Genomic DNA, 56,564 nt, shown 5'->3' with positions numbered 1-56,564 from the left:
CAAGTCACGGGGCAGCAATTCGGTCTCGCGGACCATGGCCCGGCTCCATGCGGACTGGCGCAAGCGACGCAAACGGCGTCCGCTCAGAAAGGACATGTCGTGCTTGGGCCAATTCTGGGTCATTGGGACTCTCCTTGTCGGGCACTAGTTACCAGCGCGCGCCTGTCGCTCCAAGCCACCGCTTGTCGCAGTGCGACTGACAGAGTATCAAGCCGCCATGCTGTTTCAGGCCCCAATCTTTTCGCTCTATGTTCGCATCGTCGCCATCCTGGCGTTGATCCTCGGGTTGAGCGATGCGTCCCGGCTGCTCGGCATCAACCTGGGGGCGCAGAGCCCGATCACGGCCATGGGCTTTTCCGCCTTCACCTTCCTCGCCGTATTTTGCCTCGCCAAGCTGTTCGCGGCGGTTGGCCTGTGGATCAAGGCCAGTTGGGGAGCGGTGCTGCTGGTCGGGGTCACGTCACTAGAACTGGGTCTCTATCTTTTGGGCAGCCCCGATATCCGCATGAGCATGCTCGGATTTGGCGTACGCGTAGTGCTGTTGGCAGCCATCATCCTGATCTTCATCCTGAGCTTGCGCTTTGCCAGGGCTCAGGCCGATTGAGCGCAAGCCGATGGGGATTGTCTTCCCCGTTAACACTCGGGAATGGTTACAAGTTTGTCACCCGTGGTAAGGCGCTATTAAGCCAAATTCTCATTGCATTCCAGTAACATAGTTTTAAGCGTATGGCTTAGGGCGATCTTAGTCGGGTGGCCCTAGTTTAGCCTCATCAGATGCGAAAAATCGCACGTGAAAACAGTGAGGCAAAAATGGCAATCAAGTCGAACGCGGCCGAGGCGCTCAACCCGGAACGTAGTGAAGGTCTCAAACCCCTTTACCTGGAAGCCGTCTCCCGCGTGGAGCGTCTCCACCGCCGCCTGCTCGATCTGATCAAGGACGAATTCGACCGCATGGGTTGGGACGACATTAACCCGGTCCAGGCGCTGCTGATGTTCAATATCGGCGACGCTGAACTCACCGCTGGAGAACTGCGCTCGCGCGGCTATTATCTCGGTTCCAACGTCTCGTACAATCTCAAGAAGCTCGTCGAGACGGGTTATATCTTCCAGGAGCGCTCGCGCACCGACCGCCGTTCGGTCCGTATCAAGCTTTCACCCAAAGGGGAGGAAGTCGCTGAGGTGATCGACGAACTCTATGATCGCCATCTCAAGTCCATCGACAAGGTAGGCGGTCTTGGCGACGAGGAATTCGATGGCCTGAACAAGGCCCTGGCGCGCCTCGAACGTTTCTGGGTCGACCAGATTCTCTACAAGCTCTGATTTTCTGGCCCGCAAGGGCAGAACGAACGAGCGGCAGCTGGTGGCGTGTGTTGCCTCCATGCCACTACTGCTGAACAACGCCGGTCGAAAGGCCGGCGTTTCTTATTTGTGCCTTAAAGCACGGGCAGCGGAGTTACCTGGTTGGAAACCATTTTCTGGCATGGCAAGTAGCGCCATGCGGAGTTCACAAGGCGTTGAGCCAGATTGTGGACTGCGCAGGGGCGGTGCTAATCGGCCAGCGGATAGATGGCGGGCGATTTCTAAGGTGGTTTGATGCGGCTGACGCGACGTAACTTTATCCGGTCAATGGCTCTTGCCGGGGCATCGGCAGCGATGCCGGCTTGGGCGCAGGAGTCTCTGTTCGACATGATGTCGCGAAGCCGCGTCATCAACGAAGCTGATCCGAATGGCAATACCGCAGCTGCCGCCGCCACAATCGCGACCAACGAGCCCATTCTGTCCTACGACACGCTGCACAACCTGCAGCTTGCCATTTCCCAGTATGAGCCCTTTGTCGCGGCAGGCGGCTGGGAAGAAATTCCACAGCGTGCCTTCAAGCTCAATCTTGGCAAGTCCGACCCGGCTGTGGTGCAACTCAAGCGCCGCCTGATTTCATCAGGAGATATGCCGCTAGTAGAATATGCCAACGATATCTTCGATGCCGATACTGACCGGGCCGTTCGTGTCTTCCAGGCGCGCCATGGTTTGATCGTCAATGGCTGGATCGATGAGGCCACTTGGTACGCTCTCAACGTGCCGGCTGCGACGCGCTTGCAGCAGCTCTATCTCAATTATACCCGCGTCCAGAACATGGCGCCGCAGTTGACCGACCGCTATGTGGTGGTGAACATCCCGGCTGCTACCATCGAAGCCGTCGGCGGCGGCATGGTGGAACAACGCCACAACGCCGTTGTCGGTCGCGTCGACAGAGCCACCCCGATCCTCGCCAGCAAGATCCACCAGGTCAATTTTAATCCCTACTGGCATGTCCCCAAGTCTCTGGTGCGAAAAGATCTTACCAAGTATATGATGGAAGATCCTCAGTATCTCGCCAAGCAGAACATCTTCATCTACGACGGGAGCGGCAACACCATCGATCCGGCGACGATTAACTGGTCCAATATCACCGACGCACAGGTGAACTACATGTATCGCCAGGAGCCTGGTGCCGAAAACTCGATGGGCCATTGCAAAATCAATTTCTACAATCCCCACGACGTCTATCTGCACGATACGCCGTCCAAGGCGTTGTTCGGCGAGAATGCACGCTTTCACTCGTCCGGTTGCGTGCGCGTGGAGGGCGTCAACCAGCTTGTCTCCTGGTTGCTGCGCGATAATGGAGATTGGGATCAGACCCGCGTCGACCAGACCTTCGCCTCGCTCGAGCGCAAGGACGTCAGCCTGAGCACTCAAATGCCGATCCACACGACTTATATAACCGCCTGGGCCAACCGTCAGGGCACCGTCAGCTTCCGGGATGATGTCTATAAGTTCGACGAAGAAGGCAAGGTGAGCTTCGCTGCCTGATTTGTCCTGCGGCGCGTGATTGACGGCCCGGCGCAATGCGTCGGGCCATGTCTTTTGGATCGCAAGCGACTCCGCTATGATCCATGCGAAGGTGAGGTGGCATGAACTCGGGCGACGTTCTGTTTGAATTTGTCCAGTTGGGACAACAGATGCGCGTCGCCGCGATCGATGAGGCGACCGGGACGGAGGTCGTCGTCATTACGCCGCTAAACGCCACAAAATTGCAAATGCAGCGTGTTGCCCTGGCCAAGCTCAGGCGCAAGCTAGAGCAGGGGGCGCCCGCGCCGGCGCCAGTCACCGGCAAATTTGCCTGATCCGGATACTTTTTTCTTTTACTCCCTTCCGCGCTGCGGCATAACAGGAGCGTTCGCGCGACTGGCGAGAAGAGATGGGCAACCATCGGGGAACGCGAACCATTGCAAGAGCCGCTCGCCTGGGCACCCATCCGCAACCAGGGGAGCCCCATGCGTTTCTCAAACCTATCCACACATCGTCGCCGGCCTTGGAATCGCGAATTGTCACGTGATAAAGCCCTTTCCACGCCGACCCATTCGACCGTCAACGAGGTAACCGCCCGATGAGCGCCGCCACGTCTTTGCCCCTGTTCCCGAACTTCTTTTCCGCCTCAGTTGCGCAGACCGATCCGGAGCTGGCCAAGGCCATGCAGGACGAGTTGGGCCGTCAGCAGAACGAAATCGAGCTGATCGCCTCGGAAAATATTGTCTCCCAGGCCGTGCTCGAAGCCCAGGGTTCGGTCCTGACCAACAAATATGCCGAGGGCTATCCCGGCAAGCGGTACTATGGCGGCTGTCAGTACGTGGACGTGGCAGAAGCCCTGGCAATCGAGCGCGCCAAGCAATTGTTCGGCGCGGAATTTGCCAATGTGCAGCCTAATTCCGGCTCCCAGGCCAACCAGGGTGTCTATCAGGCGCTGATTCAGCCCGGCGATACCATTCTGGGCATGTCGCTCGACGCAGGTGGTCACCTGACCCATGGTGCCAAACCTAACCAGTCGGGCAAGTGGTTCAACGCCGTTCAGTATGGCCTGCGTCAGCAGGACGGCCGGGTCGACATGGAACAGGTGCGCGCCCTGGCGCATGAGCACAAGCCCAAGATGATCGTGGCTGGTTTTTCTGCCTATTCCCGCGTCATGGACTGGGCCGAGTTCCGCGCCATTGCCGATGAAGTCGGCGCCATTCTCTTTGTCGACATGGCCCATGTGGCAGGACTGGTCGCCGGTGGCGTTTATCCCAGCCCGTTCCCGCATGCCCATGTGGCCAGCACAACCACGCATAAGACCCTGCGCGGTCCACGTGGTGGTCTGATCCTGACCAATGACGAGGCAATCGCCAAGAAGATCAACTCGGCTATCTTCCCAGGCATTCAGGGCGGTCCGCTGATGCATGTCATCGCCGCCAAGGCCGTTGCCTTCAAGGAAGCGCTCTCGCCCGAGTTCAAGGCCTATGCCAGCCAGGTCGTGGCCAATGCCAAGGTTCTGGCCGATACGCTGGTCAAGGGCGGGGTCGATATTGTTTCGGGCGGCACCGACAATCACCTGATGCTGGTCGATCTTCGGCCCAAGGGCCTGACCGGCAAGGCAACGGAAACCGCCCTGGGCCGCGCCCACATCACCTGTAACAAGAACGCCGTGCCGTTCGACCCGGAAAAGCCTGCTATCACCTCTGGTGTGCGCCTTGGGACTCCCGCCGGTACGTCACGCGGCTTTGGCGAGGCAGAATTCCAGCTTATCGGCGAACTCATCATCGAGGTGCTCGATGGCCTCAAGACCAATGGCGACGACAACAATAGTGCCGTAGAGGCCGAAGTGCGCGCCAAGGTGAAGACGCTCACCGATCGCTTCCCAATCTACGGCTAACAACCAAAAGGCCCGCCATGCGCTGCCCCTATTGTGGCAATGACGATACCCAAGTGAAGGATAGTCGCCCGACCGAAGATTCGGGCGCTATCCGCCGCCGCCGTGTCTGCAATGGCTGTGGCGGGCGTTTTACCACCTTTGAGCGCGTACAGCTTCGCGATCTCACCGTGGTCAAGAAGACCGGACGCAAGGTTCCCTTTGATCGCGAAAAGCTCGCGCGCTCAGTCAATACCGCGCTACGCAAACGATCGGTGGAGCCCGAAAAGGTCGAGCGTATGATTTCGGGCATTGTTCGCCAGCTTGAAAGCCTGGGGGATGTCGAGGTCACGTCCGATCAGATCGGCGAATATGTCATGGAAGGTCTCAAGGGCCTTGATGATGTGGCCTTTGTGCGCTTCGCCAGCGTTTACAAGAATTTTTCTGCAGCCAATGACTTCCGTTCCTTCCTCGCGGACCTGGAGGAGAACAGTTCGGCCCTGCCAGAAGATGAGGGCTGACCATTCCCAGGCTGCGCCAGTAAAAGGTTTCGTTTATCGCCCCTTGAGGTAGAACTGCCGGGTAACCCCGAAATGGGCTATTCTCTTGTCACGTGACGCGCGGAACGGGAGATTGACCATGGATTCCTACGGTGTGCGATTTCCGCTGCCCGAAGATGCGGGCAGGGGCTTGCGTTTTCTGATTGTTGAGGGGCGTGCCTATCCCGATATTGCCGATGAAATGATGCGCGGCGCTGTCGCGGCGCTTGAAAAGGCCGGTGCGCTCCATGAGACCATTGCTGTGCCCAGTGCCATGGAAGTGCCCGTGGCGGTGGCAATGGCGATTGAAACTGGGCGCTTCGACGGCTATGTGGCGCTGGGCTGTGTAATCCGCGGCCAGACTAACCACTATGTGTCGGTGGCCCAAGAAAGCATCAGGGCGCTGGCAGAATTGGCTGTCGTCGACGCTTTGCCCCTTGGCATTGGCATTCTGACGGTAGAGAACGAAGCGCAAGCCCGGATGCGGGCCAATGTGAACGACCAGGATCGAGGCGGTGACGCGGCGAGAGCCGCACTGGCCCTATCCAGTGTGAAAGTGAAACTGAACAGCTAGATGACCGACCATCCCAAACGTGATCCCGGCGCCGCACGCCCTGCCAATCAGCGCGGCGCTGCCCGCCTAGCAGCCGTCCAGGCGCTCTACCAGATGGATATCGGGCGGGCGACGCTGGAAGATACGCTGGCACAGTTTGGCTCATTCCATCTCGGCCGCGAAATTGAGGGTGAGCAATATCTGCCTGCCGACGCCGATTTCTTCCGCCAGATCGTCACCGGGGTCGCCAAGCATCAGATCGAGATCGACCCGTCCGTCGACAAGGCTCTTGCAGAGGGCTGGCCCATTGGGCGCGTCGATGCCACTCTTCGCGCCATAATGCGCGCTGCAGCCTTTGAACTGCTGCGCCGCAAGGATATCCCGGCGCGCGTGGTGATAACGGAATACGTCGATATTGCCCGCGCCTTTTACGAAGATGACGCGCCCGGCCTTGTCAACGCTGCGCTCGATACCATAGCCCGCTCTGCCGGCGTAGACATGAACTGATCCTTCCGGCATTGACGACGCCGGCGGCGGGGCGCACTTTCCGGCGCCTCCCACCAAGGACGTCTTCCCAATGCTCGACAGCCGCAGCCAGTCTATTCGCAATATCGGCCTGCTCTCGGCCGTCCAGGCACTTGGCGGTTCGAACTCGTCGATCGTTATGTCGGTGGCCGCGCTGGCCGCCGTGAATTTCGTCCCAGACCGCTCGGCCGCGACTTTGCCGGTGACCGCCATGATCGTGGGACTGGCGCTGACCACTTCGACGGCCACCATGACGATCTATCGCCTGGGCCGGACACGAGGTCTCATGTTGGGCGCCGCCATAGGCATTCCAGGGTCTATCGTCGCCACGCTGGCCGTCATACTCGGGCAGTTTTATCTCTTTGCCGCTGGCCTGTTCCTTGTTGGCATGTCTGGCGCCTTCATGCAGCAGGTGCGCTTCGCAGCGGCCGACAGCGTCGCCCCGGCGCTCAAGAGCCAGGCGATTTCATGGGTGATGTTCGGCGGGGTCGCAGCAGGCTTTCTCGGGCCGCAATTGGGCGCTTTGAGCATAGGCTGGATACCGGGGGCAGACTATGCCGCCAGCTTCATGGTCATCGGCGTGATCTCGCTGCTCTCGGTTCTGGTGCTCTCCGCCACGCGCCTTGCGCCCACCCATGCTCTCGGTGGGAGCGAGGGCACAGGACGTCCGCTCTCGGTGCTGCTGCGTCAGCCGGAAATTTTCCTGCCCATGCTGGGCGGCGCGCTCACCTATGCGCTCATGACGCTCATCATGGTCGCTGCCCCATTGGCCATGGTGCATCTGTGTGGTCATTCACCCACCGATGCGGCGGGGGCCATCCAATGGCATGTTGTGGCCATGTTCGCGCCAAGCTTTGTCACTGGTGCCATCATCAAGCGCATCGGCGCCAGCCTGGTCACCGCCATCGGCCTATTGCTCATCATTGGCTGTGCAGCGATCGCACTGAACGGCATCACCGTAGCCCATTTCACAGCGACGCTTATCCTACTGGGTGTGGGCTGGAACTTCGGCTTTATCGGGTCGACGGCCATGTTGGCGACCAGCTACCGGCCGCAAGAGGCCGGTCGGGTCCAGGCAGTTAACGAGCAGGTGGTGTTCGGCTCAAGTGCCGTTGCCTCACTCAGCTCGGGTTTTCTGGTGCAATTTGTAGGCTGGGAATCCATCAACCTGCTGGCCATTCCCGTGGCGAGCTTGACTATTTTGTTGCTGGGCCTCGGTGCCTTGCGGCAGGCGCGCATCTGAGCAAAAGAAAAAGCCCCGGGGACCCGGGGCTTCGGACTTACTGTCTGGGCTGCTTCAGAACGAAGACAGAATGGTGTCGATAAACGTTGCGTCCTCGCCGAACGAGGGGGTGCGGCGCGTTTCAATATTGATCGCCTTGCCATCCTCGAGCGCATAGACAGCGCGTTCAATGACCTTCTTGTTCCGATCGAAATAGATCGCCAGAACCGTGCGTTCCTGGATCATTGTCATGCCGAACGAGGTCTGGTTGACCTCGGTTTCCACATAGTACCAGGCGGTGCGATCACCGAAGGTATTGGTGGTCTGGGGCGAACCCAGAACCAGTGTAACCAATTGCTGGCTCTGACCAGGCCGGATCTGCTGCAGAGCCGAGTCGGGAATATCATAGCCCTGGGTTCGCTTTGAAATCAGCGATGTGCTGCTGGTGCAGCCGGCGAGCGCAACGGCAAGAACGGCCGCGGCAACGGAGGCTTTTGCAATTCGCAGAGGCATGAATTTGACTTTCCCAATGGCTGTCGACTATAGGCGTGACACTTGGGCGCGTGCCCATTGGCCGCCGGAATGTGTAGCTGTCAACTTGGCCGTCTGGCAAGCTGGCAATGATCCGGCACCCCGATCTGCCCGTGTTTGACCGATACCGACGCCGAGCGCAATCCCATGATCATGTCCTTGTTCCGCAAGAAGACTGCTACCGAGCCGGTTTACGCCGTTTATAGCTCCATTGTGGCGCAATCCCGGCGGCCGGTCTTCTACGCCCAGTGGGGCGTTCCCGATACCGTGACCGGGCGGTTCGACATGATCAGCCTGCATATGGCACTGTTGTTCCGTCGGCTGCGCAACGGGCCTGCGGGTTCGCGAGAGTTCAGTCAGGCAGTGTTCGACCTGTTTTTCAAGGATATGGACCGCTCGCTGCGCGAAATGGGCGTGTCGGATCTGGGCGTGCCAAAGAAAATCCAGAAGATGGGCAATATTTTCTTCGGCCTGCTCGCCGCCATGAACGAAGCCATGGATCGCAACGACGCCGATGCGCTGGCAGGCGTTTTGGCGCGCAATGTCTTTGATGGCCAGGATACGCCGGAGTTGCGGGCATTGGCCGATTATGTCTTCGCCCGCGACGCGGAACTTGCCACCCAGCCCGTAGAGGCGATCACGGCGGGCTCGATTCAGTTCGAGGCCGCAGCATGACCCGCCGTGACGACCCCATTTTTGACGCGGTTGTACGGATCGACAAATTGCCGGCCGGCGGTCGCTCGATTGCCGTTGACGCGGATGAAACCGCGCGCCAGGCCATTGCCGAGGCCATGAACATCCTCTCCGTGGAGCGCTTTACGGCGAGCTTGACGGTCACGCCGCTGCGAGGGGGCTTGCGCGCCCTGGGGCATCTGGAGGCAGACGCGACTCAAGCGTCAGTCGTCAGCTTCGAGCCTGTTGCCGAGACCATTGCCGAAGACATCGATCGCGTCTTTCTGCCGGCGCCGCGCGAGAAGCAGGCGCCCGCTGCCGGTGCCGAAATATACGTCGATCTTGAAAATGACGACTTTCCCGATCATATCGACGGACCCGAGGTGGACCTGAGTGCACTGCTGCTCGAGACCTTGGCGCTGGCGCTCGATCCTTATCCGCGTCTTCCGGGTGAAAGTCTTGATTCTCTGGGGGTTCCGACCGGAGATGCCGAGGAGGGGCCGTTTGCCAAGCTTGCTCGCCTCAAGGGTGATGGCGGGGACAAGAAATGAGGCCTTGCCCTTCCAGGGCTTGCGCCGACCCGTTGATGGGATATGTTTGCTTGCCTGCCAAAGCGGGCCGAAAAACGGGCTGAAATGACCGATTCTATTACGATTTCCGTGGATGCCATGGGCGGCGATCACGCTCCGCGTGCCGTTATTCATGGCGCTCACCTCGCCCTCAAGGAGCGCAAGAACACGCGCTTTATCTTTCATGGGCTGAAGGAGCAGATCGACCCTCTGCTTGAAGAATTCCCGGCCCTCAAGCCTGTTTCCACCGTCAGGCACTGCGAGACCGTGATTGCCATGGACGAGAAGCCGAGCCAGGCCCTGCGCAAGGGCAAGGGCACATCGTCCATGTGGATGGCCATTCAGGCGGTCAAGGACAAGGAGGCCGACGTCGCCATTTCCGGTGGCAATACCGGCGCCCTGATGGCCATGGCCACCTTCTGCCTCAGGCCCATGAAGGGCATCTCCCGGCCCGGCATTGCTGCGATCTGGCCAACTTTGCGCTCCGACATCATCGTGCTCGACATGGGCGCTACCATCGGCGCCGATGCACAGCAATTGGTGGATTACACGATCCTGGGGTCCGCTCTGGCAAGGGCCCTGTTCGATTCTGATTCGCCCACTGTCGGCCTGCTAAATGTTGGCACGGAGGAGGTGAAGGGGCTCGACTACATCAAGGAAGCCGGCAAAATTCTCTCTGAAGCGAGCGGCGCGGGCTTTACCTATCACGGTTTCGTCGAAGGCGACGACATCGGCAAGGGTACGGTGGATGTCGTAGTGACTGAGGGCTTCGTCGGAAATATCGCACTCAAGACGGCAGAAGGCACGGCACGCCAGGTCGCGACCTATCTGCGCCAGTCGCTCAAAGCGACGCTGATGAGCCGCATCGGCGCTCTGTTCGCGTCTTCGGCACTCAATGCCCTGCGCCGCAAGATGGATCCGCGCACCGTCAATGGCGGCGTGTTCATGGGTCTTAATGGCATTGTCATCAAATCTCATGGCGGCACCGACGAGATCGGGTACAAGAGTGCGCTTGGCCTGTCCTATGAGATGGCGCGCAGCCGCCTGATGGACAAGATTGGCGACACCATGCATCGTTTTCCCATCCACAAGGCAGACCCCGACCTGCCTACCGAGACCGAGGCCAAATCGGCGTGACCAGTTCAATCCGTTCCGTCATTCGTGGGGTTGGCAGCTACTTGCCGGCCAAGACCGTTACCAATGAAGAATTGGCCAAAACCGTCGATACGTCCGACGAATGGATTCAGCAGCGTGTCGGCATCAAGGAACGCCATATCGCCGCCGAGGGCGAGTTCACCTCGGACCTGGCTGCTGCGGCTGCGCGGGCAGCGCTCGACAATGCCGGCTTTGCCGTCGAGGACATCGACCTCATCATCGTGGCTACCACGACGCCTGACTACACCTTCCCAAGCGCCGCAACCCTGGTGCAGATGAAGCTGGGCATGCATCACGGCTTTGCCTTCGACATTCAGGCGGTGTGCTCCGGCTTCGTCTATGCCGTTGCCACGGCCGACAGCTATATCAAGAACGGCATGGCCCGCCGCGTGCTGGTCATCGGCGCCGAGACCTTTTCGCGGCTTCTCGACTGGACGGATCGCACCACCTGCGTTCTGTTCGGCGATGGGGCCGGCGCCGTGGTCATGGAGCGTGTCAACCTGGCCGAGGGGGAACCTGAGCGTGGCGTACTCACCTCCGCCTTGCGCTCCGACGGCCGACATTGGGACAAGCTTTATGTCGATGGCGGCCCTTCAACGACCGGTACCACGGGACACGTGCACATGCAGGGACCCGAAGTCTTCCGCCACGCCGTGGGCAAGATCACCGACGTTGTCTATGCCACGCTCGAACAATCGGGCTACACGGTGGATGATCTCGATTGGTTCGTGCCGCATCAGGCCAACAAGCGTATCATCGATGGGGCAGGGGCCAAGCTTGGCCTGCCACCCGAAAAGGTCATTACCACTGTCGATGTGCACGCCAACACGTCTGCGGCCTCCGTGCCCTTGGCGCTGAGCGTTGCCGTTGCCGATGGACGCATCAAGCAGGGCGATCTGGTCATGCTGGAGGCCATGGGTGGCGGCTTCACCTGGGGCGCATCGCTCATTCGCTGGTAGTCCCGCTAACCGCATTGACCTCAAGCGTTTCAAGGCGTTAGTGTTCTTCTTGGGTGGAGGAAACCGGCGCTGACGCAGCGAGAATTTCGTGCGGCAGCACTTTTGAGGGGAAGGAATCCCGTACGGCGATGCGGCCCGGGCGGTCGCATTGATGTCTAGTGACAAGGCTTTGCCGAGTCGCTTGCAGGGAGGTCCGAACCCGCTGCAACTTGGGGGCGTGAATGACGCAGAAGACGGTGACGCGAGCAGATCTTGCCGAAGCGGTCTATGGCTCGGTCGGGCTTTCACGAACGGAGTCAGCGGAACTGGTGGAGCGTGTCCTCGAACTGATATCGGACGCTCTGGTAACCGGTTCCAACGTCAAGCTCTCTTCCTTCGGGTCCTTTCAGGTTCGCTCCAAGAACGAACGGATCGGCCGAAACCCCAAGACCGGCGAGGAGGTGCCCATCCTTCCCCGGCAGGTTCTTGTGTTCAAACCCTCCAATGTGTTGAAGTCCAAGATCAACAAGTCTATGGTCGGCGCTGGAAAGTAAGGCTTTTACGCGCTTGGTCGAAGAACGTTCTGGTTCTCCGAAAGGCCCGGCTGGTAAGGGCGAAACTGCAACAAGCGCGTTGCCGTGGGCAGGGAGAATCGCGGTTTGGACAAGTCGCCAGACGCGTTCCGTACCATCTCTGAAGCTGCTGAAGAGCTCGATCTCCCGCAGCACGTATTGCGATTCTGGGAAACCCGTTTCAATACCATCAAACCGCTCAAGCGTGGCGGTGGGCGACGTTATTATCGCCCCGAAGATGTGATGCTGCTGCGCGGAATCCGCCACCTGCTTTACGATCAGGGCTTCACTATCAAGGGCGTGCAAAAGATCCTCAAGGATCAGGGTGCGCGCTACGTCATCGCCGTTGGCGAGGGCAAAGGGTTGGACGAAATCCTGCCCATGATCGAGCAGGCCGAGACGGCAGGCGATGAGGCCGAGCTGGAAGACGCCCAGATGGAGGCCAGCCCTGCGCTCGATCAGGAATCGCGAGACAAGCTCTCCGAGGTGCTGCGCGAACTGCTCGAATGCAAACGGTTGCTGGAACGCGCACGCGAGCACTAAGCGCTCTGGAATTCCTGTTTCGCTAACCTGAAAAATGGACTATCTATTCCGCAATGTTGGGCAAATGATCGGCCCGTTGATTGCTGGAGTCTGTTCGCGATGACCATTCGTTTTGGCCTGCTCGGGGCAGGTCGCATTGGAAAAGTTCACGCAAAGGCTGTTTCGTCGAATGCGCGGGCCGAACTGGTCGCCGTGGCCGACGCCATGACGGAGGCGGCCTCGGCGCTTGCCGAACAATACGGCGCCCAGGTGCGCACCATCGAAGCCATCGAGACGGCGCCGGATATCGATGCGGTTGTTATCTGTACGCCCACTGATACCCATGCCGACCTGATCGAACGGTTTTCCCGTGCCGGCAAAGCCATCTTCTGCGAAAAACCAGTCGATCTCGACGTCGAGCGGGTCAAGACTTGCCTCCGTGTTGTCGATGAGGCGGGTGCGACGCTGATGGTTGGCTTCAATCGCCGCTTCGATCCGCATTTCCAGGCGGTAAAGCGGGCCATTGCCGAGGGTCAGATCGGTGACGTCGAGATGGTCACGATTATCTCCCGCGATCCCGGCGCGCCGCCCGCCGACTATGTAAAGCGCTCCGGCGGCATTTTCCGCGACATGACCATCCATGATTTCGACATGGCCCGGTTCCTGCTGGGCGAGGAAATCGAAACGGTGTCCGCCATGGCCTCTGTTCTGGTGGACAAGGCCATAGGCGAAGCCGGCGACTTCGATAGCGCCTCGATTATGCTGGCGACGGCGTCGGGCAAGCACGCCACCATTTCGAATTCGCGCCGCGCCACCTATGGCTATGACCAGCGCATCGAAGTCCACGGCTCCAAGGGTGCCGTAGCAGCCGAAAATCAGCGACCTGTCTCCATTGAGATTGCCAATGCCGACGGTTACACAAGGCCGCCTCTGCACGACTTTTTCATGACCCGCTATACCGAGGCTTATGCCCGCGAAATCAGCCACTTCATCGATTGTGTGGAATCAAAATCTCCGGCCGCACCGAGTGGTGCCGACGGGCTCATCGCCCTCGCCCTGGCCGAGGCGGCACTGAAATCGGTGACCGAAGGCCGGGCGATCAAGGTCAGCGAGATCACTGGCCCGCTCGCAGACCGGTCGGCGTTTCAGGGTCGGTAGGTCTTCGGCCTTGCGACCATCGGCCGACCTCCATAGTCTTTTCACGCCAGACTAAGGAGCCTCAAATGGAACTCGGTGCCTTTTCCGTCAGTCTCGCTGTCAAGGATATCGCCGCCTCGCGCAGTTTTTACGAGAAGCTTGGCTTCTCAGCGGTCATGGGCGAGGAGGCGCAAAACTGGCTCATCATGAAAAATGGCGACCATGTAATCGGCCTGTTTCAGGGTATGTTTGACAAGAACATCCTCACCTTCAATCCAGGCTGGAACGCCGATTCCGAGCAATTGCCGGATTTCATCGACATCCGGAAGATCCAGCAGTCGCTCAAGTCAGACGGGATTGAAGTCGGCACCGAGATCGACCCGCAATCCTCCGGGCCGGCAAATTTCTCGATCATCGACCCGGACGGCAATGTCATCCTGTTCGATCAACATGTCTGAGTGACGCTGCTATTTTAGCATCCACTCGTGTTCAGGCGCATTATGGAACTTCCACACGCGCTTGGGCCCTGCCATGACGTTGAGGTAATAGAGGTCATAGCCCGCTGTCGTCGCTACGGGGTGGTAACCGCGTGGCACCAGGGTCACGTCGCCGTCCTCGATCGCCATGGCTTCGTCCAGGCTCCGGTCATCGGTGTAAACACGCTGGAAGGCAAAGCCCTGCGCCGGGTTCATGCGGTGATAATAGGTCTCTTCCAGCTGGCTTTCGTGCGGAAGATCGTCCTGGTCATGCTTGTGCGGCGGGTAGGAAGAGGTGTTCCCCTGGGGCGTGATGACCTCTACTACCAGAAGCGCATTGGCCGCCCCATCATCCTCGGGCATGATATTATAGACATGCCGCACATTGGCGCCGGTGCCACGCGTAACACGCGGATGCGTACCGGGTGCGATCACCCTGGCATGATAGTCCCCGCCACCGGGCGCCGAGCAGACAGCCAATTCCAGATCGGTCGTCGCATCCACCGCCCAATGCCGCCCCGCGGGCACATAAAGCGCGTGCGGCGCGCCTTCAAAGGGGCTCATCCGCTCGCCCAACTCTCCGAAATCCTCGCCGTCAACGGCAAAGCGGCCCTTGCCGCTGACCAGAACCAGGCAAATCTCGCGATCGCCGGTCTCCTCGCCATAGGCTTCGCCAGGCTCCAGCCGGTGCAGCCCAAAGCCAACATGGGACCAGCCAGCCGAGGCCGGCGTTACATCATGGATCCTGCCGCTCTTGCTCGTCGGCCGGACGAGGAGGGGGGACTTGCTCATTTTCATTCTCCTCCTTGGGGAACCTGTAAAAGAAGTTCCAGCCTACATAGGCCAGCGCCGCGCCAACCAGTACGGCCCAGAACATGTCCTGGGTGAACAGCAGCTCCCAGCCTAGCCAGAGCGCCAGGAACACTGCGACCGCAACGCGCCGCCACATCGGGCGAAACCATTTGAGGTCGTTTTCTTTGAGGGCCATACCTGCCTCCCTATTGATTCAGTTCGGCAAGGCCTTAGCACAGCTCCTTCAAAAGACTCACCCTTTTGGAAAGCCCTGGGTTTCGACGGTGTACCCGGCGGCGGCCATCACGCGCATCAGTTCGGCATGCCCCACCTGCGCCATTTTGAGCGGCGGGTTCTGCACCGGGTCCTGTTCGGCCTCGACGACGAACCAGCCTTCATAGCCATGGTCGGCCAGTCGCCGCACCATGGTGCCAAAGTCCAGCGATCCGTCGCCCGGCACGGTGAAGGCGCCGAGCGCCACCGCGTCAAGAAAGCTCTGCCGGGTACGATCCAGCCCATCGACCACCGACTGGCGGATATCTTTCACATGCACATGGTTGATCCGCGCGTGGTACCTGTCGATGGCCCGCAACACGTCGCCACCGGCGAACACCAGATGTCCCGCATCAAGCAGCAAGGGGATGCCCGGGCCGGACGCGGCCATAAACGCGTCAAGTTCGGCCTCGGTTTCGACGACCGCGCCCATATGGTGATGATAGCTCAGCGGCATGCCTTGTTCGGCGCACCACTCGCCAAACGAAGTGACCTTTTGCGCATAGGCCCTCATTTCGTCATCCGAGAGCGTGGGCTTTTGCGCCAGCGGCACATCACGCTTGCCCTGGATGGAACGTCCCACCTCGCCATAGACGATGCAGGGCGCATCAACCGCCTTGAACAACTCGATCATCGGCGCGATGCGGTCCTTGTTGGCCGAAATGTCTTCGTCCACCAGAGTGCCAGAGAACCAGCCACCACATAGCGTCACGTCAGCTGCCTTGAGAATAGGCAGCATCACCTCGGGATCGTCGGGGAAACGTCGGCCCTTCTCCATGCCGGTAAATCCGGCCGAACGGGACTGCCGCAGGCACTCTTCGAGCGAAACGTCATCGCTCAATTCCACAAGATCGTCGTTCCACCACGCAATGGGCGACATACCGAGTTTGGCTTTCATGCTCTTCTCCTATCCGGCCCGCTGCGCCTTGAGCGCCTTTACATAGGCGTCTCGGGCTTCGTTGACCTCGGGTCGCGCGCTGACCTCGGGAACCGCCACATCCCACCAGTGTCCACCTTCGTCAGTGGTAATCAGCGGGTCGGTGTCGATGACGAACACAGAAACGCCAGGCTGGTCCTTGGTCTCTTTGAGCACCGCCTCCAGCTCAGCCACCGAAGTGACCTTCTTCGCATTGGCACCCATCGCCGCAGCATGGGCAGCAAAGTCCACATTGGGCATCGTCTGGTGGCGGGTGTCGCGGAACAGATTGTTGAAGTTCGCCCCGCCGGTGGCCATCTGCAGCCGGTTGATGCAGCCATAGCCAGAATTGTCGAGCACCACGATGGTGAGCTTAACCCCCAGCATCACCGCACTGACGATCTCCGAATTCATCATCAGATAGGAGCCGTCGCCCACCATGACGACGGTGTCCCCATCCGGCTTTGCCAGCGCCACACCCAGCCCGGCGGCAATCTCGTAGCCCATGGTCGAAAAGCCATACTCGAGATGGTAGCTGCCTGGCGCATCGGCGCGCCACAGCTTGTGCAACTCGCCCGGCAGGCCGCCGGCAGCACAGATCAGGGTGGCCTTATCCCGACCCCGCTGTACCGCGCCGATGACTTGGGCATCCGAAGGCAGTTCCGCATTCGAAGCCGCCAGCGCCGTGTCTGCCGCGCCAAGCCAATTTTCCTTTTCCTGCAAGGCCTTGCTGGTCCAGGCGGAATCAACCTGCCAACCCATAAGGGCCGCATCCAAAGCTTCCAGACCCACACGCGCATCAGCCACCATGGGCAGCGCATTGTGTTTCATGGCGTCGAACACCTGAACGTTGAGGCCGACGATCTTGAGATCCTCGTTCTTGAACAGCGCCCAGGAGCCGGTAGTGAAGTCCTGCAGCCGCGTGCCTACGGCCAGCACGACGTCAGCCTCTTCTGCCAGTGCATTGGCTGCCGATGTGCCGGTCACGCCAACGCTGCCCATGTTGAGCTCGTGGTCATGGGGCAGGGCACTCTTGCCCGCCTGCGTTTCCATCACGGGAATGCCGTGCTCCTCGGCAAAGGCCGCCAGGCTCTCGCTGGCCTCCGAGTAAAGCACACCACCGCCCGCGATGATTACTGGTTTTCTGGCCAGCTTCAGTGCTGCCGCTGCGGTCGCGAATTCATCGGCATCCGGCATGATCCGGCGCGGCACCCAGACCTTCTCGGCAAAGAAGCTCTCCGGATAGTTATAAGCTTCCGCTTGCACGTCCTGACAAAGGCTCAATGTCACCGGTCCGCATTCTGCCGGGTCCGTCAGAACCTGCATGGCCCGCCGCAGCGCCGGCATGATCTGCTCGGGCCGGGTGATGCGGTCGAAATAGCGACTGACCGGTTTGAAGCAGTCGTTTGCCGATACAGTGCCGTCGCCAAAATCCTCCACCTGCTGCAGGACCGGGTCCGGCAGGCGATTGGCGAACACGTCGCCGGGCAGCAGCAACACGGGGATGCGATTGACATGGGCCAGCGCGGCTGCTGTCACCATGTTGAGCGCACCCGGGCCGATCGATGAAGTGCAGGCCATGAAGCGGCGCCGGAAATTGGTCTTGGCATAGGCGATGGCGGCGTGAGCCATGCTTTGTTCGTTTTGTCCGCGATAGGTCGGCAACGCATCCTTGATACCATGCAGCGCTTCCCCGACCCCGGCCACATTGCCATGCCCGAAAATGGCCCAGACGCCGCCAAGGATCGGCACCGTCTCGCCATCGATCACCGTCTTCTGCGCGCTCAGGAAGCGCGCCACGGCCTGCGCCATCGTCAATCGGATCGTGTTCTGGCTCATGGCCGCTCCCAAATCTCCACCAGTGCGCCGAACCGTTTCGCCATCTCGGCTACGGCTTCTTCGTCGCTCATCTTGTTGTCCAGCCACTCGCGCGCGGCTTCACCGAAGATCGTCCGCCCCACGGCAAAGCCCTTCACGGTCCGCGCCTTCTTTGCAGAGGCAAAACCGGCAGCCAGCTCATCCTGCGGCGCATCGAGTCCCAGCATAACAACGCCGCGACAATAAGGGTCGCGCGTTTCGATGACACCATCAATGGCCGCCCAGGCCGCCGCGCTTTTTTGTGGCTCAAGCTTCCACCAGTCCGGCTTGATACCGGCGTCGTAAATCTCGGTCAGTGCCCGAGCCAGCGTGTCATCATTGGACCGTCCGTGCTTGGACGCGATGACTTCAACCAGCAATTCGCGACCGATCTTGCGCGCCGCATCGAAAGCCGAACGCAACTTGCTGATCTGTTGATCTCGCAGGTCCTGGCCATCATCCGGATGGAAAAAGCAAAGCACCTTGATGCAATGGTCAACCGGCCAGTCAATCAGTCGCGATCCAAGATCCTGCGTGAACTCAAACTCCAGTGGACGGGAACCCGGCAGCTCGATTGGCCTGGCAATCCAGAAGTTGGGCAGGGCGCTCGCAGCGTAGAGCGCGTCACGACCATATTTATCGTCGAGCAACATACCGAAGCCATCGCGCCCTTTAGACACCTGTGCCGCAGCCTTGACGGCCAGAACCTTCAAATCCGGCAGCCGAGCCAGCTTCTGCGCGTCGCCGTCTGCCATGTCCTCGAACTGACTGCGATGATCGATGGCGAGCGCCATCAGCTTGGGAATGTCGCGCCGCCGGGTCGTGGCCCAATGCACATGGTTGATGGCTTCATCCTTGCGCAGCGCCCGTTCCGGACTTCCCTTCTCTAAAAAGAACTGCAACTCGTCCCAGGTCGGAATTTCCGGTGCGCAGAGCAGGCGCGAAACCGCGAACGCCCCACAGGCATTAGCCCAGGTTGCACTGGTCTGGTGGCTCTCGCCCCGCAGCCACCCTCGCAAAAAACCGCTCATGAAGGCGTCGCCCGCGCCGAGCACATTATAGACCTCGATGGGAAACCCTTTGCCGACGATCCCGTCTTCGAGATCGTCGGGAATGGCCCCGTCATAGACAATACAGCCCATGGGGCCGCGCTTCAGGACGATTACGGCGGAGGACAGGGTCCGGATCGTCCTGAGCGCAGTTTCAAGATCGCTGGCACCAGAGGCAATGAGCACCTCTTCTTCGGTTCCCACGATCAAATCGCATTCGGGCAGCACAGTCTTGAGATGGGCCGACACCGTATCGGAGGCGATATAGCGACTGTCCCCCGCGTCATGCCCGGCCAGACCCCAGAGGTTTGGCCGATAATCGATATCAAAAACAACCTTGGCGCCGCTTTCCCGCGCAATGCGCATGGCCTTGCGCTGCGCGGCGTCGCTGTGCGGCTGAGCAAAGTGGGTGCCCGTCACCAGCACCGCTCGCGCCGAGCAAATGAAGTCAGGGTCAATGTCGCTTTCTTCGAGGGCCGCATCGGCACAATTGTCGCGGTAGAAGATCAGCGGAAATGACTTGTCGTTTTCCACTGAGAGTAAGACCAGCGCGGTGAGGCGCTTCGGATCCGTTACGATCCCGCCTGTGTCTACCCCTTCACGGGTGAGCTGCTCGCGAATAAAGCGCCCCATCTGTTCATCGCCAACCCGGGTAATCAGCGCAGATTTGAGACCGAGCCGGGCTGTGCCCACGGCGATGTTCGTGGGGCAGCCGCCAACCGATTTGGCAAAGCTACCTACGTCTTCGAGCCGTGTCCCGATCTGTTGGCTATACAGGTCCACCGATGCGCGCCCAATGGTGATAACATCAAGAGGGCGATCCGGGATCTGGTCAGCGGCGAGGGACAAGGCGAGAACTCCGTTGCGGTCACGAGGTTAGTGAAACACAAGTTCCGCATCTTCTCAAGATGGAATGCTTGTTCCAAGGTGGCAATATCGGCGCGGGCGCGTCAGGCCTGCCGCCGCCGCTCCGCAACGCCTACGGTCAATGCCATGGCAAAGGCCATGCTGGCGGAAAGCGAGCGAAAGCCAGCATGGTCGGCCTCCACCAGTTCGAACCAGACTGCAGTGCTGGCTGCCAGGGGTGAGAGAGCTGAGTCGGTCAAGCCAACCACGGCGACACCACGTTCGCTCAATGCCTGTGCCTGCGCCGCGCTTTCGGCGGCGTAGGGCGAAAAACTGACGGCAAATGCGGCGTCGGCTGCAGTGGCCTGGGCCAGCAGATCATCTTCATTGCCGATGGACGTGCTGACCACCCGGCACGGCACTTTCAGCTTGCCAAAGGCGTACGCCATATAGGTGACGATCGGAAAACTGCGGCGCCGAGCAACCAGGTAGATGGTTTGGGCGCGCGCCAGGATTGTAATGGCCCGTTCGAGCGCGTCGGCATCGATCGTGTTCGCCAGTGTGCTAAGGCTGTCATGACCGGCCGCCAGAAAGCCGTTGAGGATGGCCACGCCTTCAGTTTCTGCTGTGCCACCCGATTCGAGATGGCGCAATCGGTCTTCATAGCTGCCATTGCGCTCTTTCAGTCGCTCTCGGAACAATTGCTGCAGACCCGAAAAGCCGTCAAATCCGAAGTGCTGAGCGAATCGAACCAGAGTTGAGGGCTGGACCTCTGCGGCCTGAGCTATGCTGGCCGTTGTTCCGAAGGCCATGTCGTCGGGGCGTTCAAGAGCATAGCTGGCCACTTGCATCAGCCGCTTGGGCAATGTGGCGCGCATCTCGACAATGGCGGCACGCAGGCTATCGAAATCGCGAGGCGGGAGCTGGCCGGTCATCTGATCCTCATGGAATGCTCATTCTATTTTTGGAACAAAATGCCGCGCCCCGCAACAAAAAGGGGCAGGACGGTGGAACGTCCTGCCCCCTGGGGGATCATGGAAGGAGAACCTAAGCTGGTTGCAGCGAGGCGGGCTCCTCGCGGTTCTCGATCCAGTAGATGAACACCGAAGCCCCCACGATCAGGGCGGCGCCGGGCCAGAACCAGATCGAAGGCACCTGACCAAGGGCAACCCAACCGACCAGGCCGCTCAATGGCACTTTGAGATCGCCAAACGGCTGCAGATAGACCGCATCGGCAGCCCTATAGGCAAAGGCCAGCAGATATTGCGCCGCTGCAGTGAGAGCGCCGAGCAGCAGCAACAGCCAAATGCCGGTCATATCGGGTAAAGCGAAGGGGAAGCCGGGCGCCAAGGCCGTCGGCAGCACGCCGGAGAGCGCATTGGCCACCAACAGGATCGCCAGATGGTTGGGTGTCATCAGCACCAGAAGAGAAACTGTCAGGGTTTCCGGGCTCTCGCCCTTGCGTGTCAGGAATTTTGTCAAAACATCGGTGGCGGCCCAGAGCGCCGCAGCGGTGATCGGGATCAAGGCCTGCCAGCCAAGGCTTTCGGTTCCAACGCCCGAAACGATAATGGCGCCGACGAATCCGGCCAGAGCTGCCACGATCCGAGCTGTCGATGCGCGCTCACCAAGAAACAGCGTGGAACCCAGGACAATGAAAAGCGGCCCGGTCGCCAGCAGTGTCACCATCTGCCAGATCGGCACGCCCGAGGCGAAGCCATAAACAAACACATGCACGCCCAACGCGGAAACAAAGGCGCGAACTTCATGGGCGAGGGGGTGACGGGTCTTGAGATTTGAGAGCCCGATCCTCAAGATCAACGGCAATGCCAGAACCGAGGCAATCAGATACTGCCAGAAGGCCATACCGGTCGAACTCATGCCGAAGCCACCATACTCGGCGGGCGTGGGCAAAATGGATTGCAGCGTATTGGTGCCGGCGAAGGCGATACTCGCCACCAGCATAAAAAGAGCGCCCGAAGTTGCGGCGTTGTGGGGAGTAGAGGAAATCTGGCTCATCTGTCGTCCTTTCCGTAACCAGTTTCCTCAGGGTTACGGGAGACGACATGCCAGAATTGTGCGCAGCCAAATGGCCACGCACGCCGGCAACGGCGTTGATCCCGTTCTCTTTCATCCGGACTATGACCGTCGGCTCCGGAATTACACCGGATCTGCTGACCTCCCGACCTCTGGGAGCGCTCGCGGGCTTGGCATTACTGCCTTTACCGCCGGTGGGGAATTACACCCCGCCCTGAGAACAATGCAGGTGAACCTGCACTGCGACATCTAGGGCAAGGGCGCGCCGGGTGCAAGTAAGCACAAGGGTGTAACTGTGCGCGGGTCACCAACGACAGGAAAAATCTGTCCTCGAACGGAACCGGCAATGTTCTGTTCGCATCGTTATTCGTCCGCCTCTGCTTGCTGTCCGACAGGGGTAGGGCGGTGGACCAGCGCTGACGCCTCGCCAAGGCGCGCGCGCAACTGCCACGCCTGACCGAGGTGAAGAACAATTTCTATTGGCAACCACCGCAGATCCAATTAAACAAGGGATGTCTTGTTTAATTGGAATTCAGTCATGTCCGACACAGTCGATGGTCGGTGGGCCGAGATTTTTGGGCCCCGCTATCTTTCGGTCACCACGATCCTGGCCCTGGGCGTCTCGCTCTTTGCCTTCAACGTCTTCCTGTCTGCCACCGCATTGCCCTCGGCGGTTCAGGAACTGGGCGGCATCGAGGTAATTTCCTGGGCCACCACGCTCTACCTGGTTTTTGCCATTGTAGGCGGTGCAGCCGCAGCTTTGATCAAGCGGCGGCTGGGCTCCAGGTTCGCGCTGATTGGCCTGGCCAGCGTCTTCCTGCTGGGCACGCTAATCGCTGCAAGTGCCGGGGGGATGCCTCAGGTGCTGGTCGGCCGCGCCGTGCAGGGTCTTGGCGAAGGTGTCGTCGCTGCCCTCTGCTTCGCGCTCATTCCCGAACTCTTCCCCAGCCGTCTGGTGCCCAAGGTCTTCGGCATGCAGGCCATTGTCTGGGCCGTTGCGGCCTTTGGCGGCCCTGCCGGGGCAGGGGCTCTTACGGAGTTGATTTCCTGGCGCGCCGCCTTTCTCATCAACGTGCCGCTGGTCTTGATCTTTGGAGTCATGGTGCTTCTGGTGGTACCGGCCAATCAAAAGATCGCCGGTTCATCCGGCTTTCCCGGCTTGCGCCTGGCGGCGATTGGCGCTGGCACCATGCTGGTGGCGCTGGCGGCCATCGCTCCGCCGGCATCAGCGGCATTGTTGTTGATGGGGGCGGCAATTGCCCTGGTGGCCGCCGTCTGGATGGACCGGCGCAGCGCAGAGCGCCTGATGCCGCCAGATGCGTTTTCGCTCAAGACCGCTGTTGGTTCGGGTCTGTGGCTTTTCCTGCTCATGCCAATCGCCGGAGCGGCCACAGCGGTCTATCTGGTTCTGCTGTTACAGCAGCTCTGGGGCTATGGCCCGACCCAGGCCGCGGCGCTTGGCGCGGTCATGGCGGTTGGCTGGAGCTGCTCGTCAGTCACCGTCGCCAATGTGCGCAAGCGCGCCACCCGGCGCATCCTGATCCGTACCGGTCCAATGCTGCTGGCGCTCGGCCTGCTAGCTGTCCTGCTTGCATTGGAAACCAACCAGTTACCGATCCTGATCGTCGGCCAGTTTGCCAGCGGCATGGGATTTGGGATTTCCAATGGTTACATCATGCTCACCATCATGGAGGCCAGTACCGACGCAGAGCGCGACCGCACTTCGGCGCTTTTGCCGACCACACAGTCCGCAGGCAATGCGCTGGGTGCTGCACTGGCCGGCGTCGCCGCCAACGCGGCCGGCTATGCCCAGGCCAGTGGCGAAGCCGAAATCCTGGTCGCCATCGTTCCGTTGTTCTTCATGGCTGTGAGTTTTGCCGTATTGGCTTGGCTGGCGGCATTGCGCATGGTTCACCTCGCGAAAACCACACCCATCGCCCAATTCGCCGAAGGCTGAAGAAAGGCCCCGGATCGCTCCGGGGCCTTTTTCGATTGTCAGCCCTGTTCCAGCCAGCGCACCTGCTCGGGTGTCAGCTTGATCTCAAAGGCCTTAAGGCTGTCTTCCAGCTCCAGCAGCCGGCGCGGCCCGATCAGCGGTACGCTGGGGAAGGGCTGTGCGAGCACGTAGGCCAGCGCGATGTGGATCGGCGAGTGACCGAGTTCATTGCCCAACTCGATGGCGCGATCGCGACGACCGAAATTCTGGTCGTTGTACCAGCAGCGCACCAGTTCCTCATTGTCCCGCCTATCACGACCGGCAAAGTCGGTGAAGAAGCCGCGCGCCTGACTCGACCAAGAGAAGTTCGTCACCTGACGGTCGATCAACCACTGTTTGAAATCTGGTGTCGCAGCGGTGACGCAACCAGCCCAGATGGGGCTGATCATTTCGGCCAGGGCGAAATTGTTGCTCAGGGCCTGTGGGGCGGTCTTGCCATTGGCATTGGCATAGGCAATCGCCTCATCCATCCGCTCCTTGGTCCAGTTCGATCCGCCATAAGGCCCGCGAATGCGGCCAGCCTTCACCTCGGCATCCATGGCGTCGACAAACTCCCCTACCGGCACGTCGAGATTGTCACGATGCATGAAGTAGATGTCGAGATAGTCGGTCTGCAGCCTGTCCAGGGATTGGGTAAGCTGCTTGGCGATCACATCGGGATAGACCAGGGGCGAGTGCGCGCCCTTGCCGATCAGCACGGCCTGTTCGCGCACCCCGCTCCGCTTCTGCCACTCGCCCCAGAGCTTTTCGGTATAGCCTCCGCCATAGATAAAGGCGGTATCGAAGATATTGCCGCCCTTTTCCCAGAAAGCGTCCAGCAGGATTGCGCCTGACGAGAAGGTCTTGAAGTCCTCAAAGCCCAATGCCACGGCCGAAGCCTGCTTTTCGAGGCCTGGAATGGTGCGCTTCGGAATGATGCCCTGATTGGCGCCAAGCGGGCGATTGTCCAGCGTGTTGACGCGGTTGACCGATTTCTCAACCGAGAACTCTATTCCGGCATCCGCCCGCCACTTGTCGAGTACCCGCAGATTGCCCAGCGTGTCGTTCCAGCTCATCCCGGGCGCGTCAAATTCTGTCTTGCCCGCGAGAATGGCCAGCGATGCGGCTTCTGCCTCGTAGGAATAGAGATGTGGTTCGGCCCCGACGCTGATGGTTTCGGTCTGGCCGCCCTTGATAATGTCGATGCGGCCCAGCCCCTGGTCACGGTCGCCATTGGCGAACCAGAAATCGGGAACTTCGATGCGCCCCTCCGAGCCATGAATGCGCAGCACATTGTCGAGATTGGCCATCACCGCGCAACTGACCTGCGCCACAATGCCATTCTCGAAGCTCAACATGGCCGTGGCCCAGTCGTCCGTGCCTTCTGCATTGAGCGTCGCGGCTCCTGAAACCTTTACCGGATCGGCAAAGGGTTTGCCGATGGCTGTCCCGGCAATCAGTCGCGCCATGGAAACCGGATAGCAGCCGACATCCATGATGCCGCCGCCAGCCAGCGCCGATGCAAACAGGCGATGCTCGGGCTGAAATTTGCCCATGGAGAAGCCGAAGCTCGACTGGATCATGCGAACGTCGCCGATGGCGCCGGACTGGATCAGTTCGATCAGCTTGGCCGCCTGCGGATGCACGCGATACATGAACGCCTCGCCCGCGAAGGTGCCAGCCTTGCGATGGGCGTGGAACACCGCGTCTGCCTCATGGGCGGACAGCGCAAGCGGCTTCTCCACCAGCACGTGCTTGCCGGCCTCGGCTGCCTTGATAGCCCATTCGGCGTGGCCGGTATGGGGCACAGCAATATAGACCGCGTCGATCTCCTTGTCCGCCAGCAGCGCCTCATACCCATGCACAATGCGCGCTTCGGGGAAGGTCTCCTGGAGGCCCGGCCGGTCCGGATTGCGCGTCGCAATGGCCGCCAGCACGCCGTGCTGGCTGTCGTTTAGGCCGCCACGAAAGGCCTTTGCAATGCTGCCCGGACCAATGATGCCCCAGCGGATTTTCTTGTCGGTCATGTAGTCTTCCTCACCAGAGCATCAGGTCGAGAAATTCGACGCCATTTTCGGGCGGTCCCGATGCTCAATCCAAAAATTCTTGCGGGCTTATGCCCGGCAGGCGCGAACGGCCTGTCCAAAGACAAGCTTTTCAATTGCTCTTGCGCCAAGTGATTTCTAAGTTAGCGCGCCCGCAAGTGGCATACCCCGATTTCGGGTATGCGGACCGGGCGGAAAGTAAGATGGATACTGGCCTTTTTTACGAGCCTCGTCCCAATGGCGTTGAACGCCTGCCGACGGCGCTGCAGATGTTTCATACCACGCCACGCCTGATGCGGGCGGACCATTGGCACGCGCAGGTCGAGGTCAACTATGTCGTGCGCGGCTGGGCGCACTACCATATGGCGGGGCATGAAGCGCGCTTCGAGGCTGGGGATTTTGCCCTGTTCTGGGGCGGACAGCCCCATCGCCTCGATGATGCGTCCGCGGACCTTGTCTATGCCGGCGGGCACTTGCCACTGGTCCATTTCTTCCGCCTCCGTCTGCCGGCAGACGTTCAGGCCCGTTTGATGCAGGGGGCGACCCTTGTATCCAATGCGACCGACGCGGCCGACCCGATCAATTTCGAGCGCTGGGTAGACTACGCCCGCTCCGGCGATCCGATGAAAGCCAGCCTTGCCGTCGACGAACTCCTGTTGCGCATCGAACGGCTGCGCTTCTCGCCCTATTGCCTACTGCCCGAAACCCGACCGGTCTCCGACAATGGCGGGCTCGACCAGCATACGTCCCCTATCGTGGTCCGCATCTGCGATTTCATCGCTGACAATTTCCGCGAGGAGATCGATTCGGTAGATATCGCGGTGGCCGCCGACATCCATCCCAAATACGCCATGACCGTATTCAAGAGATGCACCGGCATGACGCTGAATGATTACATCAACCTCATGCGTCTCTCCTATGCCCAGGCGCTGCTGATGCGTGATGAGACCAGCGTTCTCGCCGTTGCCATGGATAGCGGATTTGGCTCGCTCAGCGCCTTCAACAAGTCTTTCCGCAAGATATCGGGCATGTCCCCCAGTGACTTCCGCCGCGAGGTGCGCGAGCGCCCCATCGTGGCCGACAGCCGGTACAACTAGGGCATGGGCAGGCGCGGCTGGCTTGCACTGCTCTTCGGCCTGACGGTCATTGCCGGATTGACACTATTGCGGGCCGCCGATCCATATCCGGTGCAGGTCGCACGCGAGACCACTTTCGATCTGTTCCAGCAATTGCGACCGCGCGAGGCTCCACCCGACCTGCCCGTTCGCATCATCGATATCGACGAGACTTCCCTTGCCGAACAGGGACAGTGGCCCTGGCCAAGAACGGCCATGGCGGACATTTCTGACCGCCTGACCGAACTGGGCGCGGCCGCCGTCGTTTTCGACCTGCTGTTCAGCGAGCCGGATAGACTATCGCCCTCGGCCTATGCCGATGGCAGAGAAGACTATGATGCAATGTTCGCCGATGCGCTGTCGGCCGGCCCGACTGTCCTCACCCTTGCCCAAAGTGGGCGCGCTGCCGTTGTCGGTCTGGAGCCTAAATCCGGGCTTGCAATGACGGGCGACGATCCGTTGGCAAAGGTGCCGCACCTGGGCGGCGCCGCCCAGCCCTTGCCGGTTCTGGCCCAAGCGGCGCGCGGTCTGGGCGTCGCCAGCCTGGACCGCGAAGGGGCAGGGGTGGCGCGCCGCCTGCCCATGCTCTGGCGCAGTGGCGATGCGGTGCTGCCATCGCTTTCCGCCGAAGCCCTCCGGGTGGCGCTGGGCGTGTCGACACTCGTCGTGATTGGGGACAGCTCCGGGGCAGGAACGGTCGAACAGCTTCGCATTGGCGATTTTGCCGTGCCAACGGGACCGAGCGGTGGCATCTGGATCTATTATCGCCATCTGCCAGACGAGATCTATGTTCCGGCCCGTGAACTGCTGGTCGATGGCTATCGTGACCTGGCGCCGCAGATCGCCGGACACATAGTGCTGATCGGCACATCGGCCAGCGGGCTGCTCGACATTCGCGCCAGTGCCTTGGGGACGGCCGTGCCCGGGGTGTCCATCCATGCCCAGGCACTCGAACAGATGCTGACCGGCACTTTCCTTGATCGGGCCGATTGGGTCGGCGGGCTGGAGATGGTCGTTTTCGCTGTTGCGGGGCTGCTGATTGTCCTGGCTGTAATCATCACAGGACCGATTGTCGGGCTTGTCATTTCGCTATTGATTGCCGGCCTGCTCCTGGCGGCAAGCTGGTGGGCCTTTGCCCAGCCACATCTGCTGATTGACCCCAGCTTCGCCCTGTTTGGCGCGTTGCTGCTCTATGCCGCCATGGCCTTTTTCCGCTTTGCCGTTACCGATGCGGACCGCCGCCGTATTCGCCGCGCCTTTGCCCACTATGTCGAACCGTCATTGCTGACTCGCATCGAGGCCGATGGGCGGCTGCTCAAGCTCGGCGGGGATCTGCGCGAACTGACCGTGATGTTCTCCGACGTGCGCAATTTCTCCGCGCTCGCCGAGCGCACCACACCGGCCGGGCTGGTCGCGATCCTCAACCGGCTTTTTGCCGCCCTGGGCCAAGCCATCGTTGCTGAGCAGGGTACAATTGATAAGTTCATGGGCGATGCCGTCATGGCCTTCTGGAACGCCCCGGTCGATGTCGAGCGTCATGCGACGCGCGCTTGTCTGGCCGCGCTGTCCATGCGCGAAGCCCTTGAACAGCTCAACGCCTCCAGCAATGAGCCCATTGCCATCGGTATCGGGATAGCCACCGGTCCTGCGCTGGTCGGCAATATGGGTTTTGAGCGGCGCTTCGACTATTCCTGCATCGGCGATACGGTCAATGTCGCCAGCCGCATCGAAGGAAGCTGCCGCGCGGTCGGCTATGACATACTGATCAACGAAACGACGGCTGCGGCGGCCGCCGACCTTGCGCTATTGCCCGCAGGCGCTGTCGAGCTCAAGGGCATGAGCGGACGCGAGCCAATCCACATCCTGATCGGCGATGCCAAAATACGTCAAAGTGGCGCTTTCGCTACGTTAAAAGCGGCTCATGATGATTTGGTCACGCACCTCAGAACTGGCGGAGATCCGACCCTTAGCCTTGATGCCTGCCGTCGTGCCGCCTTGGCCGTGGATGCGCGCCTGGGCACATTCTATGCGGCCTGCCTGGAGCGCAGCGACGATTTCAGAGCCGTCAGCTCTGCATCTGAAACTTAGACTCGCCCTAGCCCCAGCATTACCATCGCGGCAAGCAGCAGCGCGCCGATAATCCAGATCGCACCGGCCAGCAGCGAAAAACCTTCGATGAAATCGAGCCCGGGGTCTTCTTCGTGATCCATGCTTTGCTCCCTCCTTGTCCCGCCCACGGCAACCGTGAACGCAAAATGTTCTAGGACGAAGTGTAGTGCATTCTGCGCCTGCGTCGATCCCCATCCTGCCGACGCAGGCACGTCGGTCGGTATTGAACAAGCGGCCAACGTCGAGCGGCGCTTATGCCACTATAGCGGCGTGCTTGCTGTCCGCGCGGCGATGATCGCCTGCGCGATCTCGACGAAGCCGATACCCGCCTCACCGGTGGATATCCAGCGTGGCGGCGTCGGCAGGTGCTCGAGCACCGGGCCGATGTTCGCAACGCCAAAGGACTTAGTCACCATCGCGAACATGGGCGCGTCATTGCGTGAGTCTCCGACGAAGCTCACCGTGTCGGTAATCTCCTGTGCCATGATGCCCCATTGAGCTAGCAGGCGCTCGCTCATGGTCTGCTTGTTGTAAGCGCCGATCCAGGTGTTGATGTGCACCGAACTGATGGCAACCGTTCCGCCGATCTCCCGGATCTGCTGTGCCAGCGCTTCGACCTCCGATCGTGCCTTGCCGACGATGTCTATAGCCACATCGGCGACCCTGAGCCTTTGGTCATGGGCGAACCGGAACTCTCCCAGCAGCGGGCGCACGGCCTCGAGATGGTGCTGCTGTCGCCGCGCCTGCAACACCTCGTCCTCCCAGAACTGTATCTGTGCCGTGTTGCCTTTGCTGGTCATCAAGAAGGCGCCACTTTCGCCGATTGCGGCTGCAACCGGCCATGCCCGCACCATATGCTCGCACCAGCCCGCCGAGCCGCCGGTCACCGGGATTACCGACACCCCCGCATCGTGCAGGTCCCAGAGCGCCTGGAAGGTCTGCGGCAGCAGGCGCCCGCCTGTGGTCAGCGTGTCGTCGACATCGGTGAACAAGTAGCGCACGCCACGCAATTCGGCAGGCTGCGGGGACGGGCCTCGGAACTTCACAAATCGCCCCCGCAGATTTCAACCCGGATACCGGACGCTTCGAGGCTTTTGTGCACCCGTTCCTGATCGGGCAGTGCGTCGGTAAAGATGTGCGAAACGTCCGAAAACGGGACCACCCGCACCGAGGCGTCCCGCAACCATTTGCTCATATCCGCGACAAGAAACTGCTGGCGGGCATTCTCCACCAGCTTCATGGTCACCTGTGCTTCCGAGTAGCTGTAATCCAATATGCCTTTGCCGGCATTTAGCGCGCCGGCGCCGATCACAGCGTGAGAGGCGTAGAATTTGTCGAAATAGTGCAGTACATCGGCGCCCACGACGTCGCGGTCATTATGGCGCATGATGCCCCCGGTCATATGCACCTCGATCTGTGGCGCGTCACTCAGGGTCAGGGCGACGTCCATATTATTGGTGACGACCCTCAGGCTCTGATGGTCACGCAGGGCCGTGGCCACGAATTGTACCGTGGTGCCAATGCCGAGAAACACGGTCGAGCCGGACGGAATGGCCTCGGCGACGCGGTTCGCGATGCGCTGCTTTGCATCGCTGTTGAGAACGGCACGGGCGTTGACCGAAATATTGCGGGCCCCGACCGGAACATCCACCCCGCCGTGAAACCGGCGTGCATAGCCCAGGTCGCATAGCGCGTTGATGTCGCGTCTGATCGTCTGAGTCGTCAGCTCGTACCGCGCCGCAAGCTGCTCGATATATTGAGTGCCTTCCGCCTCGATCAGCGTCAACATATCTCGTTGTCGGTCCGAAAGCATGACCGGGGCGCCCTTTGCTATGCGAGGAACAGGCTGGGATCGTCGGTAATGACGCCCGCCAGACCGGCATCCCAGAATGACATCAGTTGCACTGGATTGTTGCAGGTCCAGGCGCGCACCTTGATGCCGCGTTTGCTGGTTTCCTTCAGCAGGCCAATGCTGAGGGCCTTGTAGTGCATGTGAATAGTGCTTGCCGGAATCGCCGCCAGTTGCGTCTCCCAGTCCTCCGGCGGACGTTCCCAAAGCATGGCCATTTCCAGCGCTGGTTCCAGCTTGTGCATGGCCCGCAGGGCCTCCGGATCGAAGCTCGATATCATGATCTCGGTCCGCGGCGCGCGCCGAGCGATGGCCGCCTGCACCGTCCGCACCAATTGATCCAACGATCGGTGATGGGCGTGCTGCTTGATCTCGACATTGGCGTTGAGGCCCAGTTCACCCAGTTCCACAATGACCGCATCAAGGGTCGGCAGCGGCTCCCCGACAAACGCGTCGTCGAACCAGCTTCCCGCATCCAGCCCATCCAGATCCGCGCGCCCCATGTCGCTGAGCGCGCCGCTTCCCGACGTTGTGCGGTCGATCGTGACATCATGGATCACCACCAGGGTCCCGTCGCCCAACAGGGCGACGTCCAGCTCAACCCATTTGGCCCCCTGCTCGGCGGCCTTGCGGAACGCCGCAAAGGTGTTTTCCGGTGCGAGGGCCGAGGCGCCGCGATGGGCCTGCACCTGATCTGGTCTGGGTCTGGGCATGGTCTGGATTGTCTTGATGCGTGCTGGAGTGTCCAAGTGTGCCTCTGCTTGCGCCGTCTAGCTGGCGTCTGTCCGCCGGCCTGTTTGCTGGTTGAAGGGGTGGATGTGCTCAGGGCGGGCATAGACCGTAATAGTCTCGCCCTCCGCCAGTTGCGGCCGTCCCTGCACCGTCAGAATGATCGGCTGCTCCGTGCCTGGGATTTGAACATGCAGATGGCTCTCGCCGCCGACCGGCTCAAGCAATTCCACCGTGCCTGCCAGCGACAGGGCATTTCCGTCGGGTCGCTCGATATGGAGCTGGTCCGGCCGTAGCCCGACAATGTCGGTGTCCGCATCCAGGTTCAGCGCCCCCGCATTCTCGCCGCCCGAGAGGGAGGCTGCCGGGATCAGGTTCATCGGCGGTGAGCCAATAAAGCCGGCGACAAATAGCGTTGCCGGACGGTCATAGACTTCGGTGGGCGTGCCGATCTGCTCGACCAGACCACCATTCATCACCACTAGCCGGTCGGCCAGGGTCATGGCTTCGAGCTGGTCGTGGGTTACATAGAGGCTCGTGGTTTTGAGGCGGCGTTGCAGCCGCCGGATTTCCACCCGCATCTGCACGCGCAGCTTGGCGTCGAGGTTGGACAGGGGTTCGTCGAACAGAAACGCAGCCGGCTCACGCACAATGGCGCGGCCCATGGCGACGCGCTGCCGCTGGCCGCCTGAAAGCTGGCGTGGCTTGCGCTCGAGAAGCGGTCCGATTTCGAGAATGTCGGCCGCATCCTGCACCCGGCGGTCGATTTCCGCGCGCGGCGTCCCGCGGTTCTTCAGGCCGTATTCCAGGTTTCCGCGCACGCTCATATGCGGATAAAGCGCATAGTTCTGAAACACCATGGCGATATCACGCTCGGCCGGTTCGGCACGCACCACGTCCTTGCCGCCGATCTCGATGCGGCCGGAGGTGACGGTTTCGAGCCCGGCCACCATGCGAAGCAATGTGGACTTGCCGCAGCCCGAGGGGCCCACGAGGACGATCAACTCGCCATCGGCAACGTTGAGATTGACACCTTTGACGGCCTGGACATTGCCGTAGTTCTTCTTGAGGTCGATCAGATCGATCGTGGCCATGGCTTATTTCTCCGTATCCACGAGGCCCTTGACGAACAGGCGCTGCATGAAGATGACGACAAGGACGGGGGGCAGCATGGCCAGGATCACCGAGGCCATGACGAGGTTCCACAGGGGTTCGGAATCGGCGGTCGCTGCCAGGCGCTTGATGCCCATGACCACCGTGTAATAGCGGCTGTCGGTGGTCACGAGCAGCGGCCAGAGATACTGCACCCAGCCATAAATGAAGAGGATGACGAACAGAGCCGCAATATTGGTGCGCGAGAGCGGCAACAGGATGTCGCGGAAGAACTTCATGGGGCCCGCTCCATCAACTCGCGCCGCCTCCATCAGTTCGTCAGGTACGGTGAGGAAGAACTGGCGGAACAGGAACGTAGCGGTCGCCGAGGCAATGAGCGGCAGCGTTAGTCCGACATAGGAATTGAGCAGCCCCAGATTGGCGACCACCGCAAAGGTGGGGATGATGCGCACCTCGACCGGCAGCATCAGGGTGATGAAGATGATCCAGAACGCCAGCAGCCGGAACGGGAACTTGAAGAACACGATCGCATAGGCCGAGAGCAGCGAGATGGCGATCTTGCCCACGGCAATCACGATGGCGATGATCGTCGAGTTCATCAGCATGATCGATACTGGCGGCGCGCCGGCCGTGGAAATGCCCTGGGTGAGCATGCGGCCGTAATTTTCCAGCATGTGCGGACCGGGCAGCAGGGGCACGAGCCCGCGCATGAAGTCCCCGCTGCCATGCGTCGAGGCAATGAAGGCGAGATAGACGGGGAAGACGACAACAACGACGCCGACGATCAGCACCAGATGGGTGAGCAGGCTGAGCCAGGGGCGATTTTCGACCATTCTCTTGGCTCCTTAATATTGAACGCGCCGCTCGATATAGCGGAACTGGATTGCGGTGAGGGCGATGACAATCAGCATCAGCACGACCGACTGGGCGGCCGAAGAACCGATATTGAGGCCGAGGAAACCGTCGGCATAAACCTTGTAGACCAGGATGTTCGTCGCTTGGTTTGGCCCGCCACTGGTGGTGGCGTCGATCAGGCCGAATGTGTCGAACATGGCGTAGTTGATGTTGACGATCAGCAGAAAGAAGGTCGTCGGCGAAAGGAGCGGAAAGACAATGGTCCAGAACCGTTTGAAGGGACCGGCGCCATCAATGGCCGCTGCTTCATTGAGCGATTGCGGCACTGACTGCAGCCCGGCGACGAAGAACAGGAAATTGTACGAAATCTGTTTCCAGCTCGCTGCAATCACGACGAGGATCATCGCCTGATTGCCATCGACGCGATGGTTCCAGTCGATCCCCAGGCCACGCAGCATGTAGGGCGCGATGCCGATCGTGGGGTTGAACATGAACCACCACAAGATGCCCACGACTACCGGGGCCACTGCATAGGGCCAGACAAGAAGAGTCGTATAGGCGCGATTGGATTTCAGCACACGGTTGACCGCCACCGCCAGCAGCAGCGACAGGCTCATCGACAGCAGCGTCACCGAAATCGCGAACACCGCTGTCTTGGTGAGAGAGTTGAGGTAACCGGGCTCGGAAAACAGTCGCGTGTAGTTCTCGAACCAGATGAAAGTCGTGCGGAACCCAAACGGGTCTTCGCGCTCAAAGGACGATTTGACCGCCTGGGCAGCAGGCCAGATGAAAAAGATCAGCGTCACGGCCAGTTGCGGCGCCAACAGCGCATAGGGCAACAGCTTGTTTGGAAAGATTGTGCGCTTGGTTTGCATGGGCCGAGAGCTCCCCCGATGGTCACGACTGGAAGGTCCGGGCGGCTTGTCGGCCGCCCGGGTGGATCGTCCCGCCTGCAGTCAGCGGGACAATCCGGGGAGGTTCAGCTATTGGCCGCTTCGAAGTCGCGCAGGATCTGGTTGCCGCGTTCGACGGCGGCATCGAGGGCCTCCTGGGCCGACTTGTCGCCCGAGAGCAGCGCTTCGAACTCTTCATCGATCACAGTCCTGACCTGGGTCAGATTGCCGAAGCGAAGACCCTTAGAATTGGCCGAGGGCGTGCCGCGCGTGATCTGGTTGATGGCGATTTCCGAGCCTGGATTGGCTTCGTAGTAGCCCTGCTCCTTACCCAACTCGTAAGCGGCATTGGTAATCGGCAGGTAGCCGGTTGCCTGGTGCCACTCGGCCTGGACTTCCGGGCTTGAGAGATAGGTAAAGAACTGAGCAACACCTTCATAAACTGCCGGGTCCTTGCCATTGAGCGCCCAAAGCGTAGCGCCGCCGATGATCGAGTTTTTCGGTTCATCGATCTCGTCTTCGTAATAGGGCAGGGGGGCAAAGCCGACTTCGAAATCGCCCGAATTGTTGATCACGCCGGCGCGCGAGGCCGAAGAGTTCATGTAGATGGCGCATTCCTGCGAGTAGAACTTCGGCGGTGCGTCGCCACCACCCACCGGTCCCCCATATTCGAACAGGCCTTCATCGGCCCATTTCTTGAGGTTCTCCCAGTGTTTGACCTGCACCGGGCCATTGAATGTGAACTCGGTGCCCAAACCGCCGAAGCCGTTCTCCATCGTGCCATAGGGCTGGTCATGGATGGCCGAGAGGTTTTCGAGCTGCACCCAGCTTACCCAACCAGTGGTAAAGCCGCAGGGAGCAGCACCAGATTCCATTATTTGCCGGCTCATCGTTTCCAGCTCGCCCCAAGTCTTGGGCGGCGTTTCGGGATCGAGGCCCGCTGCGGCGAACACGTCCTTGTTGTAATACATGATCGGGGTGGAAGAGTTGAACGGCATGGACAGGATGTTGCCATCGGTATCCGAGTAATAGCCGGTGACTGGCGCCAGGAACCCACTTGGATCCCATGGCTCGCCATTCTCGGCCATTAGCTGATAGACCGGATTTACTGCGCCTTCGGCGGCCATCATCGTGCCGGTGCCGACTTCAAAGACCTGCACAATGGCGGGCTGTTCATTGGCCCGGAACGCTGCAATCGCTGCGGTGAGTGTCTCGGGGTAGGTGCCCTTGTAACTTGGGACCACGACAAATTCGTCCTGGCTGTCGTTGAAGCCCTGGGCAATGGCTTCCAGCCGCTGGCCCAGTTCGGCGTCCATGGCGTGCCACCAGGCGATTTCTGTCTGAGCGAAGCTCGGCGTTGCGGTAATCATCGCAGCCAGTCCCGCTGACAGGAACAATGCGTTCTTGAACATGCTCTCTCCCTTTTATGTGTTTCGCTGAGGCCTCCCTGCCTCAGGACGAGGCCGAATTGGAGCCGAGCCATGTCACATTTGCAACCAAAAATTGTTCATTTGAACATTCAAGCAGCAGTTCTGCGCTCATGCCTTTCGATAAGCCCATGAAATATCAATATGTTGAGTTGTGTCAGTCGTGCGCGTGCCAAATGTTCACAACGATGGCTGCAGCGCATTGCAAAGGTATGTTCATCTGAACATGATGAGATAGCGGGCTGCGAATGCTAGAGTCGGAGGGCGAGGAGACTGAATGTACTTCATAATTGTGCACCTGGTGGCTGCCATTGTCCTGCTGCTCTGGGCCGTTCGCATGGTGCGCACCGCGGTCGAGCGGGCCTACTCCGCCCAGTTGAAACGCACACTGGCCCGGGCGGAGAAAAGCGCGCTGGCGGCGGCATCTGTTGGCGCGGTGATGGCGGTCGCTCTGCAAAGCTCGACCGCCGTGGCAGCGCTGGCGTCGGGGTTTGCCTCTGGCGGTTTGCTGGCTGGCGCCACCGGTCTGGCCCTGGTGCTCGGCGCCTATTTCGGCTCTGCCATTGTCGCGAGCATTCTCTCATTTGACCTCTCGCTCCTCATCGCGCCACTGATCATCGTCGGGGGTGTATTGTTCCTGCGTGGTAATGAGCGCCGCACCAAGCAAATGGGGCGCATGGTACTGGGCATCGCCTTCGTCCTCCTGTCCCTGCAGATGGTCTCGGAGGCCACAGCCCCATGGCGTGACAGCGAATTGCTCGGTACGGCGGTGAATTATCTCAAGAACGATCCGTGGACGGGCTTTCTCATAGCGGCCCTGGTGACCTGGCTGTCTTATTCTTCGGTGGCCAGCGTGCTGGTCATCATCACCTTCGGAGCGGCTGGCATCATTCCGCTGGAGATCGCCACGGCATTGGTGCTGGGCGCCAATCTTGGCGGTACATTGATCGCCTACGGCATGACCCGGGGTGGCGATGTGCGGGCGCGCCGCATCGCCATTGGCGCGCTCATGCTGCGCGGCGGGGCGGCGATGACGTGTCTTGTTCTTCTGCAGATCTGGCCTCTTTCGGCCATTGGTCTGCCAGGCAATGTCGGCCAGCAGGCCAGCCTGCTCCATATCGTCTTCAACTTCGTCGTCATGCTCATCGGTCTGCCGCTCTCGGCGCCCGTTTCTGCCCTGTTGAACCGGCTCGTGCTGGATGCGCCGGCTGGAGACGGCGGCGACGTCGCCCGTTTCCGTCTGACCGCTCTGTCAGGCGGCCACAGGGGCAATGTCGACATGGCTCTCGCCAGCGCCACCCGGGAATTGCTGCGCATGAGTGAAATGGTCGAGGTCATGCTGCAACCTGTCATCGAGATCCTCAAATCCGGCGACAAGATTGCCATCCGCCGAGTCAAGGGTCTGGAGCCCGAGGTGGATCAATCCAATTCATCGATCAAGTTGTTCTTGGCCCAACTCGACTGGGAACTGATGGACGAGAGCCAGACTGCTCGCGCCTCAGGCCTGAGCAATTATGCCGTCAGTCTCGAACAGGCAGCCGATATCATTGCCCGCCCCATCCTGCGGGTCGCCGACCAATTGGTCGCAAGGCGCCTGACCTTTTCAGAAGAAGGCTGGGCCGAGCTCATCGATCTTCACGCCCGCGTCCTGAGCAATCTGCAATTGGCCCTCAACGTGCTGATCTCCGAAGATCTGGAATCAGCGCGACAATTGGTGGCCGAAAAGGATGCGGTCGGCGTCATGGAGCGTCAGAGCATGGGCGGACATTTCTCCCGCCTGCGTTCGGGCAATCCCAACAGTTTCGAAACCAGCGAACTACACCTCGAGACCGTCCGCTCGCTGCGCCGCATCAATTCGCTGATCTGCGGCATCGCCTATTCGATACTGAGCGAACACGGCGAACTGCTCGGCTCCCGCCTCGCCAGGCGCCCTGCCGTTCGCTAGGGGGAGAGCATGCGCGAAGGAAGGTATCTCGACACTAAGGTCCGGGCCCCTAAAGGCGCCGCTGCGTGCTTTCCCTGACAATCAATTCGGGATCGATCAAGGTGACGTTAGGCTCGGGCAAGGCGCCTTCGGTGCCAATCAGTTCGATCAGGCGGGCCACCGCCAGATCGGTCACCAGCCGGATCTCGTAGTTTACACTGGTCAGAGGTGTTGCGGCGTGCTCTGCGAACTCGATGTTGTCGAAGCCTACGATGGCGACATCTTCCGGCACCTGAAGACCATTCTTTTGGGTCCAGCGTAGCGCGCCAAGGGCCAGGGAATCGTTAGCCGTGAAGACCGCCGAAGGGCGGTCGGCCAGGCGCATCAGCTTGTCCATGGCCCAATAGCCCCGGATGACGGAGTGCCCCTGCGGATCGGCAGACAAAGTCGGGTCGGGACTCAATCCCGCTTCCGTGAGCGCGGCAACATATCCATCGCGTTTTTCGTGATTGCCCATCGGGTTGGAGCTATCGATGATTCCAATCCGCTTGTGTCCCATCTCAATCAGATGGCGCACGGCGCGATAGGCACCACGCCGCTCGTCGACCGAGACGGCATCCACACCCGCGTCTGGATCAGCAACCAGCAGGACAACCGGATAATGGGCCCGACGCAATTGCCGAATATGATCGAGTTCCCGGTGGCTGCGCGGGTAGATCAACATGCCGTCTACCTGGCGCGACTGGAACATGGCAATGACCCGTTTTTCCTCATCCAGATCATTGTTGGAGGTGGCGAAAAGGGTGGAGTAGCCCCGTTCGGCAAGGGCGAGTTCGATGGACTGGGCGGCCTGGGTCAGCGCAGGGTTGGTGATGTCGGTCAGGACCAGCCCGATGGTCTTGGTTTCCCGGCTGACCAGGGATTTGGCCACCTGGTTGGGCATGTAGTTGAGGTCGCGCGCGGCATCGCGGATGCGGATGGCAGTGTCCTCGGGAATGCGGGGGCTGCCGCGCAGGGCGAGACTGACCGTGTTCACTGAGAAGCCGGTCTTGTCTGCAACATCCTTCAATCGAACAATCGGTCTGCCCAAGCTGCCTCGTCCCCCATTCGCGGTGCGATCGATGCGATTGAATGGATTATGCCGGCTCTTGGTGCAAGCGGCGAATGGCCTGTAATTGCAGGCAATCCTGCGCCATTTCCATCAGTTCGATCCGGTTGCCGTCCGGGTCCTCGATCCACGCCTGGCGGTTTCCATCGAGGCCAGGCTTGATCTCTGAGGTCAGGGCAATGCCGGCCGCCTTGACCCGCTCAGTCGTGCCGTCCAGGTCCTCGATCGTGAAGCACATGTGGTTCACGCCATTGGCATTCCAGCCGGGGGCCCGATCGTTCTCGGCGCCGGGAAAGATTTCAAGATACTGATCGTCGGTTATGCGCAGATAGACCAGCCAGGTCTCGCCATTGTCGTGCTTGAGGCGCAGCATTTCTGGGAAACCGAGGCGGTCGCGATAGAAGTCGAGCGACCGGTCCAGATCCGTGACCTTGATCGCTACATGGCCAATGCCGACGACACCAAGCATAATATCCTCCTGGCCCTTTGGGCTGCTGTGAACAAGGTCAGCCTCGCTGACGTTGTATGATCGTTAATACGCTGCGTCATGGCAGTTTGCGCCGATACTGTCAACTTGGCCGGCTCAGTCCCAATCCGGGCCCCAATCGGGCGCAATGGCGCGCAGGTTGCGATCTCGCGTCTCGATCAGTGCGATGTCTTCGGGCGACAATTGCAAGCGTTGTGCTGAAAAATTCGAGACAATTCGTTCCGGTTTTCCTGAGGTGGGAATGGCGGCATATCCCTTGGCCAGTTCAAAGGCGAGAGCGAGTTGCTCGGGGCTGGAATTATAGCGTTCTGCCATGTCGACCAGCACAGCGTCATCGCCCAATCGTCCATGCGCTATCGGTTGATAGCATGTCACCAGGATGCCGTGGTCGACGCAATACTTAGCCAATTTCTTGTTTTGGATGAATGGGTTGAGTTCAACTTGGTTGGTCGCGATGCGACCCTCGCCGGCTATGGAGCGGGCTTGGTCAAGCAGGGCGATGGTGAAGTTGGAGACGCCAACAAACCGGGTCAGTCCGCTATCCTGCGCCTCCAGCAGGGGCTCAAGATATTCCGCCAGGGGTTGGGTGCCGTTGGGGGAGGGCCAGTGCAGCAGCGTCAGATCTACCTGGTCGACGTCCAGCCGAACCAGGCTCTCTTCGAGGGATGGGGTCAGGCGGCCTTCGCCATAATTGTCGGTGGAAATCTTGGTGGTCAGGAACACCTCGTCACGCGCCAGTCCAGACTGTTTAAGGGCGGTGCCGACCTCGGTCTCGGTGTCATAGGTTTGCGCTGTGTCCAGGTGACGGTAGCCGGCCTCCAGGGCGCACAGGATGGCTTCGATGCCTTCGGCGTTCCAGCGACCATAGGTCCCGAAACCGAGGCGTGGCATAACATCATGTAGTTTCAAACTTAATTCCTCCCAGGAAACATGCTCATCGGTGCCCCGGCGCGAAAATGCTGCATTTTTGCCATTGGCCGGTTGACGTTCTGCAAATTATGCCTCTAGATTAACGCTAATACAACACCCGGATAAGAACTCTGATTGCAGGGCGGCCGGGTCAGTGGGAGGACCTTCATGCGCTGGAGCCGCATAGCGCCCCAACTTGCCCTGACGCCGGCCTTGGTTATCACCGCGGTTGCGTTTGTCGGGTCGATTGGCTGGACCATCTATCTCTCATTCACGCGCAGCCGCCGCCTGCCGGAATATGGCATCGACTGGTCCGAGTGGGGTCGGCAGTATGACCGTCTGTTTCGCGATACCGGATGGGAGATTTCGCTCCGCAATCTGATTGTGCTCGGCCTGGGCAGCGCGCTGGCCATTGTCTTCGGCTTCATTCTCGCCGCGATGATCGACAAGGAAAAGCGCGGCGAAAGCTTCTTTCGTACGGTCTTTCTTTATCCGCTGGCGGTGTCGCTGATCGTCACAGGCGCCGCCTGGCGCTGGATCCTCAATCCGACGCTGGGCGCGCAGAGCTTCCTGCGCAGCCTCGGTTGGGACGTGGATTTCAACTGGCTCGCCCAAGGCGATACGGCGATGTACGCCATCATTCTGGCTTCGGTCTGGCAGAGCGCCGGCTTCTACATGGCGCTCATGCTGGCTGGCCTTAAAGGCATTAATACCGAGATCTGGAGCGCTGCAAAGCTCGACGGCGTACCCCTCTGGCGGGTCTATGTCGAGATCATCATTCCGATGATGAAGTTCACCTTCATCACCTGCGCCATTCTGCTCTCGCTCGGCGTCATCAAGGCCTATGACGTGGTCGTTGCCATGACCAATGGCGGTCCGGGACAGAGCACCTGGGTGCCGGCCTATTTCACCATCAACGCCCTCTCGGCCAAGTCCAATCTCGGCTACGCCTCGGCCGCAGCGGTGATGATGCTGGTGATCACTCTGGTCGTTTTCATTCCTTTGGTTGCCCTCACCGTGTGGCAACAGCGCAAGCGGGAGGCCGCCCGATGAGCCAAGTTTCCGTTTCCGAACGTGCGGCTATCGCCGGCGAAGTGCCGGTGACCCGGGCGCCCTATTTCGTACGCAAGAAAAAGGGTATCACCCCGCGCTCCATTGCAGTTCTGGTCTTCCTGACCATCTGTGCCCTGTTCTTCTGTGTGCCGCTTTATGTGGTGGTGGTCACCTCGTTCAAGACCATGGATCAGATCCGCGAAGGCGCGATCTTCACGCTGCCCCATATCTGGACGCTGGAAGCCTGGGATCACGCCTGGAACCATGCCTGTTCGGGCATCAAGTGCGACGGTCTCAAGGTCGGCTTCTGGAATTCGGTCTCGATTCTCTTTCCTTCGCTGATCCTGTCGATTTCGCTGGCCATGGTCACCGGGTTTGCCCTGGCCTTGTGGAATGTGCGCTGGGCCGGGGGCTTCCTGTTCCTGCTGTTCATCTGCGCCTTCGTGCCCTTCCAGATCATCATGTATCCGCTGATCGTGATGACCACGACCACCAAGATCTACGGCACGCTCTGGGCGGTTGCGGTGATCCATGCCGTGCTGGCCATGCCGGTGCTGACGCTGATCTTCCGCAATTACTACAAGGATATTCCCACCGAGATCATGTCGGCGGCGATGATGGACTCGGGCTCGTTCTGGCGCATCTTCTTCGAGATCATCGTGCCCATGAGCGGCAATATCCTGATCGTGGTGCTGATCCTGCAGATCACCAATATTTGGAACGATTACCTGATCGGGGTGACCTTCGGCGGCCTTACCGGCCAGCCCATGACTGTCAATCTGGCCAATCTGATCACCATTTCCACGGGCACGACCAACTATGCCCACAACATGGCGGCAGCGCTGCTCACGGCCATTCCGCCTCTCGTCGTCTATTTCCTCGTCGGCAAGCTCTTCGTCCAGGGCGTGACCGCCGGCGCCATCAAGGGTTAGTGCCAATGCCTGCCGTCAGTTTCGAGCATATCGTCAAGCGTTATGGCGCGGTCACCGTGCTGGACGACCTGAACCTTTCCATCGAGGACGGTGATTTCCTGGTGCTGCTCGGGCCATCCGGTTGCGGCAAGACCACCTTGCTCAACCTGCTGGCCGGCCTGCTGGAAGTCAGCGATGGCCGCATCATGATCGGCGAGAGGGATGTCACCGAGCTCGATCCCAAGGATCGCGGGCTGGCCATGGTGTTCCAGTCCTATGCGCTCTATCCGACCAAGACCGTGCGGGGGAATCTCAAGTTCGGGCTGGCGGCCAGCAAGCTGCCCAGCGAAGAAGTCGAGCGTCGCATCGCCTGGGTCGCGAGAATGCTGCAGATCGAGCCTCTACTGGATCGCAAGCCGGCCCAGCTCTCGGGTGGACAGCGCCAGCGCGTCGCCATTGGTCGGGCCATCATCAAGAAGGTCGATGTCTTTCTCTTTGACGAGCCGCTGAGCAACCTCGATGCCAAGCTGCGCACCGAGATGCGGTTGGAGATCAAGAAGCTGCATGACGAACTGAGTTCGACCGTCGTTTACGTCACGCACGATCAGATCGAAGCCATGACCATGGCGACCAAGATTGCTGTGATGGATGGCGGGGTGATCCAGCAATTCGGAACGCCTGACGAAGTCTATGAGTATCCCGCCAACCTGTTCGTCGCCGGGTTCATTGGTGCCCCCGCCATGAATATGCGTGCCGCGACGCTGGCCGTGAAGGAGGGAAAGATCGAAGCCGTGTTTACCTCCGGTATGCGCCTGGATGTCTCGGACTATCCGTTCCAGGGCCGGGCCAAGGACGGGCTGCCGATTGTGGTGGGGATGCGCCCCGAACATTTCACGGTCGGCGCGCCGGCTGGCGGGGGCGCGAGCCAGTTCTCTTTACCGGTGCTGTCGGCTGAGCGCACTGGATCGGATGCGACACTATACCTGACCTTCGAAGACGAAATGCTTGCGCTCCGGGTCGCTCCTGACCTCGCAGCAGGCCTCAACGTCGGTAGCACCGTGCCGGTGCAGTTCATGTCCGGCAAGGTCAACCTTTTCGACGCCCAGACCGGGCGGCGGATTTAGCCAACATCATTAGGGAGGAAACCAAGATGTTGAAGTCGATCCTGGGTGGCGTCACCGCTGCTCTCATGCTCAGCTCCGCGGCCAATGCCACGGACCTCATCATCTACCACAATTGGTCTTCGGGCCCGGAAGTGGCAGCACTTAACGTTCTCAAAGATGGCCTCGAAGCAAAGGGCCACACCTGGACGGACATTGCCATTCCGCACAATACCGGTTCCAACGTGAACCTGATGAACCTGGTCACCGGCGGCACGCCGCCCAATGTGTTCCTCGAATCCAGCCCCGGGGTCTATCGCGATCTGGCCGCTCTTGGCCTAGCACGGCCGCTGACCGAGTTCTTCAAGAAGCAGGGAATTCTCGAACATTTCCCGTCTTCCGTGGTCAGCTCGATCACCGTAGACGGCGAGATCATGAAGATCCCCACGGCCATCCATATCGATGGCATGGCCTACTACAACATGGAAGTTGCCGCGGATGCCGGGGTCGATCCGACCGCCTGGGACTCGCTTGATGCCATGTTCGCCGATTTCCAGAAGGTGCGTGACGCGGGCTATATCCCGGTCGCGATTGGCGGCCAGCAGTGGCAGGTCGGCTATCTGGTGCATGCCCTGGCCGCAGCCACCGGTGGCCCCGAATTCTACAACGCCATTTATGGCGGCGAACCAGATCCATCGGTTCTCGACAGCGACGAAATGCGGACGCTGCTCGAAACGCTGCGCCGCTTCCAACAAGAGGCCGATGAAGGCTCGGCCAACCGCGAATGGAATGTGACTACCAACATGGTGATCACTGGCCAGGCCCTGATGCAGATCCATGGCGACTGGATGAAGGGTGAATGGAACGCGGCCGGCAAGACTGCCGGGACCGATTTCGGCTGTATCCAGATTCCGGGCGCCAAGGCTGTGCCGGTCACCGTTGACAGCTGGGGCATTCTGGGCGGTCAGCCAGATGAAGTGGACGCGGCTGAACTCGACTTCGCCGCAGTCGTTGCCGACCCCCAGGTACAGGCCGACTTCGCCAGCGCCAAGGGCTCGACTCCGACCCGGCTCGATGCACCCTCCGAAGTGTTGGACGCCTGCTCGGTCGAAGTGCTCCGCATTCTCGAAGACGCGGACCATCAAGTGCCGAACCCGCATTCGACTGTCGACGCCGACTGGCAGAACTCGCTCTGGGATGTCGTGTTCAACTTCTGGAGCGACCCGTCCATGAGCGTGGACGACGCCATTGCGCAGATCCAGGACAGCTACGAAACCATCCTGGGCTAACGCCTACTTCCCTCCCAGCGACGTCTGGCGACCCGGAGCCTTTGGGCTCCGGGCCGCCCGGCACCCGCCAACGCAACGGAAAACGAACATGGACAAGCGCCTGCTTGATGAAGACGAAGTGATGCAGATCTGCTTCGTCACCGACGATGTGGTCAAATCGGCCCAGTGGTTCTCGGACCTCACCGGAAAACCTATGCCCCAGGAGGGCAGGGCGGCCGAACCGGAGGAAGCCAAGGCCATCTACAATGGCCAGTCAGCCGAGGTCGGCTGCCGGATCATGATGTTCAAGTTCGGCAACATCGATGTCGAGTTTCTCCAACCTGGTCCGGAAAAAAGCGCATGGCGCGATCTGCTCGAAGAGAAAGGTCCCGGCTGTCACCATATCGCGTTCCGCACCAGGAATCTGACCAAGCGCGATGCCTATCTGGAGTCAAAGGGCCACAAGCTGCTGCAGCGGGGCGAGTTCGATGGCAGCCATGGTCGCTACGCCTACTACGACACGGTCAAGGATCTGGGCGTGATGATCGAATTGCTCGAATTCGACAAAGACAAAGAAGCCCAGCCCTGATCTGCGCTGAGCGCGCTGCGCGAAGGCGGCGCCTCTCAATCTACCGGATTATTCGATGACCTACCGCAAAGCCTATCAGCTCTATTCATCACGCAACTTTCCGCCGCTGGCCGACCAGCTCCCCATTCTCAAGGACATGGGCTACGATGCCATCGAGCCGTGGCTGCCTGCCTATGAAGAAAACCCAGCGCTGTTCCGGCGACGGCTCGATGATGCAGGGCTGGGTTGTTATGGCTTCCACATGCCATTGTCCGGCCTGGTCAATGAACCGGACAGGTTCATCGAGATCGCCCAGACATTGGGCGCCACCTACCTGATCCCGCCCTATGTCACCGCCGAAGAGCGTGAGCCGACCGTCGCCTACTGGCGCGGACTTGGAGAAAAGCTGGCACGCGGCGCCGAGGCGGCTGCCAGGCATGGCCTGCAAGTGGCCTGGCACAATCACGATTTCGAGTTTGTGCCGCTTGAGGATGGATCGCGTCCTATCGATCATATCTTCGATGCTGGCGGCTCAGATGTGAAATTCGAGATTGACTGCGGGTGGATCGTGCGCGCCGGTGCGGACCCTGCCGTGGAGTTGGAGAAGTTTGCCGACCGGATCGTCGTCATCCAGACCAAGGACACCGCTCCGCTTGGCACCAAAGAGGATGATGGCTGGACCGCCACGGGTGATGGCATAATCGACTGGACGGCGCTGGTCCCGCTGTTCCGCAAGACCAGAGCCGATCATATAGTTACCGAACACGACAACCCCAGTGACTGGCAGGCCTTCGCGCGCCGCTCTATCGAGCACCTCAAGGTGTTGGGGCTGTAGCCACCACATTTGGCTGGAACCGGCGTGTCGCCGAAAGAGGAGGACAACATGGTCCATTCTACAGAATCCCATTGGTCCAAACCCAGTGGCATGCTGCCCAACAGCCGTTTTCCGCTTCTGGTTTATCGCAATGGCGTCGAAGGTGGTGGCGAAGAGGCGGTGCGCGCGCGCTTCCGCGCCTGTGGCTGGCTGAATAATTGGCGCTATCCGGGCATCTACAACTATCCGCACTTCCATTCCACCACACATGAATGTCTGGGTGTGGCGGCTGGCTGGATGGTGCTTGACCTGTTCGGCAAGGGCGGGCAGCGTCTGAAATTCTCGGCTGGCGATGTCGTGCTGATGCCCGCTGGAGTGTCACATGCCATGGTCGATCAGTCTGACGATGTCATGGTTGTGGGCGGCTACCCCGATGGGCGCGACTGGGACAATATCCAGGAGAACCACATCACCGAAGAAACCCGCCGCGCAGCTGCGAAGCGCATCATGATGCTGCCTATTCCTGAGCGAGACCCGGTATTCGGAAAGCCTTTGCAGGAGTGGATTGACGCGCCCTCTTCGGTCGATGCTGCCCTCAACGATTTCCGCGATGGCCTTGACCCGGTCTAATCCGCATCAACGGCATCATCCACTCAGGATATAGCATGAGCTTCAAGTTTCCTCGCCGCGGTCGCAGCCTCGGCCAAGACCAATCCGCAGAGCTGACAATCATTGACTTGGACGGCAATCAGCAGGTGATCTTCACCGCCGACGAAGTGATCGAAGCGCCAAACTGGACGCCGGACGGAAACTGGCTGGTGTTCAATGCCGGCGGCAAACTATTCCGTATTGCTGTCACGGGTGGCCAGCCGGAACTCATCGATACCGGCGATCTGGCCGATCTCAACAATGACCATGTGCTCTCGCCGGACGGATCGACCGCTTATGTGAGCTCCGATGATGGTCACCTTTACGCGGTGCCGCTCGTGGGCGGGACGCCGCGCCGAGTATCAAACGAACACGCAACCCCGCATCACTACTACCTGCACGGCATCTCGCCGGATGGTGAGACCTTGTCCTACGTCGCTGTTGAAAGTCCTGCCGGCGAACGAATGGTCAATATCTTCACCATCCCTGCGGTAGGCGGTCCCGACGAGCGGATCACCAATGTGAAAGTGCCAAACGACGGCCCCGAATATTCACCGGATGGCGTCTGGCTCTATTTCAATTCCGAACTGGCGGCATCTCAGCCCGGGCATGCACAGATTTTCCGCATAAAGTCTGACGATGGCAGCGGCCTCGAGCAGTTGACCTTCGACAGTCGGGTTAACTGGTTTCCGCACATCTCGCCCGATGGACAGCACCTGGTTTATCTCAGCTATCCTGAAGGCACGGTCGGGCATCCGCCGGACAAGGATGTCGAGTTGCGACTGATGGCTCCGGATGGTGGCGACCACAGCGTGTTAGCGCGCTTCTTCGGCGGGCAGGGGACCATCAATGTCAATTCCTGGGCGCCGGACAGCCAGCGGCTGGCCTTCGTTTCATACCCAATCAGCAGCTGATAACGGTCCCTTGGTCGATCGTCAGAGGACAACCCACCGAGGGCGCGTGATCAGGGGACGATGTGACCGGCAGCCCCGAACAGGCTGTACCATCCTTCGCGCGTCAGTTTGACCTCCGTGCCCGCCGCAAACCTTGCCGGATGCTTCGAGATTGTCGATAGCTCGACGACCTCCTCGGACTGACCAGCGCGTCTGGGCGATGCAGCAGCAAGGCGTCGAGATAATCAGTCTGGCCGCCAAGGATTCGTCGAAGGTCTTGAGGATGTGGTCGCGGGAAAAATCGAACCTGCCGTGTCGGATGCCGGCCGTGCTCTGAATGAAGATCGCTTCGCGCTCGGTAGGCGAAAGTGTCACCGCCTCGCCGAAGCGCTCTTCGCATCGATGGCGCTCGCCGCCATAGACGTAGGTATGGTCGAAGACGGTGAATGTCGACATCGCGGGCGGTATCGTACAGGTCGCGGATTTCAGCATTGTCCATCTTGGCAACGCGCATTAACCTGACGCTGGACACCTTGAGATCGCTCGTGGGCACTTCGTTGTTTTTCATGGACGGGCCTTATTAATTCCGCTCAGCGCAAGGGACATATAGGCGCAGTTGTGGTTTTCCTTCTTGACCTTGCGGTTTGAAAAGGGGCCTTCAAACGCTGGCGCGAACCGCTTCGATCGACCAATTTCTCGATCTGCTGCCCATTGATGGCGTAAGTTGACAACAATCGCGTCGGCGGTGAGCCGGGCTGGGGCGAATTGCGGACAATTTGTGGATACCAGTATGATTCTTCGGGGCTTTGGCGCCAAGCCAGCCTTTCTGCTCTACATGCCGAGCGGTTGAGGCCACGCCAACTTTCGCACGCATCCGTAACCGACGCTTGTTCCAACTGCGTGGAACGAACCGGGAATGACACGCCTATACCCGTGGGACTTTTTGTCCCGCGCCCTGCAATTCAGACCCATTTTGTTCTGGTTTGTTCACACCCACTTCAAAAACGGGGTTGCGCTAAAGGCCCGGAATCTCTATGTCTCCGCGCAGTCGGGGCGTAGCGCAGCCTGGTAGCGCATTTGTCTGGGGGACAAAGGGTCGTCGGTTCAAATCCGGCCGCTCCGACCATTCACTCTGAAACGACTTCCTGGGGCCGGTAGCGTTGTGCCCAAGCCGGAGCCGGCCATGCCGCTACAGTTGAGCGACCTGGATAACGCCATCGCCCACTGGGTCGAGTTGGCAGGCGCTCAGGGACGGCTGATCAACCATTCCGAAAATCACACATTTCTTTTTTCGGCGCCACAGGGCGAAGCCTATTGTCTGCGCGTACACCGACCGGCCTATCAGAGCGTGGCTAATATCGAAAGCGAGCTGGCCTGGCTCGCGGCGCTGCATCGGCAGACAGATCTGCTCATCCCCGAGCCCATTGCCGGCAAGGATGGCAGGTTGCTGCAACGCTTCAAAACGGCGGCTGGCGACGTCCTTCACGCGGTCCTTTTCCACTTCATTCCCGGACATGAGCCGACGCCGGAAAGCAATCTGGTCGACCTCTTCGCAGTGCTCGGCCGCTATGCGGCAGGCCTGCACAAACATGTCATAGACTGGCCGCTCCCAGCAGGTTTCGAGCGTCAGGCTTGGACGGCCGACGCCATCCTTGACGTCGATGGGCTGTGGGGCGACTGGCGCACGGCGCCGGGTGTGACCACGGAGGTGCGCGACGTGCTCGATCGCGCACAATTACTGTTGCGGCAGCGCCTGGCTGACTACGGCACGGGGGCGGACCGTTACGGCCTGATCCACGCAGATATGCGACTGGGCAACCTGCTGGTCGAGGGTGATCGAGTCTCCCTGATCGATTTCGATGATTGCGGGTTCTGCTGGTTCGGCTACGATTTTGCCGCGGCCATTTCATTTCATGAGACGCATAAGGCGGTGCCGGCGCTCAAGGCCGCGTGGCTCGAGGCGTACCAAGTCATTCGCCCACTTTCCACAGAAGATATCGATATGCTCGAATCCATGGTGATGCTGCGCCGCATGGCTCTGCTGGCCTGGATTGGATCGCACTCGGAAACCAACTTGGCGCAGACGCATGTCGACGGGTTTGCAGAGGGCACCGTGGAACTGGCGCAACGCTATCTTTCGGGCGCCATCTGGCCCTGATGTCTGGCCGGCCGCTGCGATGTCACGACTTTCACCGCCAGTCCGACGATAATTGCGGACACTTCGGCAGTGTCGACGGCCATTTCGTCAAGGAAGGGGCCGCGCATCGCCTTTGGCGAGCCAATGCACACGTTCCGGCAAGGCGCAAGGCAATGACGTTTGTCTTATGACTAATAGGCGTTTTCCGAGGTGAACAGACGCAGCGGCGTCATCAGGACAATGTAGAGATCGAACAGGATCGACCAATGCTCGATATAATAGAGGTCATGGTTCACCCGCTGCATGATCTTGTCGATCGTGTCGGTTTCCCCCCGCCATCCATTGATCTGTGCCCAGCCGGTCATCCCCGGCTTGACGCGATGCCGCGCAAAATAGCCCTCCACGGCCTCGTAGTAGAGCTGATTGGCGGCCTTGGCCTGCAAGGCATGGGGACGGGGCCCGACCACTGAGAGCTCGCCTTTAAGCACGTTGAATATCTGCGGCAGCTCATCGATGGAGGTGCGGCGGATGAATTTGCCAACCCGGGTGACGCGCGGATCATCCTTGGTCACCAGCTTGGCCGCATCATTGTCGAGCATGTCGGTTCGCATTGAGCGGAACTTGTAGATGCGGATCAGCTCATTGTTGAAGCCGTGCCGGTTCTGGACAAAGAAGACCGGACCTTTGCTCTCAAGCTTGATGGCGATGGCCGCCATGATCATGATTGGCGAAAGCAGGATCAGCGCCGTCAGGGCGACCGTCTTGTCGAAGACCCATTTGAAGACCAGGTGCCAGTCCGAGATCGGACGATCGGCCATATCCAGCACCGGAAGTTCGCCGACATAGGAATAGGCCTTTTCCGTGAAGCGCAGCTTGCTCATATGCGCCGAAAGGCGGATATCGACGGGCAGCACCCAAAGCTGGGTTAGCATGTCGAGAACCCGTTTCTCGGCCGAGAGCGGCATGGAGACGATCACGAGGTCCACCGGCGTGCGCCGTGCAAACTCGATGAGTTCGGAGACCTTGCCCAGCTTCTCATAGCCCGAAACCATGTCGGGCGAGCGTTCGCCGACGCGATCATCAAACAGGCCAAGCAGGTTAATATCTTTCTCCGCCCCGGCCTTAATCTGATCGATCAGAACAGCCGCGTCATCCCCACCACCGACAATGACCGTTCGCCGCTTGAGGCGACCCTGAGCTGTCCAGCGCAGAACAAGGCCACGCAAGATCTGCCGATAGATCACCAGCAGCGCAGCACCGCTTACAAACCAGCTCAACAGCCATACTCGGGAGACCATGTCGCCGGCCTTGAAAAAGAACAGACCTACCGTCAGGATCAGCATGACGCCAACCCAGGCGCCAAGCACACGTCCCATCTGCGGGATAGCCGTACGATACGCGGCGATACGGTGCGATCGGACAGCGTTGAACGCAATATTGGCAATCAGCACGCTTGCGAGGATTACCGGAATGTAGAACTCATCATGCCGGGGCTCTACATAGGCGAGGTGAATCCCATAGCCGAGCAGCGCCAGCAACACGGCTTCGATGATCTGTGCAATCCCGGCAATTACCGCGCCCGAAAGCGTACGCTCCACCGGCGCAGAAATGATGCGTTCGGCACTGTCTGACAGCCGCGCGTCACCCGAAGCGGGGTTGCGGGACGAGTGGTCCTCAAAGGCTTTCTTGGGGTCGACACGAAACATGAGGCTTACCGGCGCTTTCTGGTTTTGCCCAGCATGATGGCGCCGCAGACCTTTATACTCGGTGAAATCGCGTAGGACGGTATCGTGAAATCCCCGAAAGGTTACCGTCGGGTTGCACCGCGATAGAGCCCTTCAATCGCGCCGGCCATGCGTTTCACCGAGAAGCCGGCCTTGATATGAACAAGCCGCGCGCGCATTTCTGACCGTGCGCCATCGGGGTCGGCCAGTACCCGCCCCATCGCGTCGGCTAGGCGCTTCGCGCTGTTCGGCTCGATCAGGCGGTCCGCTGTCGGCCCGAATATCTCGGCGATGCCGCCCACGCGGGTGGCGATCACGGGCAGTTGCGCTGCGGCAGCCTCCATGACCACATAGGGCAGGGACTCTGCCAGGGATGGCACCACGGCGCAGCGGCCGCGCGCAAAAACGCTGCGCGCAGGCTGTGAACCGACAAGGTCGACCCGGTCCGCAATGTTCAGTGCGCGAATGCGGGCTTCCAGGGCGCTGCGCCCGGGCCCGTCTCCGGCCATCACGAGCCGTGCAGGCTGGCCATCCGGACGCGTGACCTGGGCGAGCGCATCGACCAGCGGAAAAATTCCTTTCAGATTCCGCAATTCTCCAACGAAAACGAAGTCTGCAGCATCGGCTTGCGGGGTTATCGGCTCGAATTCTTCGGGACGCAGGCCATTGTGGATGACCGCGCTATGACACGTCGGTGCGCCGATCAGCGCCGAGTAGGTCCGCTGGGCATAGGCACTCTCGAAGATGATTGCTTCGGTCCGGCGCATCAGATGGCGTTCAATACCGTGAAACAGACGCCCCGACGGTTTGTTGGCGGGAAAATGCAGAACGCCGCCATGCGGTGTGTAGAAGACCTTGACCTTGTGGCGACCATAGCTTGCCAACCGAGCGTAAAAGCCACCCTTGGCCCCGTGTCCATGCAGGATATCCACCTTGAGCCGCCGCGCCAGCGCGGTTACGGCAAATGGCGTACGAAGATCGCCACTTCCGAACTGGCGCGGCATTGGCAGCCGGTGGATGCCAAGGGACGCATGCTGTTCAAGCGCGGTGAGCAAGGTTTCCGTCTGCGTGTCACTTGCTACGCTGTCGACGACAAGGCCGATCTCGTGGCCCTGTGTGGCAAGATAACGTGTCAGGTCCGCAACATGTCGGAATAACCCGCCGACTGGCGCGCGCAGGATTTGCAGTATGCGCAGGTCACCAGCTGCTGACACTAGAACCAGCGCTCCTGCACCACGATGGTATCGCCGGGGAAAATGGGGAAGTCGAGATTGACCGCGCCCTTGACCATTTCATTGCCCTGGCGGCGATAGACGACCGCCCGGTTGCGGTCGGCCGTCTCGGTATATCCGCCGGCCGTGCTGATCGCGGCCCGCACTGTCATGCCGTAAACATAGGGAAACTGGCCGGCCGACTTAATTTCGCCCTGGATAAAGAAGGGGCGGTACTGATCGATTTCCACGGCAACGTCAGGATTGCGCATATAACCATTTGCCAAGGACCGGGCCAGCCTCTGTGCGGCGACCTCGGTAGTGCTGCCGCGTACCGGCACCGGCCCGACGAGCGGAAAGGCAATCGCACCCTTGTCGTCGACCTTGTAAGTCTTGCTCAGCTCCGCATCGCCATAAACGGAAACCCGAACGACGTCGCCCGTGTCGAGCTGGTACGGTCCCTTGGTTTCGACCAGATAGCTTGCAGGGCGCGTTGTGGCGCAGCCGGTCAGCGTCAGTGACATGATGACGGCAATGAGTGGTAGCCAGCGCATAGGAATCCTGAGCTTTCGAATTGCCTGTAGTCTGGTCTTACATGGTTAAGAATTCGCTTATGGGCGTGCCTTTGGATTGCGCGTTGCGAGGTCGGTTAACTCAATGTTGACCATGACCGGAGTAAGTCTACGGCACTATTGGGGGGCCGCTATGACCTACGAACAACCACCTATGGATGATACGCGGATCGATATGGCGGCCCTGCTATCAGCAATTGTGCGGAAATTGCCCCGCATTCTGCTGGTCGCACTCGGTCTGCTGGTTGTGACATTTGTCGTGTTGCTGTTCCAGCCGCGCATGTACGAGTCGACTTCGGCCATTCTCGTTGAGCCGCGATCCAGCCCTTATGTTCGCGCCTCCAATGAGTCGGCGCCTTCCTCTTCAGGCAATGAAGTCGGTGTTGTCTCCAGCCAGATCGAGTTGCTGAAGTCTCGCGATACCCTGCTCGGCGTGATCGATGCCCTGGATCTCCGTTCAGTCGCTGAGTTCAACGGCGTCGCTTCCGGCTTTTCGCCTGTCGCGATGATCACGCAGATCGTCGGCAGGCGCGCCGCGACCCCCGGCAGCATCGACCAGAAAGTGCTCGCAGCATTGTATGATCGGCTTGAAGTTGTCCAGGAGAGGGATTCAAGGATCATTTCGGTGACGGTCAGCACCACCGACCCGGAACTTTCCGCTCGGATCGCCAACGCCGTGGCCTCGGCCCATGTCGCCCGCCGTGCCCAGCTTTCCATCTCCGATACGGCGGATGCGTCCGGCTGGCTGCGCGCGGAAATCGACCGGCTGCGCGTTTCGGTGCAGGAAGCCGAATCCGCAGTGGCGAATTTCCGGATTGAGAATGACCTGTTTACCGGGCAGAACAATACCAGCCTGCTCGACCAGCAATTGTCCAATATCTCGTCACAGATCACTGCTGCACAGGAGCGCAAGAACACCGCCACGTCGCGCGCAGCCCTGATCCGTGGTTTGATCGAGCGTGGTCAGCCTATTGAGGGTGTGGCCGATGTGCGCGATTCCGTCGTCATTCAGCGACTCAGCGAGGAAAAAGCCCGGTTGCAGGGTGAGCGGGCACAGCGCTCGGCAACCATGCTTTTCAACCATCCCTCCATTCGGGCACTGAATGCCCAGATCGCCGAACTCGACAGTCAGCTTCGTATTGAGGGCGCCCGTGTTGCCGATGCGCTTGAGGCCGAGGCGCAGATCGAATCGGATCTCGCCGCATCCCTGGAGGCGGATTTGGCACGGGTCAAATCCAGTGCATCGCTGGCAACGCGCGAAACTGTAGCTCTTGATGGTCTGGAGCGCGAAGCCAAGGCTCAGCGCGATCTGCTCGAGGCCTATCTGCTGCGCTTCAATGAGGCCTCCTCGCGCGTCGATTCCAACTCTGCGCTGCCTGATGTCCGGGTGGTTTCGGAAGCTGCGCCCTCGGTCGCCCCGGCCTCCCCCAAAACGTCCTTCATCATGCTGGCCGTCGGCGTCGTTTCGGTCATTGTCCAGGTCGGCGCCGTCGCTTTTGGCGAGCTGATGTCTGGGCGCGCGCTGGCGCCAGTCGTGCGCAGGCCCGTGGCCACGGATGCGCTTGAAGAATCGCCCTTCGATGCCGACGAGCTAGAGCCCGAACAGCGCTGGGACGACGAGCGCGAGGCAAGTGAGGCTGAAGCGATCGGGCAGCCTGATGCTGCTGATAATGGCCAGTCTGACCCCGTCGAACTGGCCGACGCCGTCGCGCAGCTCGATGAAATTGACGAGCCGGCTCTCACTGCAGATGAGGGGTCACCTTCAGAGATGGAGCGCGCTCCGGAAGCTGCTGAATTGCCGGACCAGACCGTAGAACGGCCGCGGTCGGCCTCCGAGCCGCAAGAACATGAACATTTAGGCCTGACAGAGCCAAGGGTCGACACGTCCAGCCAGTACATTCGCAACTTGTCCGCAGAAGTGTCTGGCCTGCAACGCGAAGTGATCCCCCCCGCTCCGGCGCTATCTGCTTCTTGGGACGACGAGCCGGAATTGCCGCCGACCTCCCAACACGATTGGTCTGCCGAGACCCCGTTGGATGAACTGGGGGTGATGCACAAGGCGTCTGCCACTTCGGAGATCATCCGCTCTGCCGATCTGGTTTCTGACTTGGTCCTGGGCCGCACGCATCTGCTCCTGCTGGCCGACCATCTTTCCGGCACGGCGAGCCGCATGCTGGCAGAAAATCTGGTGGGTAATGCCATCTCCCGCGGGCTCAGCGTCGCCCTGATCGATGCTGGCACTGGTCAGCGTACCACCGAAACCGGGATCAGCGATCTGAGCAATGGCCATGCCGGCTTCGGCGATGTGGTACAGAAGTCGGCAGACAATGGCTTTGCCGAGGTGACCTGGGGCACCGGCACCAGCATCGATCACCAGTCCAGCCGGCCTGCTACGCTGGTTGAAGCTCTGGGGGACATCTACGAAGTCGTGATCGTGGTGACGGGCAGGGTAGGCGGCGCCTCCTCGCTTGATATGTTTGTTGAACTCGGCGGCCGAGTCGTTCTGGTTGCCGATAGCGAAGCCGAACTGGACAGCGCGAAATCGGCGCGCCGGGTGCTTGAAGACGCAGGTCTGACCCGGGTCGAGATCGCTGCCCTGGCAGAGCCGGTGGCAGCCTGATCGCCCGGACCTCGCAATGTCGCTGAAATACACCGCCATTCGTGCCAGCTTCGAGCTGCTCTGGCTCACCGGCATGCCGCGCCTGTTCCGGCTGTTGTCGCGCTCGCGCGGCGTGATACTCACTCTTCATCGGGTGCTGCCGGCGCCCCCGGCCGATTTCTCGCCCAATGCGATCCTGCAGGTGCAGCCCGATTTTTTGGACTATTGCCTTGAGCGACTGGACGAACTGGACATCGACATTGTCAGCCTCGATGAGGCGCTGGAGCGCCTGGCGAGCAGCAAGAAAGGCCGCCCCTTTGTCGTCTTGACCTTCGACGATGCGTATCGCGACAACCTTCAATATGCCTTGCCCATTCTGCGGGCACATGAGGCGCCCTTCACGCTTTACGTCCCGACAGCCTTCGTCGACGGCGTCGGGCAGCTCTGGTGGCAGGCCATCGAAGACATCATCGCCCGTCAGGAGGCCGTCGCCTTCAGCGAGGACGGCGAGACCGAATATGTCGAGACCCGGACCCTGGCACAAAAGAAAGAAGCCTTTGATCGGCTCTATTGGCGCCTGCGCAAACTGCCCGAACCCGAGCGTCTCGCACTTCTAAGCGATTTTACCGCCGCCTATGGCCATAATTT

Annotated in this window: 57 protein-coding genes, 1 tRNA gene and 2 riboswitches (2 of these 60 only partly in view); of the genes, 33 read left to right on the top strand and 25 right to left on the bottom strand. The window is 60.3% G+C overall.

What is annotated here, in order from left to right:
* On the bottom strand, nt 1-123 hold the 5' portion of the coding sequence (hemB, locus tag GGR20_RS02240) for a porphobilinogen synthase (protein ID WP_210283032.1). Its footprint begins 891 nt before the window's first position; 123 of the gene's 1,014 nt are visible here — the first part of the coding sequence; its start codon is at nt 121-123; its stop codon lies beyond the left edge, outside the window.
* Nucleotides 124-217: 94 nt separating this feature from the next.
* Here hemB and GGR20_RS02235 point away from each other — a divergent pair, with 94 nt between their 5' ends.
* The 9 genes from GGR20_RS02235 (at nt 218) to GGR20_RS02195 (ending at nt 7,559) form a co-directional block, all read left to right on the top strand.
* Complete coding sequence (locus GGR20_RS02235) at nt 218-604, top strand: DUF6163 family protein (RefSeq protein WP_183309592.1); 387 nt, start codon at nt 218-220, stop codon at nt 602-604.
* Between the two features lie 206 nt (nt 605-810).
* Nucleotides 811-1,320: a transcriptional regulator LdtR gene (gene ldtR, locus GGR20_RS02230; RefSeq protein ID WP_183309591.1), complete on the top strand. Its 510-nt coding sequence runs from the start codon at nt 811-813 to the stop codon at nt 1,318-1,320.
* A 366-nt stretch (nt 1,321-1,686) separates the two neighbouring features.
* Nucleotides 1,687-2,847: a L,D-transpeptidase family protein gene (locus tag GGR20_RS02225; RefSeq protein WP_183309590.1), complete on the top strand. Its 1,161-nt coding sequence runs from the start codon at nt 1,687-1,689 to the stop codon at nt 2,845-2,847.
* A 101-nt stretch (nt 2,848-2,948) separates the two neighbouring features.
* Entirely contained in the window at nt 2,949-3,161 is a 213-nt protein-coding gene (locus tag GGR20_RS02220) for a DUF6898 family protein (RefSeq protein WP_183309589.1), read from the top strand.
* A 47-nt stretch (nt 3,162-3,208) separates the two neighbouring features.
* A riboswitch (ZMP/ZTP riboswitch) is annotated at nt 3,209-3,293 on the top strand.
* 131 nt (nt 3,294-3,424) lie between these two features.
* Complete coding sequence (gene glyA / locus GGR20_RS02215; RefSeq protein WP_183309588.1) at nt 3,425-4,723, top strand: serine hydroxymethyltransferase; 1,299 nt, start codon at nt 3,425-3,427, stop codon at nt 4,721-4,723.
* A 17-nt stretch (nt 4,724-4,740) separates the two neighbouring features.
* Nucleotides 4,741-5,220 carry a transcriptional regulator NrdR gene (gene nrdR / locus GGR20_RS02210; protein WP_183309587.1) on the top strand — a complete coding sequence of 160 codons (480 nt, stop codon included), beginning with the start codon at nt 4,741-4,743 and terminating at the stop codon, nt 5,218-5,220.
* Between the two features lie 118 nt (nt 5,221-5,338).
* Nucleotides 5,339-5,812, top strand: a complete 474-nt coding sequence (ribH, locus tag GGR20_RS02205; protein WP_183309586.1) for a 6,7-dimethyl-8-ribityllumazine synthase — start codon at nt 5,339-5,341, stop codon at nt 5,810-5,812.
* A complete protein-coding gene (nusB, locus tag GGR20_RS02200) occupies nt 5,813-6,298 on the top strand; it encodes a transcription antitermination factor NusB (RefSeq protein ID WP_183309585.1) in 486 nt (161 codons plus the stop codon).
* 70 nt (nt 6,299-6,368) lie between these two features.
* Nucleotides 6,369-7,559 (top strand): MFS transporter, encoded by a 1,191-nt coding sequence (locus GGR20_RS02195; RefSeq protein WP_183309584.1) that lies wholly within the window; start codon nt 6,369-6,371, stop codon nt 7,557-7,559.
* Between the two features lie 54 nt (nt 7,560-7,613).
* Here the strand turns inward: GGR20_RS02195 and GGR20_RS02190 are convergent, their stop codons facing one another.
* The gene (locus GGR20_RS02190) at nt 7,614-8,051 is read right to left on the bottom strand and encodes an outer membrane protein assembly factor BamE (RefSeq protein ID WP_183309583.1); all 438 of its coding nucleotides are present in this window, start codon (nt 8,049-8,051) and stop codon (nt 7,614-7,616) included.
* A 135-nt stretch (nt 8,052-8,186) separates the two neighbouring features.
* Here GGR20_RS02190 and GGR20_RS02185 point away from each other — a divergent pair, with 135 nt between their 5' ends.
* From GGR20_RS02185 to GGR20_RS02150, 8 genes are all read left to right on the top strand, one after another.
* Nucleotides 8,187-8,744, top strand: coding sequence for a ubiquinol-cytochrome C chaperone family protein (locus tag GGR20_RS02185; RefSeq protein WP_183309582.1), 558 nt, complete (start codon nt 8,187-8,189; stop codon nt 8,742-8,744).
* The gene (locus GGR20_RS02180; RefSeq protein ID WP_183309581.1) at nt 8,741-9,292 is read left to right on the top strand and encodes a YceD family protein; all 552 of its coding nucleotides are present in this window, start codon (nt 8,741-8,743) and stop codon (nt 9,290-9,292) included. Before GGR20_RS02185 ends, GGR20_RS02180 begins: the two co-directional genes overlap by 4 nt.
* 84 nt (nt 9,293-9,376) lie before the next feature.
* Complete coding sequence (gene plsX, locus GGR20_RS02175) at nt 9,377-10,447, top strand: phosphate acyltransferase PlsX (RefSeq protein WP_183309580.1); 1,071 nt, start codon at nt 9,377-9,379, stop codon at nt 10,445-10,447.
* Nucleotides 10,444-11,424, top strand: coding sequence for a beta-ketoacyl-ACP synthase 3 (locus tag GGR20_RS02170; protein ID WP_183309579.1), 981 nt, complete (start codon nt 10,444-10,446; stop codon nt 11,422-11,424). The genes plsX and GGR20_RS02170 overlap by 4 nt, the downstream gene beginning before the upstream one ends.
* Nucleotides 11,425-11,645: 221 nt before the next feature.
* Complete coding sequence (locus GGR20_RS02165; protein ID WP_183309578.1) at nt 11,646-11,957, top strand: integration host factor subunit alpha; 312 nt, start codon at nt 11,646-11,648, stop codon at nt 11,955-11,957.
* 105 nt (nt 11,958-12,062) lie between these two features.
* On the top strand, nt 12,063-12,518 hold the full coding sequence (locus GGR20_RS02160) for a MerR family transcriptional regulator (protein WP_183309577.1): 456 nt from the start codon (nt 12,063-12,065) through the stop codon (nt 12,516-12,518).
* A gap of 99 nt (nt 12,519-12,617) precedes the next feature.
* Complete coding sequence (gene iolG / locus GGR20_RS02155) at nt 12,618-13,655, top strand: inositol 2-dehydrogenase (protein ID WP_183309576.1); 1,038 nt, start codon at nt 12,618-12,620, stop codon at nt 13,653-13,655.
* Between the two features lie 65 nt (nt 13,656-13,720).
* On the top strand, nt 13,721-14,092 hold the full coding sequence (locus tag GGR20_RS02150) for a VOC family protein (RefSeq protein ID WP_183309575.1): 372 nt from the start codon (nt 13,721-13,723) through the stop codon (nt 14,090-14,092).
* A gap of 9 nt (nt 14,093-14,101) precedes the next feature.
* Here GGR20_RS02150 and iolB read toward each other — a convergent pair whose 3' ends face one another.
* The 7 genes from iolB to GGR20_RS02115 form a co-directional block, all read right to left on the bottom strand.
* On the bottom strand, nt 14,102-14,902 hold the full coding sequence (gene iolB, locus GGR20_RS02145; protein WP_183309574.1) for a 5-deoxy-glucuronate isomerase: 801 nt from the start codon (nt 14,900-14,902) through the stop codon (nt 14,102-14,104).
* Nucleotides 14,847-15,098 (bottom strand): hypothetical protein, encoded by a 252-nt coding sequence (locus GGR20_RS02140; RefSeq protein ID WP_183309573.1) that lies wholly within the window; start codon nt 15,096-15,098, stop codon nt 14,847-14,849. The genes iolB and GGR20_RS02140 overlap by 56 nt, the downstream gene beginning before the upstream one ends.
* Before the next feature lie 57 nt (nt 15,099-15,155).
* Nucleotides 15,156-16,073 (bottom strand): myo-inosose-2 dehydratase, encoded by a 918-nt coding sequence (gene iolE / locus GGR20_RS02135; RefSeq protein ID WP_183309572.1) that lies wholly within the window; start codon nt 16,071-16,073, stop codon nt 15,156-15,158.
* A 9-nt stretch (nt 16,074-16,082) separates the two neighbouring features.
* On the bottom strand, nt 16,083-17,930 hold the full coding sequence (iolD, locus tag GGR20_RS02130) for a 3D-(3,5/4)-trihydroxycyclohexane-1,2-dione acylhydrolase (decyclizing) (protein WP_183309571.1): 1,848 nt from the start codon (nt 17,928-17,930) through the stop codon (nt 16,083-16,085).
* On the bottom strand, nt 17,927-19,846 hold the full coding sequence (locus GGR20_RS02125) for a bifunctional 5-dehydro-2-deoxygluconokinase/5-dehydro-2-deoxyphosphogluconate aldolase (protein WP_183309570.1): 1,920 nt from the start codon (nt 19,844-19,846) through the stop codon (nt 17,927-17,929). The genes iolD and GGR20_RS02125 overlap by 4 nt, the downstream gene beginning before the upstream one ends.
* A gap of 101 nt (nt 19,847-19,947) precedes the next feature.
* Nucleotides 19,948-20,778, bottom strand: coding sequence for a MurR/RpiR family transcriptional regulator (locus GGR20_RS02120; protein ID WP_183309569.1), 831 nt, complete (start codon nt 20,776-20,778; stop codon nt 19,948-19,950).
* A 112-nt stretch (nt 20,779-20,890) separates the two neighbouring features.
* Complete coding sequence (locus tag GGR20_RS02115; RefSeq protein ID WP_183309568.1) at nt 20,891-21,862, bottom strand: DMT family transporter; 972 nt, start codon at nt 21,860-21,862, stop codon at nt 20,891-20,893.
* Between the two features lie 99 nt (nt 21,863-21,961).
* Nucleotides 21,962-22,106: riboswitch (FMN riboswitch) on the bottom strand.
* 312 nt (nt 22,107-22,418) lie between these two features.
* On the opposite strand from GGR20_RS02115, the gene GGR20_RS02110 reads away from it, so the two are divergent.
* Nucleotides 22,419-23,837 (top strand): MFS transporter, encoded by a 1,419-nt coding sequence (locus GGR20_RS02110; protein ID WP_183309567.1) that lies wholly within the window; start codon nt 22,419-22,421, stop codon nt 23,835-23,837.
* A gap of 38 nt (nt 23,838-23,875) precedes the next feature.
* Here the strand turns inward: GGR20_RS02110 and GGR20_RS02105 are convergent, their stop codons facing one another.
* A complete protein-coding gene (locus tag GGR20_RS02105; protein ID WP_183309566.1) occupies nt 23,876-25,882 on the bottom strand; it encodes an aldo/keto reductase in 2,007 nt (668 codons plus the stop codon).
* A 221-nt stretch (nt 25,883-26,103) separates the two neighbouring features.
* Here GGR20_RS02105 and GGR20_RS02100 point away from each other — a divergent pair, with 221 nt between their 5' ends.
* A complete protein-coding gene (locus tag GGR20_RS02100) occupies nt 26,104-26,997 on the top strand; it encodes a helix-turn-helix domain-containing protein (protein ID WP_183309565.1) in 894 nt (297 codons plus the stop codon).
* A gap of 3 nt (nt 26,998-27,000) precedes the next feature.
* Nucleotides 27,001-29,103, top strand: a complete 2,103-nt coding sequence (locus GGR20_RS02095; RefSeq protein WP_183309564.1) for a CHASE2 domain-containing protein — start codon at nt 27,001-27,003, stop codon at nt 29,101-29,103.
* Here the strand turns inward: GGR20_RS02095 and GGR20_RS18900 are convergent.
* The 8 genes from GGR20_RS18900 to ugpB form a co-directional block, all read right to left on the bottom strand.
* A complete protein-coding gene (locus GGR20_RS18900) occupies nt 29,100-29,225 on the bottom strand; it encodes a hypothetical protein (RefSeq protein ID WP_276511859.1) in 126 nt (41 codons plus the stop codon). The genes GGR20_RS02095 and GGR20_RS18900 overlap by 4 nt on opposite strands.
* Before the next feature lie 159 nt (nt 29,226-29,384).
* On the bottom strand, nt 29,385-30,170 hold the full coding sequence (locus tag GGR20_RS02090) for an HAD family hydrolase (RefSeq protein ID WP_183309563.1): 786 nt from the start codon (nt 30,168-30,170) through the stop codon (nt 29,385-29,387).
* Nucleotides 30,167-30,913 (bottom strand): DeoR/GlpR family DNA-binding transcription regulator, encoded by a 747-nt coding sequence (locus GGR20_RS02085; protein ID WP_246349359.1) that lies wholly within the window; start codon nt 30,911-30,913, stop codon nt 30,167-30,169. The genes GGR20_RS02090 and GGR20_RS02085 overlap by 4 nt, the downstream gene beginning before the upstream one ends.
* A gap of 41 nt (nt 30,914-30,954) precedes the next feature.
* On the bottom strand, nt 30,955-31,704 hold the full coding sequence (locus tag GGR20_RS02080; protein WP_420827423.1) for a glycerophosphoryl diester phosphodiesterase: 750 nt from the start codon (nt 31,702-31,704) through the stop codon (nt 30,955-30,957).
* Nucleotides 31,705-31,743: 39 nt separating this feature from the next.
* Complete coding sequence (locus tag GGR20_RS02075) at nt 31,744-32,796, bottom strand: sn-glycerol-3-phosphate import ATP-binding protein UgpC (RefSeq protein WP_183309560.1); 1,053 nt, start codon at nt 32,794-32,796, stop codon at nt 31,744-31,746.
* Nucleotides 32,797-32,799: 3 nt separating this feature from the next.
* Complete coding sequence (gene ugpE / locus GGR20_RS02070) at nt 32,800-33,648, bottom strand: sn-glycerol-3-phosphate ABC transporter permease UgpE (protein WP_183309559.1); 849 nt, start codon at nt 33,646-33,648, stop codon at nt 32,800-32,802.
* A 12-nt stretch (nt 33,649-33,660) separates the two neighbouring features.
* Entirely contained in the window at nt 33,661-34,545 is an 885-nt protein-coding gene (gene ugpA / locus GGR20_RS02065) for a sn-glycerol-3-phosphate ABC transporter permease UgpA (protein WP_183309558.1), read from the bottom strand.
* Nucleotides 34,546-34,649: 104 nt separating this feature from the next.
* A complete protein-coding gene (gene ugpB, locus GGR20_RS02060; RefSeq protein ID WP_183309557.1) occupies nt 34,650-35,975 on the bottom strand; it encodes a sn-glycerol-3-phosphate ABC transporter substrate-binding protein UgpB in 1,326 nt (441 codons plus the stop codon).
* A gap of 292 nt (nt 35,976-36,267) precedes the next feature.
* Between ugpB and GGR20_RS02055 the strand changes: the two genes are divergently transcribed.
* Nucleotides 36,268-37,935 (top strand): Na/Pi cotransporter family protein, encoded by a 1,668-nt coding sequence (locus tag GGR20_RS02055; RefSeq protein ID WP_183309556.1) that lies wholly within the window; start codon nt 36,268-36,270, stop codon nt 37,933-37,935.
* A 49-nt stretch (nt 37,936-37,984) separates the two neighbouring features.
* On the opposite strand, the gene GGR20_RS02050 is transcribed toward GGR20_RS02055, so the two are convergent.
* From GGR20_RS02050 to GGR20_RS02040, 3 genes are all read right to left on the bottom strand, one after another.
* Nucleotides 37,985-39,004, bottom strand: coding sequence for a LacI family DNA-binding transcriptional regulator (locus tag GGR20_RS02050; RefSeq protein ID WP_183309555.1), 1,020 nt, complete (start codon nt 39,002-39,004; stop codon nt 37,985-37,987).
* A 46-nt stretch (nt 39,005-39,050) separates the two neighbouring features.
* Complete coding sequence (locus GGR20_RS02045) at nt 39,051-39,491, bottom strand: VOC family protein (protein ID WP_183309554.1); 441 nt, start codon at nt 39,489-39,491, stop codon at nt 39,051-39,053.
* 114 nt (nt 39,492-39,605) lie between these two features.
* Nucleotides 39,606-40,418: an aldo/keto reductase gene (locus GGR20_RS02040; RefSeq protein ID WP_210283031.1), complete on the bottom strand. Its 813-nt coding sequence runs from the start codon at nt 40,416-40,418 to the stop codon at nt 39,606-39,608.
* Nucleotides 40,419-40,586: 168 nt separating this feature from the next.
* Between GGR20_RS02040 and GGR20_RS02035 the strand changes: the two genes are divergently transcribed.
* The 8 genes from GGR20_RS02035 (at nt 40,587) to GGR20_RS02000 (ending at nt 47,694) form a co-directional block, all read left to right on the top strand.
* A complete protein-coding gene (locus tag GGR20_RS02035; protein WP_183309553.1) occupies nt 40,587-41,471 on the top strand; it encodes a carbohydrate ABC transporter permease in 885 nt (294 codons plus the stop codon).
* On the top strand, nt 41,468-42,403 hold the full coding sequence (locus GGR20_RS02030) for a carbohydrate ABC transporter permease (RefSeq protein ID WP_183309552.1): 936 nt from the start codon (nt 41,468-41,470) through the stop codon (nt 42,401-42,403). Before GGR20_RS02035 ends, GGR20_RS02030 begins: the two co-directional genes overlap by 4 nt.
* A gap of 5 nt (nt 42,404-42,408) precedes the next feature.
* Nucleotides 42,409-43,506, top strand: a complete 1,098-nt coding sequence (locus GGR20_RS02025) for an ABC transporter ATP-binding protein (RefSeq protein WP_183309551.1) — start codon at nt 42,409-42,411, stop codon at nt 43,504-43,506.
* A 26-nt stretch (nt 43,507-43,532) separates the two neighbouring features.
* The gene (locus GGR20_RS02020) at nt 43,533-44,771 is read left to right on the top strand and encodes an ABC transporter substrate-binding protein (RefSeq protein ID WP_183309550.1); all 1,239 of its coding nucleotides are present in this window, start codon (nt 43,533-43,535) and stop codon (nt 44,769-44,771) included.
* An 88-nt stretch (nt 44,772-44,859) separates the two neighbouring features.
* A complete protein-coding gene (locus GGR20_RS02015) occupies nt 44,860-45,339 on the top strand; it encodes a VOC family protein (protein WP_183309549.1) in 480 nt (159 codons plus the stop codon).
* Between the two features lie 55 nt (nt 45,340-45,394).
* Complete coding sequence (locus GGR20_RS02010; protein ID WP_183309548.1) at nt 45,395-46,153, top strand: sugar phosphate isomerase/epimerase family protein; 759 nt, start codon at nt 45,395-45,397, stop codon at nt 46,151-46,153.
* 48 nt (nt 46,154-46,201) lie between these two features.
* The gene (locus GGR20_RS02005; RefSeq protein WP_183309547.1) at nt 46,202-46,762 is read left to right on the top strand and encodes a cupin domain-containing protein; all 561 of its coding nucleotides are present in this window, start codon (nt 46,202-46,204) and stop codon (nt 46,760-46,762) included.
* A 35-nt stretch (nt 46,763-46,797) separates the two neighbouring features.
* The gene (locus GGR20_RS02000) at nt 46,798-47,694 is read left to right on the top strand and encodes a TolB family protein (protein WP_183309546.1); all 897 of its coding nucleotides are present in this window, start codon (nt 46,798-46,800) and stop codon (nt 47,692-47,694) included.
* 21 nt (nt 47,695-47,715) lie between these two features.
* Here GGR20_RS02000 and GGR20_RS01995 read toward each other — a convergent pair whose 3' ends face one another.
* Nucleotides 47,716-48,129, bottom strand: coding sequence for an aldo-keto reductase family protein (locus GGR20_RS01995; protein WP_183309545.1), 414 nt, complete (start codon nt 48,127-48,129; stop codon nt 47,716-47,718).
* Between the two features lie 593 nt (nt 48,130-48,722).
* Between GGR20_RS01995 and GGR20_RS01990 the strand changes: the two genes are divergently transcribed.
* Both GGR20_RS01990 and GGR20_RS01985 read left to right on the top strand, forming a co-directional pair.
* Nucleotides 48,723-48,799 (top strand) — tRNA-Pro (locus GGR20_RS01990).
* Between the two features lie 57 nt (nt 48,800-48,856).
* Nucleotides 48,857-49,831: a phosphotransferase enzyme family protein gene (locus GGR20_RS01985; RefSeq protein ID WP_183309544.1), complete on the top strand. Its 975-nt coding sequence runs from the start codon at nt 48,857-48,859 to the stop codon at nt 49,829-49,831.
* 170 nt (nt 49,832-50,001) lie between these two features.
* Here GGR20_RS01985 and GGR20_RS01980 read toward each other — a convergent pair whose 3' ends face one another.
* The 3 genes from GGR20_RS01980 to GGR20_RS01970 all read right to left on the bottom strand — a co-directional run bounded on the left by GGR20_RS01980 (nt 50,002) and on the right by GGR20_RS01970 (nt 53,299).
* On the bottom strand, nt 50,002-51,516 hold the full coding sequence (locus tag GGR20_RS01980) for an undecaprenyl-phosphate glucose phosphotransferase (RefSeq protein WP_183309543.1): 1,515 nt from the start codon (nt 51,514-51,516) through the stop codon (nt 50,002-50,004).
* Between the two features lie 101 nt (nt 51,517-51,617).
* Complete coding sequence (locus tag GGR20_RS01975) at nt 51,618-52,748, bottom strand: glycosyltransferase (protein ID WP_183309542.1); 1,131 nt, start codon at nt 52,746-52,748, stop codon at nt 51,618-51,620.
* Nucleotides 52,748-53,299 (bottom strand): polysaccharide biosynthesis/export family protein, encoded by a 552-nt coding sequence (locus tag GGR20_RS01970; RefSeq protein WP_183309541.1) that lies wholly within the window; start codon nt 53,297-53,299, stop codon nt 52,748-52,750. The genes GGR20_RS01975 and GGR20_RS01970 overlap by 1 nt, the downstream gene beginning before the upstream one ends.
* A 151-nt stretch (nt 53,300-53,450) precedes the next feature.
* On the opposite strand from GGR20_RS01970, the gene GGR20_RS01965 reads away from it, so the two are divergent.
* Nucleotides 53,451-55,937 carry a GumC family protein gene (locus GGR20_RS01965; RefSeq protein WP_183309540.1) on the top strand — a complete coding sequence of 829 codons (2,487 nt, stop codon included), beginning with the start codon at nt 53,451-53,453 and terminating at the stop codon, nt 55,935-55,937.
* A gap of 16 nt (nt 55,938-55,953) precedes the next feature.
* On the top strand, nt 55,954-56,564 hold the 5' portion of the coding sequence (locus GGR20_RS01960) for a polysaccharide deacetylase family protein (RefSeq protein ID WP_183309539.1). It continues 430 nt past the right edge of the window; only the first 611 of its 1,041 coding nucleotides appear in the window; its start codon is at nt 55,954-55,956; its stop codon lies off the right edge, out of view.

Origin of the sequence: Devosia subaequoris, assembly GCF_014197055.1 — a bacterium.
Lineage (GTDB): Bacteria > Pseudomonadota > Alphaproteobacteria > Rhizobiales > Devosiaceae > Devosia > Devosia subaequoris.
The sequence above is the reverse complement of the archived record's forward strand: the minus strand, read 5'-3'. Positions and strand labels throughout refer to the sequence as shown.

Bases quoted from the DNA above. Each gene is read 5' to 3' on its own strand.
- GGR20_RS02235 (WP_183309592.1), top strand. From the start codon at position 218: ATGCTGTTTCAGGCCCCAATCTTTTCGCTCTATGTTCGCATCGTCGCC.
- ldtR (WP_183309591.1), top strand. From the start codon at position 811: ATGGCAATCAAGTCGAACGCGGCCGAGGCGCTCAACCCGGAACGTAGT.
- GGR20_RS02225 (WP_183309590.1), top strand. From the start codon at position 1,687: ATGATGTCGCGAAGCCGCGTCATCAACGAAGCTGATCCGAATGGCAAT.
- GGR20_RS02220 (WP_183309589.1), top strand. From the start codon at position 2,949: ATGAACTCGGGCGACGTTCTGTTTGAATTTGTCCAGTTGGGACAACAG.
- glyA (WP_183309588.1), top strand. From the start codon at position 3,425: ATGAGCGCCGCCACGTCTTTGCCCCTGTTCCCGAACTTCTTTTCCGCC.
- nrdR (WP_183309587.1), top strand. From the start codon at position 4,741: ATGCGCTGCCCCTATTGTGGCAATGACGATACCCAAGTGAAGGATAGT.
- ribH (WP_183309586.1), top strand. From the start codon at position 5,339: ATGGATTCCTACGGTGTGCGATTTCCGCTGCCCGAAGATGCGGGCAGG.
- nusB (WP_183309585.1), top strand. From the start codon at position 5,813: ATGACCGACCATCCCAAACGTGATCCCGGCGCCGCACGCCCTGCCAAT.
- GGR20_RS02195 (WP_183309584.1), top strand. From the start codon at position 6,369: ATGCTCGACAGCCGCAGCCAGTCTATTCGCAATATCGGCCTGCTCTCG.
- GGR20_RS02190 (WP_183309583.1), bottom strand. From the start codon at position 8,051: ATGCCTCTGCGAATTGCAAAAGCCTCCGTTGCCGCGGCCGTTCTTGCC.
- GGR20_RS02180 (WP_183309581.1), top strand. From the start codon at position 8,741: ATGACCCGCCGTGACGACCCCATTTTTGACGCGGTTGTACGGATCGAC.
- plsX (WP_183309580.1), top strand. From the start codon at position 9,377: ATGACCGATTCTATTACGATTTCCGTGGATGCCATGGGCGGCGATCAC.
- GGR20_RS02165 (WP_183309578.1), top strand. From the start codon at position 11,646: ATGACGCAGAAGACGGTGACGCGAGCAGATCTTGCCGAAGCGGTCTAT.
- iolG (WP_183309576.1), top strand. From the start codon at position 12,618: ATGACCATTCGTTTTGGCCTGCTCGGGGCAGGTCGCATTGGAAAAGTT.
- GGR20_RS02150 (WP_183309575.1), top strand. From the start codon at position 13,721: ATGGAACTCGGTGCCTTTTCCGTCAGTCTCGCTGTCAAGGATATCGCC.
- iolB (WP_183309574.1), bottom strand. From the start codon at position 14,902: ATGAGCAAGTCCCCCCTCCTCGTCCGGCCGACGAGCAAGAGCGGCAGG.
- GGR20_RS02140 (WP_183309573.1), bottom strand. From the start codon at position 15,098: ATGGCCCTCAAAGAAAACGACCTCAAATGGTTTCGCCCGATGTGGCGG.
- iolE (WP_183309572.1), bottom strand. From the start codon at position 16,073: ATGAAAGCCAAACTCGGTATGTCGCCCATTGCGTGGTGGAACGACGAT.
- iolD (WP_183309571.1), bottom strand. From the start codon at position 17,930: ATGAGCCAGAACACGATCCGATTGACGATGGCGCAGGCCGTGGCGCGC.
- GGR20_RS02120 (WP_183309569.1), bottom strand. From the start codon at position 20,778: ATGACCGGCCAGCTCCCGCCTCGCGATTTCGATAGCCTGCGTGCCGCC.
- GGR20_RS02115 (WP_183309568.1), bottom strand. From the start codon at position 21,862: ATGAGCCAGATTTCCTCTACTCCCCACAACGCCGCAACTTCGGGCGCT.
- GGR20_RS02110 (WP_183309567.1), top strand. From the start codon at position 22,419: ATGTCCGACACAGTCGATGGTCGGTGGGCCGAGATTTTTGGGCCCCGC.
- GGR20_RS02105 (WP_183309566.1), bottom strand. From the start codon at position 25,882: ATGACCGACAAGAAAATCCGCTGGGGCATCATTGGTCCGGGCAGCATT.
- GGR20_RS02100 (WP_183309565.1), top strand. From the start codon at position 26,104: ATGGATACTGGCCTTTTTTACGAGCCTCGTCCCAATGGCGTTGAACGC.
- GGR20_RS02095 (WP_183309564.1), top strand. From the start codon at position 27,001: ATGGGCAGGCGCGGCTGGCTTGCACTGCTCTTCGGCCTGACGGTCATT.
- GGR20_RS18900 (WP_276511859.1), bottom strand. From the start codon at position 29,225: ATGGATCACGAAGAAGACCCCGGGCTCGATTTCATCGAAGGTTTTTCG.
- GGR20_RS02085 (WP_246349359.1), bottom strand. From the start codon at position 30,913: ATGTTGACGCTGATCGAGGCGGAAGGCACTCAATATATCGAGCAGCTT.
- GGR20_RS02075 (WP_183309560.1), bottom strand. From the start codon at position 32,796: ATGGCCACGATCGATCTGATCGACCTCAAGAAGAACTACGGCAATGTC.
- ugpE (WP_183309559.1), bottom strand. From the start codon at position 33,648: ATGGTCGAAAATCGCCCCTGGCTCAGCCTGCTCACCCATCTGGTGCTG.
- ugpA (WP_183309558.1), bottom strand. From the start codon at position 34,545: ATGCAAACCAAGCGCACAATCTTTCCAAACAAGCTGTTGCCCTATGCG.
- ugpB (WP_183309557.1), bottom strand. From the start codon at position 35,975: ATGTTCAAGAACGCATTGTTCCTGTCAGCGGGACTGGCTGCGATGATT.
- GGR20_RS02055 (WP_183309556.1), top strand. From the start codon at position 36,268: ATGTACTTCATAATTGTGCACCTGGTGGCTGCCATTGTCCTGCTGCTC.
- GGR20_RS02045 (WP_183309554.1), bottom strand. From the start codon at position 39,491: ATGCTTGGTGTCGTCGGCATTGGCCATGTAGCGATCAAGGTCACGGAT.
- GGR20_RS02035 (WP_183309553.1), top strand. From the start codon at position 40,587: ATGCGCTGGAGCCGCATAGCGCCCCAACTTGCCCTGACGCCGGCCTTG.
- GGR20_RS02030 (WP_183309552.1), top strand. From the start codon at position 41,468: ATGAGCCAAGTTTCCGTTTCCGAACGTGCGGCTATCGCCGGCGAAGTG.
- GGR20_RS02025 (WP_183309551.1), top strand. From the start codon at position 42,409: ATGCCTGCCGTCAGTTTCGAGCATATCGTCAAGCGTTATGGCGCGGTC.
- GGR20_RS02020 (WP_183309550.1), top strand. From the start codon at position 43,533: ATGTTGAAGTCGATCCTGGGTGGCGTCACCGCTGCTCTCATGCTCAGC.
- GGR20_RS02015 (WP_183309549.1), top strand. From the start codon at position 44,860: ATGGACAAGCGCCTGCTTGATGAAGACGAAGTGATGCAGATCTGCTTC.
- GGR20_RS02010 (WP_183309548.1), top strand. From the start codon at position 45,395: ATGACCTACCGCAAAGCCTATCAGCTCTATTCATCACGCAACTTTCCG.
- GGR20_RS02005 (WP_183309547.1), top strand. From the start codon at position 46,202: ATGGTCCATTCTACAGAATCCCATTGGTCCAAACCCAGTGGCATGCTG.
- GGR20_RS02000 (WP_183309546.1), top strand. From the start codon at position 46,798: ATGAGCTTCAAGTTTCCTCGCCGCGGTCGCAGCCTCGGCCAAGACCAA.
- GGR20_RS01995 (WP_183309545.1), bottom strand. From the start codon at position 48,129: ATGTCGACATTCACCGTCTTCGACCATACCTACGTCTATGGCGGCGAG.
- GGR20_RS01985 (WP_183309544.1), top strand. From the start codon at position 48,857: ATGCCGCTACAGTTGAGCGACCTGGATAACGCCATCGCCCACTGGGTC.
- GGR20_RS01980 (WP_183309543.1), bottom strand. From the start codon at position 51,516: ATGTTTCGTGTCGACCCCAAGAAAGCCTTTGAGGACCACTCGTCCCGC.
- GGR20_RS01970 (WP_183309541.1), bottom strand. From the start codon at position 53,299: ATGCGCTGGCTACCACTCATTGCCGTCATCATGTCACTGACGCTGACC.
- GGR20_RS01965 (WP_183309540.1), top strand. From the start codon at position 53,451: ATGACCTACGAACAACCACCTATGGATGATACGCGGATCGATATGGCG.